Origin of the sequence: Anabaena sp. 4-3, assembly GCF_001597745.1 — a bacterium.
In the GTDB taxonomy this organism is placed as follows: domain Bacteria; phylum Cyanobacteriota; class Cyanobacteriia; order Cyanobacteriales; family Nostocaceae; genus Trichormus.
Genome location: NZ_LUHJ01000050.1, coordinates 165433 through 223103, shown reverse-complemented (window position 1 = coordinate 223103; position 57671 = coordinate 165433). Strand labels below are relative to the sequence as shown.

Genomic DNA, 57671 nt, shown 5'->3' with positions numbered 1-57671 from the left:
AACAACCTCACCCCGGAAGCCTTAACCGCCCTCAGCGACAAAGTAGACGTATTTGCCCGCATCAGCCCCAGCAACAAACTGCAAATCGTCCAAGCATTGCAAGGCGCGGGTAAAGTTGTCGCCATGACAGGCGATGGCATTAACGACGCACCCGCCTTAAAAGCTGCCCAAGTGGGTGTCGCAATGGGTAAAGGTGGTACAGATGTCGCCCGTGAGGTAGCAGATATCGTCTTAGAAGACGACAGACTCGAAACCATGATTATCGCCGTCAGTCGGGGCAGAACAATTTACAACAACATCCGTAAATCAGTCCATTTCCTGCTAGCCACTAACCTGAGTGAAATCATGGTGATGACTATCGCCACCGCCGTGGGTATAGGCGAACCCTTGAATGCGATTCAATTATTGTGGTTGAACTTAGTAACAGACATCTTCCCTGGTTTATCCCTCGCAATGGAAGCACCAGAACCGGAAGTCTTAAGCCAACCTCCCCGCAACCCAGAAGAACCAATTATCAAAAAGTCCGACTTTGGCAGAATTACGTTTGAATCCGCCGTTATCTCGACTACCACCCTCGCCGCCTACGGTTACAGTCTGATGAGATATGGTATGACACCCAGGGCGAACACCATCGCCTTTATGAGTTTGACATCAGCCCAACTACTACACACCATTAGCAGCCGTTCCGAAACTCACAGCATCTTTAGCAAGGAAAAACTGCCGAATAATCCTTATCTCAATGCTGCTATTACAGGTTCTTTTGCTATTCAACTGTTAGCGATCGCCATACCACCACTGCGGAATCTGTTAAGAATTACCCCAATTAATCTTATGGATGGTGCTGTTATTACTGCTAGTGCTGTACTGCCTTTGTTAGTAAATGAAAGTACAAAAGGGACTGGGGATTGGGTACTGGGGACTGGGAAGCAACTCTTAAGCAGGGGAACAGAGGAACAGGGGAGAATTACTAATTCTCAATACCCAATAGAAGGTGAATTATGAAAAAAGACTTCATGTTTACATCAGAATCTGTCACAGAGGGACATCCTGATAAACTGTGTGATCAGATTAGTGATGCAATTGTAGATCGTTTTTTACAACAAGACCCCTTTGCGAGAGTAATTACAGAGTGCGCTGTTGCTACAGGTATTGTTTTTTTAGCTGCCCGCTTTGAACCTAACGCGAATGTAGATTTTACCAACATAGCCAGACAAGTTATTGCTCAGGTAGGCTACGACCACAAAGAATTTAATGGTAAAACTTGTAGTGTTTTAACTAGCTTAACAGAATTACCACCGGAGCAATATCATTTATTTGATGAACAAAAATTATCAGATGCAGAAATCGAAAAAATTACTGTAACTAACCAAGCTACAGTTTTTGGTTTTGCTTGTAATCAAACCTCAACACTCATGCCTTTGCCTATCTGGTTGGCGCACAAGTTAGCCAGAAAAATGAGTGAAGTGAGAAATAAAAATATTCTGGATTACCTGACACCTGATGGTAAAACTCAAGTAGGAGTAGAATATCGCAATCGTCGCCCTTATAGAATCCATAGTATTACAGTTATTGCCAGTCAAAACAAACGCTCTAAACCTGATTTAAAACAATTACAAGATGATATTCGAGAAACTGTGATTTTTCCGGTGTTTGAACAGGAAGATATTAAACCGGATGCTCAAACTAGAATATTTATTAACCCTGATGGGCCTTTTATTATTGGCGGGCCTGCGGTACATTCTGGTTTAACAGGTAGGAAAAATGCTATAGATACCTATGGGGAATATTCTAAACATAGTGGTTCGGCTTTAAGTGGTAAAGACCCGATTAGAATTGATAGAGTAGGAGCCTATGCGGCTCGTTATGCTGCTAAAAATGTAGTGGCGGCTAACCTCGCTGATGAATGTGAGGTACAGTTAAGTTATTCTATTGGCTTGTCTCGCCCGGTGAGTGTGCAAGTAGAAACTTTTGGTACTGGTAAAATATCTGATGAAGAAATCACGATTTTATTAGAAAAGTATTTTGATTTTCGCTTGGCTGGGATTTTGAAACAATTTAATTTAAGACATTTACCTTCATTAGTAAAAGGAGGGTTTTATCGCAAACTTGCAGCTTATGGTCATGTGGGTAGAGATGATATAGATTTACCTTGGGAAAAAGTTGATAAACTGGGAGTTTTTTAGAACCGTAGGGTGGGCAAATGTCCACAAAGAAAAAATCAAGGTTTGAACAAATGTTCTGTATTGCCCACCTGAGTTTAATTGGATTCATTTTCTGGTGTGGGAATAGAAAACTGTGGACTAGGTATAGTTGGGATGACTACAGGTTGGGGTGTTTCAGCTTGTAGTTGTGATTGTGCGGCATTACGCGCATTTATCGCCGCTTGATCATTGGGTTTGTATTTGATAGCTTGCTCATAAGATGCGATCGCCTCTCGATATTTTTTTAAACTCAAGTAGGCATTGCCCCGACTATACCAACTTTCAGAATGATTTGGCTGGTGGCGTACCGCCTGACTATAGGAGGCGATCGCTTGCTCATATTGTTGTAAATTATATTGAGAATTCCCCAAAGCATACCAAACTTGGTAATTATTCGGCTGAATTCTTGCCGCTTTTTTATAAGCTTCTATCGCTTCTGTAAACCGTTGACTTTGATGTAACGCCCAACCTCGCCCATACCAGGCTTGATAATTATTGCTATTAGCTTTAATCACTTGATTGAATGCTTCCCCTGCGTCTGGATAACGCCGCAAAGCAATCAAAATATTACCTTTAGCTAACCAAGCTGCATAATGTTTGGGATTGTATTGTACAGTTTTTTCATAAGCATTAATCGCGTCTTCATAGCGATTCACATTAACCTGGGCATTGCCTAAGTTATACCATGCTCGTTCATAGTCTGGTTTAATTTTTACTGCCTGTTTAAAAGCGGCGATCGCATCTTCGTACAGTTGCAAATTTTGCAGTGCTAACCCTTTATTATACCACACTGTATAATTCTCTGGTTGCAATTCAATGGCTTGCTCATAAGCTGCTATGGCATTATTATATTGTTTTAAATTGCTGTAAGTTTCACCTTGAGCATTCCACACTTCCGGGTAGTTATTATTAAGTTGTAAAGCCTTATCAAAAGAGGCGATCGCTTCTGTATATCGCCGGAGATTTTGCAACACAAAACCTCGACCTCTCCAAGCTTCCACATAATTCGGCTGGAGTTGAATAGCAGTGTCATAAGCTGTTAGTGCTGCTTCATATTGCTTTAATTTAGCTAAAGTTCTACCCTTACCATTCCAACCTTGAGCATAGTCAGGTCTAATATTTACCGCCTGTTCATAAGCTGCCAAAGCATCTTCATAGCGTTGCAATTCAAATAATATATTACCTTGTTTAGACAATTCTGTAGCATTATTACTATTGACACTGTTAATAATAAAAATAGCAGCCACAGCCGTAGCACTAATTAAGATAGTTGCCAATAACAACTTAAGTAAGATACTTTTTTTATTTTTTACTAACTTAACTTTTTGTGGTGGTAAAGTCGGAAATACCGCCAGAGTATGAGAGGGTGGTTTGTTTAATTCTGTCAGTGCTTGTAATGCGGCTGTAGCTGATGGGTAACGGTGGCGAAAATCATAACACACCATTTTGTCAATGAATTTAGCAAACTCTGGTGTGACATTGGCGTGACTTTGCCAGATAATCTCATTAGTATCTGCATCTCGTTCTAGTTGACTGGGTAATAAACCAGTCAGTGCTTGAATGGCAACTATTCCCACCGCATAGATATCACTGCTAAATTGAGGACTTCCTTGTGCTTGTTCGCCGGGGATATAACCAGGTGTACCGATAACAACTGTCGGCTGATTTTGTCCTGTAGTGGCTATTTGCGTAGTGATTTGTTTGACTGCACCAAAATCAATTAAAATTAACTTGCCATCATCTCGCCTGAGTAAATTACGCGGATTGATATCACGGTGGATGACATTTTGTTGGTGGACAAATTCTAAAATTGTCAGAATTTCTTGTAACAATATTGTTACATCCGCTTGCGTAAAAGTCCGTCCTGGTGTTAACTCTTGACTCAGGTCATGGCCGGAAATCAATTCTTGTACTAGATAAAATGAAGCATTTTCCTCAAAATAAGCTAAAAGCTGAGGAATCCGGTCATAATTGCCTAATTTATACAAAACTTGGGCTTCTGTATCAAATAAACGCCTAGCAATTTCTAGAGTATTCGGATCATTAGCTTGGGGTTTGAGTTTTTTGACAACACACTGAGGTGAACCAGGTAATTGAGTATCACAAGCCACAAAAGTTTCACCAAATCCCCCACCTCCCAAGAGGCTGATAATTTGGTATCTTCCCACAAGTGTATTGCCCAGCATCAAATTTACCTACTTGAGTGCATTGTGATCTGATTCCAATATTGCCACAGGTTGATGAAAGCGTGGGGATGGGGGATTGGAACAGACTGGAAGGGACTCAGAAGAATAACTAAGAAGCAATGACTAATAACCAATGACTAATAACCAATTTCCATGATTCCTATTAGTGATAACTTACGCTCTGATAAACAACCTATTGTTAATTATTGGCTGATTGGTATTAACATCTTAATATTTTTATGGCAACTTAAATTAGAATTGAGTGGTGAGTTAGGTAATTTTGTTAATCATTGGGGTGTAGTTCCAGCGCAGTTGACTACAGCCATCAATAATGCACTGTTGATCAATCCGGCGGCGTGGTTGGTGGTTGTCGGGCGGTTGTTTTCTCTGGTATTTGGGTTATTTCTGCATGGCAGTTTTAGTCAAATTTTGGGTAATCTGTTGTTTTTGTGGGTGTTTGGTAAATCTGTCGAAAATATTCTAGGACATAGACGTTATTTGGGTTTGTATCTGATTGCTGGTGTGTTAACTGTTATCGCACAAGTTTTGGTTGAACCGAGTTTAAGAGTTCCTGTGATTGGGGCAAATGGGGCTGTAGCTGCTATTTTAGGGGCTTATGTGATGCGGTTCCCTAAAACTAAAATAGACACGGTTTTACCTTTAATTTTGATATATATCCCTATCCAGTTACCTGCTTATTTTTATGCTTTTTGGTGGTTTGTTCAACAGTTATTCTACGGTATTGGCAGTTTAAACATTCCGCCTGTGGGTGTGAATCAACCGAGTTTAGCTTACTGGATGCAGTTTGTCGGTTTGCTCATCGGTGCTGGTTATATGAGAATATCGCCCGGACTCAGCCATAAATGAAACCAGATGTTTAGGCAGACAAACAATTGTCATTGGTGGAGGGCGATCGCCTACTTGTTTCCTCAGCATTATTCCCCAGACTCAGAAATTGCCACATCTTCCTGAGTTAGCCTCATGCCGTGATGCTTGCTGTTTGTGCGTCAGCCATTGGCTATGTCATCAGGTAAGCATAATTTAATGCCGTCATTTCTGTGATGGCGATCGCTTTATTCCTTGCAACCACAGCTAATTAACTGAACCGTCTTCAGCTATATTCCCCAAAATTCATCATCTTATTTTTATAAACTGCAACAATATTTATCTTGAAATTTTACTGGTATAGGTGATAAATTTTCTAAGACTCAAATCTGGTGCAATATAAACAACCAGTCAAATCGAATACATTTAAACCCAAACAACCATGACTATAAGTCTCAGATAAGTAAAGTATGATGCAACATTCGCCATTTTTTTCTCAGTAATCTCAGTAATATTTATCGCTATTACCGTAGAATTACTGTTTGATGTAGTTTATGATTCTCCTAGGATTTTCCTGACGAAGAAATAGCAGTTTTTTATCAATTTAAATGTTGGTCAAAAACAGCAAGATTTCTTTTAAATCCTCTATGATTTTCTATTAAGTCCATTGTGGAATAATTTCTCTGAAATTATTCTAGATCATATCCAAGAGCTTCAGGAGTAATTGTCATGAACCAAATACAATTAACTTTAATCATTAGTTATCTATTGATGACTTGTTACTTTTTTATTAACTGGCTACGCTTTTCGCTGCGTCACCCTACTTCTTCCCCAGAAGACAAATTTTTATCTTTTATCATGTTTTTAATTACAACAGTTTTTTGGCCTGTAATTGTGCCGATATCTTTGCTAGAGGTGTTCAAAACGCGGAAACTGGAAATCAGCACAGTGATACCAGTTTTGTTAGCGATGTTTGCATTTAGTATTTCTTACCTAATATCTGAATTTTCTGCCTAGTCATCAAACAAACTTGTTTCAGGATTACCGCCTCTATTGCTGACTGCGTGTGCATAAATAATAGGTATTGTGATTGAGTAACCGGGTGAACTGCCGTTAGCGTAGCATGAACAAAGCTCTTGAGCTTCACCCGGATAAATTCCCCTGCCAGTCTCCTACCTTGATGTTTATGCAGCGAACATTTTTTGTAAATTTTCAGGATGTGTAGCTGCTAAATATTGAGCTGCCATTTCTGGTGTAAGCAGTTCAATCATGATTCTGTTTTCTAACCAGAACTCAATCACATCAAAGAAAGAGTCACGATTACAGCGTACAACTCTCCAACCTTCGCGATTACCAATCTGTTCGATTTTCTCTTGAGTAGTAGAGACAGAAATGGCGGCATGGGTAGCTGTATAACCAGACACAGTAGAAGCCTCGACAAAAGTGACTTCATGATCACCTTCACCGGGTTTTAGCTGAGTTTTTAAAGGATAAATTTCAATCCCTGTACCGTGTTCATCGAGGGGTAAAACCATGTAACTCCCTGGATGGGGGAAAAAGGGAACAGCTTTACCATCCAAGACTTCTGCTAGAACTTGGGCAACTTGTTGGGGATTCTCAGCAGAAATAGAAATGTGATGAATCATAATATACCTCACCGCCCCATGATGATGGGGTTAATCAATTTTTTTATGAGTCTTTATTGTCCACAATCGGCTTGACTTTTTATCACCGATGTAGCATAAATTTATGCAGTTCACGCCAATAAAAAAATTGATTGAGCGGAGAAATTACACAAATAGCCTCTCAGCTACTCACGAGAAAATCCCACAACCTCACACAAAAAAATCAATATACCCTACTCCCAAGTTCCTATAAGGGTTTAGCGATGCTAAACCCCTACTCAGATTTTAAGGCGTGGTTGGAGTCGTTCCAGGTGTAACTTCTGGCGTGACTGGTGGAACAACTTCTGGAGTGACAACTGGGGGTGTAGCGGCTGGGGGTGCGGTGGTTGGGGTTTGCGTAGCAGGCGCGCAGGCTCCTATAAATATACTTAACCCAACAGATGAAGCTAACAAACAGAATTTTTTGCTCATAAATCCTCCTATGAGAATTAAGTTTGAACAGTTAAAATGTGGGTACTATCGAAATCTTGGCCATGAAAACACCTACGGTGAAACGTACAGTTTCCAAAGCTGAATTGCCAAATCGAAAATTATTTATTGAACGCCTGTAATGCTTGGTGCTAACGATACACAAGGTTTTCCCTACTATGAGAATTGTTGCCAGTTTGGCTTTATCCTGAGTGATTTAGTCAGCTTTTACATCCGTCGTTGGTTATAAGGCTTTTTTCTGAGAGCAGGGTATATATTAATTTACAAGTGATACTGTTTCTGAATTTTAGAGACGTTATAGGTAACATCACGCACCCGATGAATCAACAGTGAGTTGGGGCTAATTCCTACTTGTTCAAATCCGCAAATCTTGACATTTATATTATGATGATACAGCCTCCATCTTTTCAACCAATTTCACAACGTCCCATCTTTAAACTTCCCCATGATGCCAGAGTGGCTGTGTGGGTAGTCATGAATATCGAACATTTCACTTTTGGGAAATTAGGGACAGCTATTCAACCTCATTTAAATAGTTATCCAGAAATTGCTAACTATGGTTGGCGAGACTATGGGAATCAAGTGGGAATTTGGCGGTTATTGGAATTATTTGCTGAGTTGGAAATTCCGGTTACTGCCGCAGTGAATGGGGAAATTTGTCCGCTTTATCCAGAAATTATGGCAGCTATCACACAATGTGGTTGGGAAGTCATGGCACATGGCTTAAATAATTCCACTGGGCATAGTGGCATGGATAGAGAAACAGAAACTCAGGTAATTAATCAAACTTTAGATTTATTCCGCGAAGCTACTGGCAAAATTCCTAAAGGTTGGCTTACGCCAGGTTTTTCAATTACTGAATCAACTTTTGATTTATTACAGGCGGCGGGTATTGTTTATACTGCTGACTGGGTAAATGATGAGCAACCTTTTTGGTATCCTGTGTCTGATGGGCAATTGTTAGCTATTCCTTATACTATCGAAGCTAATGATATTAGTTTGTGTTTGAGTAATCGCTTTTCTGGTGCTGAATTTTCGCAAGCAATTATTGACCAATTTGATCAACTTTGGCAAGATGGTAAACTTCAAGGACGGGTTATGGCTATTGGGTTGCATCCTTTTATTGTTGGTCAACCTCTGCGGTTAAAGTATTTAAAGGAATGTTTATTATATATTAAAGGTCATCCTAATACTTGGTTAACTACTGGTGAGGGGATTTATGATTGGATGGTTGAGGAAAGGATTGATTAAAATTTTTCAACGCAAAGGTGCGCGGAGGTAACGCATACGCCGTTAGGCGTTCCCGCAGGGTAGGAACGCAGAGAGTTAGTGAAGGTTTTTGGTTTTGGATGCACGATTTATTAGAGGCATTTGGGTTAGTGGTATGGCTACTTCTTCAACTCCAGTTTTAAGGGTACCTGTATTTGATGCTAATGCGGAAAATGTTCAACCTTATGGGTTTTTGTTGGGGGATGATGTCTGTAAGCCAGGGTTGGGTATTCCTTTTTATCAAGATAGGGTATTGGAAGGGGAAAATGTAGATTTTATCTATCGGGGAAGGGCAACTTTTAGAACTGCGAAGATTTTACCGGGATATCCGCCAGTTATTTGGTTGGAAAGGCATCTGTATATGACTCAAATGTTTATCGCTTTGGGTCAGGCTCCGTTTATTATGGTGATGGCTCCACCTAATCATCAGGCTGGGGAGGATTTACCTAGTTTAAGTCAAGTTCAGGCTTTGCGTTTTCAGGCTGGACAAGGTTTGTTGTTACATCTCGGTACTTGGCATGATTTTCCTATAGCTGGCGATGATCGCCCTGTGGTGATTTTAACAGCTAATTCTGATGAGGTCGTCACGGCTTTGAGTCAAATGCAGACTCCGGGCGAAATGAATCAGGGTGATGTGTATAAGATTTCACTGCTACAACGCTTAAATTGTGAGATTCAATTAGAATTTTGAGTGGGGTGTTGCTGTTAAGCTTCAGAAAAAAAACGATTGCTCAGAAAACTTTGAGCAATCGCCGTCACCAATGATTATTTCTGATCTAATGATAGTGAGTATATACAGGAATTTGTCGCTATTCATTACCGAAAACTGCAATCTTGACTTCACAAAGTTTCTATGAGCAGTTGTAGAATTAATTGTAGTGGTACTTCTACCCAGTCTGGGCGATGTTTCAGTTCTGAGTCTAGGGTGTCAATCAATTTTTCTAAGACGCTAGTAGTTAGTAATACTTGCAATTCTGCGGTTGATTTCGGTAAAAAGGTGTCTTGGCTCGCTGTTGCTAAATAGGAGTTTAAAAAGGCTTTACTTACCCAGGTGTACCACATCTGCGCCCATTGTGCCATCACAGGCTGATTTTCTGGGACAATCATCCCACTGGCGATTTCTTGGCGTAAGGCTTGAGTGACTGCGTATTGAAATGATACTAACATGGATGCTACATCTTTGAGGGGCGATCGCTTGCGCCGGCGATCGCTCAAACTCCTGGCGGCTTTTCCTTCAAAATGTGTAATGATAAAGTCTCTACCTGTATATAGCAACTGCCCTAGATGATAGTCCCCATGATAACGCGTCCGTTTAGCTGTAATTTTTTGTTTGACTACTGACTGAAAACATGATAAAATTTCATGCTGGCTATTGATGACTTCTAAGGCTAATTGTTGGGTATTGGCTGGTAATGATGCTAATTTTTCGTGCAGTACCCGAAAGACTTGCCCGGTTAAGTTGCGGCCATTTTGATAGATGGAACGCTGATAAAATGATGAAAAAGGTTCTGGCGCAAAGTCGGGGTTATCTGTGTCGGCGGCAAGGGCAATATGCAATTCAGCTGTAGTCTTACCTAATAGTTGCACATTTGGCAGGTAAGAGTTCATAGTTTGTATTGCCAAGTCGGGAATTTCGTTTGTTTGTAAATCTAGCCAAGAAGCCGATGATAGAGGCATTTCGGCAATATTGGCTTGTTCGGTGCTGACAACATCAAAATAGTGGCGTAAGCTATCAAGGGTATATTCCCAACCACTGCGGGTGTCTAAAATTAACTCTTGTAAAATACCAACAGTCACAGGTAAAGCGGGACTATATCCTGATTTATGAGGATAGCGATATTCTAACGCTCCAACTACCGGTACAAAATGTTGTAAGCGTTTTTTCTCACCTAAAAATCGCCGAATTTCTAAATCAGGGTGCATACCTGTTTCGACTTTGCGGAATAGTTTCAAACACAGGCTATCGTCATACATAATATAAGTTTTGGTTTGTTCTCCTCCTTCTTTGACGGTAGGATGACGATAAATTGCTGGTTGGTTGTGGGGAAATAAATCTGTGGCTGTACCCAATAATTCGCCGGTTGTTCCCTGATAGGTGCGATGATCAGCAATGATATCTAACAATGCCAAGATAAAGTCTTTGTCTGCTAAAGCATCATATAAAATTCCGACTTCTTCTTGTGCTTGCACTTGCAGACGCGCCATGACAGCCTGTGGTGTTTCCGCTAATAGGTGCAGTGCTGGTTCACCTTCGGCATAAGCTAAAAATAATAGATATGTTTCCTGACTGGCTTGCAGATATTCCACCTGTAACCAGACAATTTCAGCTAACTTCTGATTATAGGGTATGGCGATCGCTTCAGTAATTTGCACTGATTGTACAGTCTGAGTTTTACCACCAAACCAATCACAGGTATAGAGATAATCCCGCAGTGTTGACTCTAAAACGGCTTTAACTTCTCGTTGCGAAATCACATTTTGCCAGGCATCCGTCACCACTAATGTAGGTAACTCTGCTTGCGGTTTGGGTGGTTGAGTCAAACTAGGTTTAGGTTGTAGAGTAAACCAATAAACGCCGTAGGGACTCAAACTGAGAAAATAAGCTGATTCGCCAATTTTGGGAAATTCCGTATTGCCAAAAATCTCCACTGGTAGCAGTCCGTTGTATGCTGAAAGGTCTAAACCTACTGTTTGGACGTAGTGGGATAAATTGGCGACGACGAGAATTTGTTCTGTGGATGTGCGACGGATGAAAGCGAAAACTTTACGGTTACTAGAGTGTAGTAATTCTAAATGTCCTTTTCCTAAAGCTTGAAAGCGTTTACGAGTTGCTAACAACCGCTTCATGAAATACCACAGAGAGTTAGGGTTAGCCCGTTGAGCTTCCACGTTCACCGCTTCATAGTGGTATTCTGAGTCTATAATTACCGGCAGGTATAAACGCTGGGGATTAGCGCGACTAAAACCAGCATTTCGATCTGCACTCCACTGCATGGGAGTTCTGACACCATTGCGATCGCCTAAATAAACGTTATCACCCATGCCAATCTCATCACCATAATATATCACCGGTGTACCTGGCAGAGATAACAGTAAACTATTAAGTAATTCTATCTGACGGCGGTCATTCCCTAAAAGTGGCGATAATCGGCGACGAATGCCCAAATTCAGCCGCATTACTGGGTCTTGAGCATATACCTTATACATAAAGTCTCTATCTTCATCCGTCACCATTTCTAAGGTAAGTTCGTCATGGTTGCGGAGGAATAACGCCCATTGACAATTATCAGGAATGGGTGGAGTTTGCTGGAGAATATCGACAATGGGAAAATTATCTTCCATTCGCAACGCCATAAATAAACGTGGCATCAGGGGAAAATGGAAGTTCATGTGACACTCATTCCCTGTACCATAATATTGGGCTGCATCTTCTGGCCATTGGTTAGCTTCTGCTAGCAGCATCCGGTTAGGGTATTTCGCGTCAACGTGCGATCGCAACTCTTGTAAAAACCCATGAGTTTCTGGTAAATTTTCGCAGTTCGTTCCTTCCCGTTCATATAAATAAGGAACTGCATCCATACGCAACCCATCAACACCCATCCCCAACCAAAAATCTAGAACCTCAAATACAGCTTGACGCACTAAGGGATGATCATAATTTAAATCAGGCTGATGGGAGTAGAAACGATGCCAATAATATGCTTTAGCGACTGCATCCCAAGCCCAATTAGAAGTTTCAAAATCTTGAAAAATAATCCGTGCTTCTTGATATTTTTCCGGGCTATCACTCCAGACATAAAAATCTCGTTCTGGACTGCCTTTTGGTGAACGCCGCGCCCGTTGAAACCAAGGATGCTGATCAGATGTATGGTTAATAATTAACTCAATAATTACCCGAATTCCACGCTGATGGGCAGCAGTCAATAACTGTTTAAAATCTGCCAACGAACCATAAATCGGGTTCACACTGGTGTAATCAGCAATATCATAACCATCATCCTTTAAAGGTGAGGGAAAAAATGGCAGTAACCAGATAGCATTAATCCCCAACTCTTGGAGATAATCTAACTTTTCCGTCAGTCCCCGAAAATCTCCTATACCATCACCATTACTGTCAGCAAATGCCCGCACAGGTAACTCATAAATTATTGCATTTTTAAACCACAACGGGTCATTTTCTAAAGTTAAATTAGGCATTTAAATAATTTACCAGCCACATCATTAGAAGTTAATTTCATCCTCAGAGTAGCTCAGATTGTGACTGGATTAATCTAACACAGGGATGACTCCCATAGCCAAAGGAACTATAACCAAAGAGTCAGAAACAACCGAATACTTACAATATGAATATAGAGACGTTGCCTAAAACATCTGTAATCAGGGTTGAAATTCAATAAGATTCATGATCAAACCAGCTGCTCTTAACCGTTTCACTCATGTTTAAGAGGCTAAAAATTTATTGATACTATCAACAGCATTTTGGTTAAGGTTTTTATCTACCAGAATACAGGAGTCAGGAGTCAGAATTCAGAATAAATTCTGTACGACTGGCGGATGAATAATCAGGTTTAAGACTCCCCACTAAATTTTCAATTTAGTGGTCTTCCCTACGGGACGCTACGCGAAAAATTAGTGGTGGGTTCAAGCCCCCACTAATTGTCTTTAATGCAAGAATTTTGAATTTTTAATTTTGAATTGGAGCGTTCGCGTAGCGTCTTGCAGAGAAGCGACTTGACTGATGATTACAGTGTTCCCAGATAGCGATCGCTAGTTATTCATTTCATAGTAAATTACGGTAAACAACATACATGCCGCCGATGTAGAGAAAAATAAGAGTTAGTCCATCCCAAGTGAGATACATTCGGGAACGACTAACGGCATGGTAAATTAGACCGGCGATCGCTATTGAGGTCATCACCATCGCTACAATATCTGTAAAAATATGTATTCGGCTAATACTTAACCACAGACTACCCGAAAGATAAACTAAATCATAAATGCCAAGAATCGCTAAATTAAAGATATTAGAACCAAAAAGGTTAGAAACTGCCAAATCTACGGCGTTGAGTCTTACTGCTGCCACGGATGCCACTATTTCAGGTAAAGAAGTCGCTGTAGCTAATAAAATCGCACCGATGAAACTCTTGCCTAATCCAGTAATTTCGGCAATTTGATCACCTAAAAATGCTAGCCACACCCCTAAAATTACAATTGCTACTGAATGCAAACAAAATTGTCGATAAGCTTGTTGAGTAGTTATGTCTTCGTATTGAAAAATCTCTACTTCTTCTTCTAACACGGCAGCACGTCGTCTAGACTCAAATCGGGCAATGGTTCTAGCACTGACAAAATACAACAAAATTAATAACACACTGGGAATACCCACCCATCCCAAGCTTAAATTCACATTGGTTTGTGCCAACAGCATTCCAGCCGCCGCTACACCTAGCATCACACAACCCAGACTCGCGGCTAATCCATGACTAATCTGTGCTTGTTTCAGTAATGGCTCAGGGCCAGTCACAATATCCAATAGTGCTAAAATCAGCAAATTAAATAAACAACTGCCCAAAATTCCCCCCACAGCCAAGTCTGGGGAATTAAAAATAACTATGGCACTAATTCCTGTTGCTAACTCTGGTAAAGAAGTCACACCCGCTAGTAAGATGGTGCCAATCCAAGTACGTCCTAATCCAGTTTTTTCTGCCAAGATATCGGCACTTTGGGAAAGCTTGATTCCTACCGCAATCACTAAAATAAAGCAAACCAGAACTTGAATAAATAGCAGCATGATTAAGGCTAGAGATGGTGAGATGGGAACAAAAAGAATGAAAACACTCTTTCAAGATAAAATCCCACAGGCTGTTTATCCCACAATCAGAGCTAGAAAATCTCTGTTTCCTTCTGTCTCTAACCTGTCGCTGCTAGCCTGTAGCCCCAATTTTCAGGTTATTCTGCTGGGGTAAATCGTAAATATCCCAGTTTTGGATACTATGCTGGCGTAAGCTGTCTTCTACCCGATGAATTTCTGTGTCTGTGCCATTGAGTATGAGTAAATAATAACTTTGTTGGAGGCGATCGCTATAAATTCTGGCTCGATTTTCTGGTATGCCTAAATTCACCAACGCCTTGACTAAATTCTCGTATGCTGCTGTTCCCACTGCTACACCTCCGATGCTAGCAATTAAAGCAGCACCGATAGAACCTGCTGCTAGTAATGCTCCTAAAGCACCAGGCAGAGCTAAACTGCTGATACCCACCAATAAACCACCCCAAGTAGTTGCTGCCAGTGTATCACCGATTGCACCTGTAGTATTTACATCTTGACTACCGATGCGATCGCTCACCTTGACATCGCCTACTGCGTCCCTTTTTTCTACATCTTTGGCAATCACAGAAATCTGTTCTACAGGGAAGTCAGCCGCTTTTAATTGATTAATCGCTTGCTCTAATTCTGAGGATTTAGTAAATACTCCTAAGCCGATTTTTGGATGATTATTTGTCATATTCACCTCGATGTGGGGAGTGGGGACTGGAGATTGAGGATTGAGAATCTAATCATTGTTTAAACTTTGAATTTTGTAGGCGTAAACTTAGCCGTAGGCTATTTTAAATTTTGAATTGGTGTTAAAACTTGTCCGTCAGCATCTGATAATGATGTTTTTCCTAACCAATGCACGGGGAAAGTATCGCCTACTTGTTCAATAAATTTATCTAGTTCTTCTAAACTCAAAGCACCTGGAACTGGATAACGAGCTTTGATCAGTCGTGGTAGTTCGGTATTATATTGGATTAAAGCGGGAAAGTTGCGCGGAAAATCTTCTGTAATGCCGACGAACTCGCCGCGCTGGCGTGCATACTTAAACACCTCTCGCCATTGTTCGATAGTCGGCAAACCTGCCGCATCTACCCCATGAGAGAAAAGTATCAGATAAATTTCATCATAGGGTTCTGTCTGCTTCAAGTATTGCTGAATCCAATCAAGTGACGGTTCCATGTTAAACTTCATCCAAAATGGTACAGAAGCAGTACGCAAAGACCACATTGGTTCTAGGAGGATGAAGGATTCGACAAACAAACGGTTAGCCATGATGCCCCGTTTTTTGTACCACCAACGATATAATTCAGCAACAAAGGGGCTGAGGTGTTCTGGTTCTTTAAAGACGATGCGCCGGAGATGATAACCGCGATCGCGGGCGAAATTTTCGATATCTTCCCGTAGCATAGGCTCAAAACCCCATTCGGCTTCTGGGCGATCGCTATCAGGTTGGGGTGCTTCCCATTGTCGGCGATGGGAATGATAGCGTTCTAAATATTCGCTGACACGTCGGCTACCATAGAGAAACTCCTCTGGGGTGGCACCACCTAACGCCCCAAACTGGAAAAAGTGGCGATCGTCAACTTGCGTTGTGTGCCAAGTTCGCTGACACTCAACAATAAAAATCGTTCCGCCTTTAGGTAAGCAGTTTTGCAAAAAGCGTTTATAAGTTTCCCCCAAAGCCCGACGCTTCACCCGAAAATAAGTCATCCCCCGCAAAGTCAAGCGGTCTTGATTGGGGTCATACATGTGATGTAGTTGCAAATCTGGGTTAGCATTTAGCAAAGGCTTGGCTTTTTCCCTGCCCCACTCCATCGCCTTTTGGGGTTCATCGGGATGTAATTCTGGGTGGAGTACAGGAATTAAATAAGTTTGAGGTAGCCAAGGCATTCCTAAAGCTGCACATAAATGCACCAATGCACCACTAGCCGAACCAATCGCCACGGCTGGATATTGATGTTGGGGGTACTCATTCACCATCCATTCTGAGACTACCTCGCTGCTAACATCTCCCAACCTGGCGGCGGGAATGGCTTCCCCTGCACTACCAGCAGTATAGATCAACTCTTTTACAGGTCGGGGCAACTTGTTAATTAAAATCGAGATTGGTTCTAACGCGGCTGGCATTGAACCCATCCCCGGAAAATCTTCACCCCGCAGATAAGCAGCAGTTGCCCGTAACATTGCCGTGGCAGAGTCAAAACCGGCGATGTAAGGCGGAGCTATGCGTAATTGTGCCATCCAATCAGCTAACATTCCTTGATAAAAGGGCGTTTGCATTGAAATTCTCCTTTGCAACTGAGTAGGGTTGTGTAGCGTTAATGAAGGCACGAGTGACGCGGGTTAGTTCCAGAGGTCTACTGTAATTCAGGGTATGCCCCCCACCAGGAATTACAGCTAGTCGCGCATTTGGTAACAGATGCACAACTTCCTCCGCCCACTGCTGGCTAACAACGGGGTCTTCTCGACCACGCACAACTAATGTGGGGACGGGGACATCGGGTAGTTTGTCTTCAATTCGGTCGGCGAAGGCGATTTGAACGGTACGAATAAAGCGGGAAAAACCAGCTTGCCAATAATCGTAAACTTGCAGGGGAGCTTGAGAGGGGTTTTCTAGGGGAGCGTTACGGAAAAATCGCCATAATTGCTGCGGTAAGGTGCGGGCGTGGGGGTCAATGGTGGGGCCTTGTAAGATGGCTCGTTCTAGGCGATCGCTATGATGTAGGGCAAATTCAACTATAATCTGACAGCCGAAGGAGTTACCCAGCATGGTTGCGCGTTCAATTCCCACTGCATCCATCCATTGGCATAAAATATCTGCCAACTCTGGTAATTCTAAGGTGTGTTTTGGCTTGTCACTTTCACCGTAACCGGGCAAGTCTGGCGCATACACCTGAAAATCTGGTGCTAGTAACTCGCCGAGGGGAGTCATGTAACGACTGGAAACTACCAACCCATGCACGAGAATTATGACGGGAGTCTCTGGTTTAAGTGATGAGACTCGCGCGTGTATTGATAAACCATTGACGTTGGTGTATTGGCTCTCTAGTTTGCCTTTTGGTAAGTTCATGGTGGTTTTTTTCACGCAGAGGAGGACACTTGCGTGGGCGGGTTTCCCGACTTGAGCAAAGTGTCCGTCGCGCAGAGGCGCAGAGAGAGAAAGGGGGAGAAATCTTGAATTTTGAATTTTGAATTTTGAATTTTGAATTGATTCCTCCCTACTCTCTGTTTAAGACATGGGTAAACCTATTCTCTGTGCTGCTTGTCTTGCCATATCCCAGATATCTTGACTTGTCATGCCATCTCGAACTAACCAGTTGCCACTGATGCCTGTGTAGTCTTGCATTGGCTCGAAGACGTTGCCATCGGTATGGGGGGCGGGTTTATGATCTTGGAAGTGGTCTTGGTCTACTTGATTTGCCATCATCTGTTCAAAGGCATCGGGAGTCAAGGTTTTTTGTAACACTTGCAAATACACGGCTTGACCGACGATGATTTCGCGCTGTGGTCTTTCTACTAAACCGGCGATCGCCTCAGCTACTTGTTTGGCAGGATATAAAGGTGTCATGGGTTTAGTTTGGCGACCTGTGTAATTCCCGGCGTGTTGAAATATCGGTGTATCAATCGAACCAGGCAACACAGTACAAACATGAATATCAGGCGCATTATCTAAATACAATTCCATCCGCAGCGAATCGGAAAGTCCCCGAATCGCATACTTGCTAATCGTGTAGGGAATTGTGTATGGTTGACCCGTTACGCCTACACCTGAAGACACATTAATCAAGTTACCGCTTCCTTGTTCCCGAAAGTGGGGTAAAGCCGCACGCGCCCCATAAATGTAACCAAATAAATTAGTCTCTATTACCCGTCGGAAAGCTTGCATAGGTGCATCTTCAAACCGTGCAAAGACGCTGACTGCGGCATTGTTTACCCACACATCTAAGCGTCCAAAGGATTCAATGGCGCGGCGTGCTAAGGCTTGTACATCGGATTCAAAAGTGACATCTGTTCGTACTGCTATCGCCGTTGCGCCTAGGTGTTCGCACTCTTGAGCAACTTCCTGTAAAGCACCCTCACGCCTGGCGGCTAGGAGTAATGTGGCTCGTTGTTTAGCAAACTCTAGGGCTGTGGCTCGCCCAATACCGCTTGATGCACCTGTTATCACTATGACGGAACTGTGTATTGGTCGTGGCATTTTCCTTTCTCCTTGAGCGATACTTACGGTAGGCGCAGCCATCGCAGTTATTTACAACAAATTTCTAGTTTTTTTGATGATTTCTTTCCCTACTGGCAGTTAATCACCGTTTTTATGTTTTAAACTTGATTTTTTACCTATTTGGCTACAATTTCGTTGACTAAAACATAGGTTCTAATGTGGCATTATTTAGCTAATTTTTATTACCGTCTTAAGATAGAAGTTTATTGGCATTTTTGCAGGAGCTTAGGATACAAACCTTAGCTATAAATACTTGGATATGTCCATTTATTGGCAGGAGATTAAAATCGAATTACCGCCTATTAAATTGAGGATTAATTAGGATAATTCTAGGGTTTTTAGGGATTTTATGAGCTTTACATATGTTGATACCCAGTTTTTTTAAGAATAACTCTCTCTAATTTCTAAATATTAATTTCCTGAAGATTTTTTGTCTGAGTATGATAGGAATTTAGTCTAAAAGTAAAGTATAAATTCAGACTAAAGATACGAATAAAAACAGAATGTATACAACCTTTGAAATATATAATTATTCTGACTTCTGATGGAAGTAAGATAATTTTTTACTACTTATTATTCAAAACAATAATTATTAGAAAATTTTAGGCAAGGTATGCTTGAAACGAAATTAAACACATCAAATAAATTATGATTTTTGGCAGGAAGCCAATTAGAGCAATGATGAGGTATGACTTCGAGGAGGAATAAAACCTGGTTGTTTTCTTTATTCTTAATCTGGCGTTGGTTGTGAAAAAAAAACCGACTTTGGGAAAATAATTTATGTATGTAGCACTTTGGCCAGGGAATGTTTATCCCTTGGGAGCTTATTGGGATGGAAAAGGTACAAATTTTGCTTTATTTTCAGAGAATGCCACTGGTGTAGACCTTTGTTTATTCGATGAAGATGGTGGAGAAATTCGGCTACCTTTGACAGAAAAAACCAATTTTGTTTGGCATGGTTATGTCCCTGGAGTGGGGCCGGGAAATCGATATGGATTTAGAGTTCATGGCCCTTGGTCGCCAGAGGTAGGACATCGTTTTAATCCCAATAAATTGCTGATTGACCCCTATGCTAAGGCAATTGATCGCGAGGTTATTCATGATCAGGCTATTTTTGGCTATTCTTGGGATGCACTAGCAGCAGATTTAGCCTTTTCTGATGTAGATAATGCTGAGATTGTGCCGAAGTGTGTTGTGGTTGATGAATCTTTTGATTGGGGAGAAGACAAACTACTATATACACCGTGGCATGAAACCGTAATTTATGAAACCCATGTCAAGGGTTTGACTAAGCTACATCCAGAGGTTCCAGAAGAATTGCGTGGTACTTATGCTGGGTTGGCACATCCCGCAGTGATTTCTCATCTGCAAAAACTCGGAATTACAGCCGTTGAGTTAATGCCTGTACATCATTTTTTATCCTATCCAGGGCATCTCATAGAAAAGGGATTGAGGAATTATTGGGGATACGATTCTGTTAATTATTTTGCGCCTCATGCTGCCTACAGTGCCAGTGGTGCTTTAGGACAACAAGTCACCGAGTTTAAGCAGATGGTTAAGGATCTGCACTTTGCAGGAATTGAGGTAATTTTAGATGTAGTCTACAATCACACGGCTGAAGGTAATCACTTAGGGCCTACGCTGTCATTACGAGGCATTGATAATAGTGTGTATTACCGCTTGGTCGAGGATAACCCCCGCTACTACATGGATTTTACAGGTTGCGGTAATTCTTTAAATGTGCGCCATGCTCAAGTTTTAAAGTTAATTATGGATAGCTTGCGCTACTGGGTAACGGAAATGCACGTTGATGGCTTCCGTTTTGATTTGGCTTCGGCGTTGGCGCGAGAATTATATGAAGTAGATAGCCTAGCCGCTTTTTTTGACATTATCCATCAAGACCCAGTTTTAGCTGATGTAAAGCTAATTGCTGAACCTTGGGATTTGGGAGAAGGCGGTTATCAAGTAGGGAACTTTCCCCTACGTTGGACTGAGTGGAATGGTAGATATCGGGATACTGTCAGAGATTTTTGGCGTGGTGCGGATAATAGTTTGGGAAGTTTTGCTTATTGTTTTACTGGTAGTCCAGATTTATATCAAACAAACGGGCGCAGTCCGAATGCAAGTATTAATTTTATTACTTCCCACGATGGTTTTACCTTGAATGATTTAGTCAGCTACAACCACAAGCACAATCAAGCCAATGGGGAAAATAATCAGGATGGTGATAACAATCATAAATCCTGGAATTGTGGCGTGGAAGGCGAAACCGAAGACCCAGAAGTATTACGTTTGCGGGAACGTCAAAGACGAAACTTTTTGACTACGTTAATGCTGTCTCAGGGTGTGCCGATGCTGTTAAGTGGGGATGAATTGGGCTGTAGTCAAAAGGGTAATAATAATCCCTACTGCCAAGATAATGAAATTTCTTGGCGACATTGGGATTTACAAACATCAAATCAGGATTTATTAGACTTTACACGCGAGTTGATTTATTTTCGTCATCAGCATCCAGTATTCCGGCGGCGTAAGTGGTTTCAAGGTCGTCCTATTCATGGTATTGGCATTAGTGATATTGGTTGGTTTAATGCCGATGGTAGTGAGATGAGTGAAGAACAATGGCTGGTGAGTTATGCCAAAGTATTGGAAATTTTCTTAAATGGTGAGGGTATTGCTACTCCTGGCCCGCATGGTGAACGCATCATGGATGAGAGTTTTTTGTTATTTTTTAACGCTCATTATGAGCCACTGGAATTTGCTTTGCCTAGTAGTTTGAAAGATAGGGCATGGCAAATAATCATTGATACGAATGAAACACGATTTCTGCAACATCGCCATTTAGTTTCAGGTTATCAAACTGTACCTATGGTTGAGCGATCGCTCGTGGTTTTACGTTGCATTGGTTAGGGTAATTTTCACTAGGATTAAATATGAAACTAGGGGCGCATTATTTAGGTGATGGTTATTGTGAATTTACTGTCTGGTGTCCAAATGCCCAAACTGTGGACTTAGAAATTATTTCGCCACAAACGCGCCTGATACCGATGCAAAAACAAGGGAATTATTGGCGAGTTACGGCAACAAATATTGAACCAGGAACTCTTTATTTTTATCATTTAAATGGTCAGGAATCTCGACCTGATCCAGCATCAAATTTTCAGCCGCATGATGTACATGGCCCTTCTCAAGTCATCGACCATAGTTTTACTTGGAATGACAGTAATTGGTCTGGTGTTCCTTTAGAAACTATGATTATTTATGAGTTACACGTTGGTACTTTCACGCCAGAAGGTACTTTTGCCGCGATAATTCCTAGATTACCAGATTTACGAGATTTAGGCATCAATGCTATTGAATTAATGCCCATTGCACAATTTCCGGGGTCAAGAAATTGGGGTTATGATGGCGTTTATCCGTTTGCGGTGCAAGATTCTTATGGGGGGCCGAAGAAGTTAAAACTATTAGTTGATGCTTGTCATCAACAGGGAATTGCTGTCATTTTAGATGTAGTTTATAACCATTTTGGCCCCGAAGGTAATTACATGAGTCACTTCGGGTCTTATTTTACCCAAACCTATCGCACTCCTTGGGGAAGTGCGATTAATTTCGATGATGCTGATAGCTATGATGTGCGGCAATTTTTTATTCAAAACGCGCTTTATTGGTTGGAGGAATATCATATTGATGCGCTACGTTTAGATGCTATTCATGCTATTTATGATTTGGGTGCTAAACATTTTTTGGCTGAACTTGCAGAAAATGTAGCTGTGTTTTCTCAAGCGCAGGGAAGAAAAGTTTATTTAATTGCTGAAAGTGATTTAAATGATTCTAAAGTAATTCGTCCGCCTGAATTGGGGGGGTATGGAATTGATGCCCAATGGAGTGATGATTTTCATCATTCATTATATACTTTATTGACAGGCGATCGCCTGGGTTATTATGCTGACTTTGGTCGGTGTGAACATTTAGTTAAAGCTTATACAGATAGTTTTGTTTATGACTGGAAATATTCCCATTTTCGCAACCGGTTTCATGGGAATTCGGTCAGCGATCGCCCTCCCCATCAGTTTATAGTTGCTATCCAAAATCATGACCAAATAGGTAATAGAATTTTAGGTGAGCGATTATCGCAGCTAGTTACTTTTGAAGCCTTAAAATTAGCGGCTGGTGCAGTTATTTTATCCCCTTACATTCCGCTTTTATTTATGGGTGAGGAGTATGGCGAATTAGCACCTTTTACCTATTTTGTCAGCCATTCAGACCCAGATTTAATTAAAGCTGTGCGGGAAGGACGCAAGCGAGAATTTGCGGAATTTCACGCTGAAGGTGAACCACCTGATCCAGAATCACCGGAAAGTTTTTTGATGTGTAAATTGCATTGGGATAAACGTCAACAAGGTAAGCATAAAATTATCTATGATTTTTATCGCCATCTTATACAATTGCGGCAAAAACATCCGGCTTTGAGGACAGATAATCGCCAAAATTTACAAGCTGGTTGTATTGAAGATAAAAAACTTGTGTGGTGGAGAAGACACAACGCAGAACATCAGATATTTTGTTTAATGAATTTCCATACAACAGATATAACTGTTAACAATGAAATCATCAATAATAAGTGTCTAAAAATTTTCGACTCTGCTGATAAACAATGGCTAGGTAATGGTTCTATTTCACCAAAAGAAGTTAACTCACAATCAGAATTAACTCTCCGCGCTCAAAGTTTTGTCCTCTACGAAACTTGATAATTTATAGTTTTTTCAAATTTTGAATTTTTAATTTTGAATTGATATCATGCGTATTCCCATAGCAACTTACCGAATACAATTTAATGCTCAATTTCCTTTTCAATCGGCTAAAGAAGTCACCAGCTATTTAGCAGAATTGGGAATTTCTGATGTTTATGCTGCACCAATTTTTAAAGCGCGAGTAGGTAGTACACACGGCTATGATATAGTTGACCCTAATCAACTCAATCCCGAATTAGGAACTCAAGAAGACTTTTTTGACTTAATTCAAGAACTAAAACAACATCAGATGGGTTGGTTACAGGATATTGTACCCAATCATGCAGCTTATGATAGCCAAAATAAATATCTGATGGATGTTTTAGAAAACGGGGTTAATTCTATCTATACTAATTATTTCGATATTGCCTGGAATTATCCGATCAGCAATGGTTTTGGTAATCCTCATGAACCAATTTTAACGCCACTTCTGGGTAAATTTTATGGAGAAGCATTAGAAAATCAAGAAATTCAATTACGCTACGACCAAACAGGATTGAGTGTTAATTATTATAACTTGAAGTTGCCAGTTAATTTAGAATCTTATGCAACTTTCTTAAGCCAAAATTTAAGGGAATTAGCTAAGACTTTAGGGAGAAAACATCCTATATTTGTCAGGTTGCTAGGTATATTGTATATGGTCAAGCATATACCTCAAGATGCCACACCAACGGAAAGACAAGACCAAATAGATTTTGTTAAAGGGTTGTTATGGGAACTGTATACAGACTATTCAGAAATTAAAACATTTATTGATGATAATGTTCGTTTATTTAATGGCGAAATCGGTAAAGCAGAAAGTTTTAATCTTTTAGATAGTTTGCTTTCTGAGCAATTTTTTAGACTCTCATTTTGGAAAGTTGGGGCTGAGGAAATTAATTACAGAAGATTTTTTACAGTCAATGAATTGATATCATTAAAAGTAGAGGATGAAACAGTCTTTAAAAACACTCACAATTTAATTTGTAAATTAGCTAAGTCAGGTGAGTTTACAGGGTTGCGAGTTGACCATATAGATGGACTTTATGACCCAAGTCAGTATTTACAAAGATTGCGAGAAAAAATAGGCGATGTATATCTGTGTGTAGAAAAGATATTACAAACAGGAGAAGAATTACCTGAGAATTGGCAAATTCAAGGGACTACGGGATATGAATTTTTAAATTATCTCAATGGAATTTTTTGTTTAACAGACAATCAAGATGCTTTTACTCAAATATACTATCACAATACAGGCTGGAGAACACCTTATGAGCAAGTTGTGACTGAGAAAAAACATTTAATGATTGAGAGAAACTTAGCTGGTGATATTGATAATTTAACTTATATTTTAAAGAAAATAGCAGGTAAACATCGTTATGGTAATGATTTTACTATCAACGGCTTAAAACGAGCGATCGCAGAAATTTTGTCTCGCTTTCCTATTTATCGCACTTATATCAATCAAGATGGCATAACAGCAGCAGATATTCCCTATATTCAAGAGGTTATTCAACAGGCTAAATCCCATCTTCCCTTACTACATCATGAGTTAAGTTTTATTGAAAAATTACTGTTACTAGAACATGATGATTCTCTCACACCCGAAGAACAAGACCAAAGACTTTATTTTGTGATGCGGTTGCAACAATATACAGGGCCATTAATGGCTAAAGGTGTAGAAGATACAGCTTTATATGTTTATAACCGTTTTATTTCTTTAAATGAAGTTGGGGGAAATCCTGACCGTTTTGGAGTGAATATTGATGAATTTCATGATTTTAACCAACAACGACAAGCTTGTTGGCAGTATACCATGAATACTACCTCAACCCATGATACAAAACGCGGTGAAGATATTAGAGCCAGGTTGAATGTCTTATCAGAAATTCCTCAAGCATGGGAAACACAAGTACGTAAATTTTATGAACTGAATCGTGAATATAAAACCAGCTTGACGAAAAAAGTTTTTATGCCGGATAATAACGATGAATACTTATTTTATCAGATGTTAGTGGGAGCATTTCCCTTTTTTGAAAATGAGTATGAAAATTTTTGCGATCGCCTCTTAGATTATCTCCTCAAAGCTATTCGAGAAGCCAAAGTTTACACCGCATGGTTAAGACGAAACAGCACCTATGAAAATGCTGTAATTGACTTTGCTACCAAAGTTTTAACACCTTCAGCAGACAACCAATTTTTACAAGAATTTATTCCCTTTCAAAAACGCATAGCTGACTATGGAATTTTCAACTCCCTGTCACAAACCTTACTAAAAATTACCTCTCCCGGTTTTCCCGACTTCTATCAAGGGACAGAACTCTGGGATTTTAGCATGGTTGATCCTGATAACCGTCGTCCGGTTGACTTTGCCATCCGTAAATCTTACCTCCAAGAGATTAAAGCACAAATTCCCACAGATATCCTCAAATTAATTGATGAGCTATTAGCAAATAAAGCAGATGGTAGAATCAAGATGTTTTTGATTCTGCAAGCTTTAAAATTCCGAGTCAATAATTTACAGGTTTTTCAGCAGGGTAGTTACTTACCCTTAGCAGCCAAGGGAAAATTTAAAGACCACATTATCGCCTTTGCGAGAATTTATCAAGACCAAACTATTATTACCATTGCATCGCGATTTTTTACCAGCTTAATTCAGCCTGAACAATATCCATTAGGTACAGAAGTTTGGCAAGATACTTACATTGAGTTACCCCCAGCCACACCTTCAACTTTACTAGATGGTATGACTGGACAAATAGTTAAAGCTGATAAAATCTTGTTAATTGGCGAAGCATTAAAATACTTTCCCGTGGCGTTGTTAGGTTATGATTTAAAAGACACTAATCAGATTTTGCCAGAAATGTCACTTTCAGAAATATAATATGCAAGCTCATCAAGCAAAATATCCACAGATAGTTAACGCCGAAGAATTACAAGAGTTAATATCTAGGTCTGATTTATTGCTATTGGTAGTTTTTTTCTCTCCTGTATGTGGCCCTTCTCATTTGATAGAATCAGTTTTGGCTGATGTGAGTGTCAAAATGCAGTCACAAGTTAAGATAGTGAAAATTGATAGTGAAGCTTATTCTAATTTAGCTTCGCATTATCAAGTTCATCCTTTACCAACACTATTAGTTTTTCAGGATGGTAAATTAATAGGAAAGATAGAAGAAGAAGAAAGTAAAAAGTTAATGTCATCGGCAAATCTTATTCAACGTCTGCAACCTTTTATGAAAAATCACAGCGTTGCTGATTGAATTTAGGAATTAGTTCGCGCATACCGCCAAGGCGGAACCCCCAGGGTAGGTGCATACCGCAAGCGGAACTCGCAGAGTAGGCGCAAAGATTAATGAGATATCACCTAACCGCTAAATAAATTGCTAAACACATCTTGTTTTAACGAAATGCAAAAAAACAAAATTTAACCTATTATAACACATATAAAGGTTTAGCATTACTAAACCCCTACTCGCCAACTAAAATTACTTCTTTGCCTACAAGTCAGGATAAGCTGATGTATCTAGGCCGTTTTTTTCAACTTGACTATGGCAACGATTAACGACAACTACCTGAAACTGAAAGCTGGATATCTGTTCCCGGAAATTGCACGGCGGGTAAATGCCTTTGCGGAAGCTAATCCCGATGCTAAGATTATTCGTTTGGGTATTGGTGATGTCACCGAACCCTTGCCAGAAGCTTGCCGTCAGGCGATGATTAAAGCAGTGGAAGAAATGGGCGATCGCAACACGTTCAAAGGCTACGGCCCAGAACAAGGTTATGCTTGGTTAAGAGAAAAAATTGCGGCTCAAGATTTCCAAGCACGGGGATGTGACATTGATGCTTCTGAAATCTTCATTTCCGACGGTTCTAAATGCGACACAGGTAACATTCTCGATATCTTCGGAGATAACAACGTTATCGCCGTTACTGACCCAGTTTACCCAGTATACGTAGATACCAACGTAATGGCGGGACATACTGGTGCTGCCAACGATAAAGGCGAGTTTGAAGGTTTAGTTTACCTGCCCATCACCGCCGAAAACAACTTTACCGCCCAAATACCCAGCCAAAAAGTAGATTTAATTTACCTCTGCTTCCCCAACAACCCCACAGGCGCAACCGCCACCAAAGAACACCTGAAAGCATGGGTAGACTACGCCAAAGCGAATCACTCGATTATTTTCTTTGATGCAGCCTACGAAGCATATATCACAGATCCTTCATTGCCTCATTCTATCTACGAAATCGAAGGTGCAAGAGACTGCGCCATTGAGTTTCGTTCCTTCTCCAAAAATGCCGGCTTTACCGGCACTCGTTGCGCCTTAACCGTCGTACCCAAAACCCTGACAGCCAAAGCCGCCGATGGTTCGGATGTCGAACTGTGGAAATTGTGGAATCGTCGCCAGTCTACCAAATTTAACGGCGTATCTTACATCATACAACGGGGAGCCGAAGCGGTTTACTCAGCAGCCGGACAAGCACAAATCAAAGAATTAGTCAACTTCTATTTAGAAAACGCCAAAATCATCCGCGAAAAACTCACCGCCGCCGGACTAGCCGTTTATGGTGGCGTAAACGCGCCTTACGTTTGGGTGAAGACTCCTAATGGTCTTTCTAGTTGGGATTTCTTTGATAAACTACTGCATACTTGCAATGTTGTCGGTACACCTGGTTCTGGCTTTGGTGCTGCCGGTGAAGGCTACTTCCGGATTTCCGCCTTTAACAGCCGGGAGAATGTGGAGGAAGCCATGAAGCGGATTACCGAAAAGTTTAAAGTATAAAATGTTGTGGTGGGCATTGCCCACCCTGCTCAATTCTGCTGTTTGTATCCCTAGGGTGATGTATTGCAGAGCAGTCGTTGAGAAGATATCCCCAAACCTCTGCTGTCTTTCTAGTTTAAACACAAAAACCCCGGTTTCTTGAAGAAACCGGGGTTATGATGTTGGTACTAACCTACTGTCTACTTAGTTTCAGTGAAATCAGCGTCAATCACATCATCACCGCCACCAGAGGGAGCCGCACCGCCATCACCAGGAGCAGCACCACCAGGAGCAGCACCACCAGATTGTTGATAGATGTTGCTACCAACTGCAAACAGTGCTTGTTGTAATTCTGGTGTTAACTTCTTGATTTGCTCGTCGTCTTCCTTAGCCACAGCTTCGCGCAGTTCTTTCACTAAGCCTTCAACTTTTTCCTTATCAGCAGCCGGAACTTTATCACCTAATTCTTGCAACTGCTTCTCGGCTTGGTAAGCCAAAGAGTCGGCTTGGTTCTTACGCTCAATTTTCTCCCGACGTTCTTTGTCAGCTGTGGCGTTTTGTTCAGCTTCTTTCACCATGCGGTCAACGTCGGTTTTATCTAAGGTAGAAGCACCAGTAATACTGATGGACTGTTCCTTACCAGTACCTTTGTCCTTAGCGGTGACGTTGAGGATACCGTTAGCGTCGATATCAAAGGTAACTTCAATTTGAGGTACGCCACGGGGTGCGGGAGGAATACCATCTAAACGGAAGGTTCCCAAACTCTTGTTATCGTTGGCAAATTCTCTTTCACCTTGGAGAACGTGAATTTCTACGTTAGTTTGACCATCCACGGCGGTAGAGAATACCTCGGATTTCTTGGTGGGAATTGTGGTGTTACGAGGAATAATCTTGGTCATCACACCGCCCAAGGTTTCCACACCCAAAGATAGTGGTGTTACGTCTAACAACAAGATACCTGTAACATCACCAGCGAGTACACCTGCTTGAATGGCTGCACCAACAGCTACCACTTCATCAGGGTTAACGCTTTGGTTAGGGTCTTTACCCAAGATAGTCTTGACGACTTGTTGGACTGCGGGGATACGGGTAGAACCACCTACCAGTACAACTTCATCAATATCATTTTTGCCTAACTTGGCATCACGTAGAGCCTGTTCTACGGGAATGCGACAACGGTCAATCAAGTCTGAGCAGAGTTCTTCAAACTTGGCGCGGGTTAGGGTCATATCCAGGTGCTTAGGCCCGTCCTGGGTTGCGGTGATGAATGGGAGGTTAATTTCCGCTTGGGTAACACTAGAAAGCTCAATCTTGGCTTTTTCTGCGGCTTCTGTTAAACGTTGCAGTGCTTGTCTGTCTTTGCGGAGGTCGATACCTTCGTCTTTTTTGAACTGTTCTGCTAAGAAATCAACGATTTTTTTATCGAAGTCGTCACCACCGAGGTGGGTGTCACCAGAGGTAGCTAATACTTCAAATACGCCGTCGCCTACTTCTAATACAGATACGTCGAATGTACCACCACCTAAGTCAAATACGAGGATGGTTTCGTTGCTTTTTTTATCAAAACCATAAGCCAAGGAAGCGGCGGTTGGTTCGTTGATAATCCGCAGGACTTCAATACCAGCGATTTTACCAGCGTCTTTGGTGGCTTGACGTTGGGAGTCGTTGAAGTATGCGGGAACGGTGATTACTGCCTGGGTGACGGTTTCGCCTAGGTACTTACTAGCGTCTTCAACTAATTTACGGAGAACCTTAGCAGAAATTTCTTCTGGAGCAAATTGTTTACCAGCACCAGGGGAGTCTAGCTTGACGTTACCGCCACTGCTGAGAACTTTGTAAGATACTTCTGTAGCTTCGTTGGTAACTTCATCAAAACGACGACCGATAAAACGCTTCACAGAGTAGAAAGTGTTTTCGGGGTTCATCACCGCTTGGCGTTTGGCGATTTGTCCTACCAAAGTGTCGCCATTTTTCGCAAACGCTACTACTGAGGGGGTGGTGCGGAAACCTTCGGCGTTAGCGATAACTGTGGGTTTACCACCTTCCATTACTGCGACGCAGGAGTTAGTTGTACCTAAGTCAATTCCTACTACTTTTGCCATTTTCGGTGCTGGCTCCGTATAACTACAAATGAACGAATGAGAATATCAGGGACTTTATTTTTGAACCAACTATTGAGAGAAAGCAGTTAGTTCAGCATTGATCACCTTGGTTGTGGTTCTCCTGGAGGTGAAACTCCAAGTTACGCTGATATATATACTGAGCTTGTATAGTCAGTCCATGAAGGGGGGTTTCCCGAACAATGGAGGGGACGGTTAATTTTAAAAGGTGTTTTTAGTGGGTTCATGGATCAAACTGCTTTCACTTTGTCTAATTTATGAGAATTAATACCTTGAGTAATTAGGGTGAACCGTAATGCTAAAGTGGTGTTTGCCGTCTGGAGAAGTAAATAAGGGCAGTTTGAGTGAGGCGATCGCTCGATTTATCCCCCACACGGTAAAATTATCATGGGGTCAATCTCAACTATCCATACAGCGTGAAAACTGACAGCATCTTTTATCGTTTTTTTCAAGAGCTTCCCAGCATATTTTTTGAGTTAATTGGCAATTCACCCGACACCGCTACCGCTTATCAATTCTCATCAGTTGAAATCAAGCAGACTGCATTTCGTATTGATGGCGTTTTTCTACCCACACAAGACAACCCCATTTACTTTGTCGAAGTCCAATTTCAAATCGATACAGAAATTTATTCGCGCCTGTTCTCGGAAATCTTTTTATACATTCGTCAATATCAGCCCAGAAATCCTTGGCGGGCTGTAGTCATCTATCCTACGCGCAACCTCGATACAGCCGACACCAATCATTACAGCGAATTATTAGCTAGTCCTCGTGTTCACCGCATTTATTTAGATGAATTAGGTGAAACAGCTACATTACCAGTGGGTATTGCTACACTAAAATTAGTCATAGAAAATCAAGATACAGCAATTACCACCGCCAGAGAGTTAATCGATAGAACTCGACAAGAAATTAATCCCGAATCTCAACAACGACAGTTATTAGAATTAATAGAGACAATCTTGGTTTATAAATTCCCAAATTTGAGTCGAGAGGAAATTGAGAGCATGTTTAGTTTAAGTGATTTGGAACAGACAAGGGTTTATCAAGAAGCTAAACAAGAAGGTAGACAAGAAGGTAGACAAGAAGGTGCGCGTCAAGAGAAATTGCGTTTAATTCCTTTATTGCAAACATTAGGGTTAAGTGTAGAACAAACAGCGCAGGAATTAGATTTGACAGTCGAAGAAGTTCAGCAAGAATTACAAAAACAATCACCAAATCAAGATAGGTAAATTGGATTTCATAGATAGCTATCATTAATTTTGTATATTGCATTGTTCCTATGGTTACTCTGTCCCCCTCCCTACAAGCTAAACTCGCTCAACCCCTAAAAATCGGCTCATTTGCAGTGAAAAGCCGAGTTCTTCAGTCGCCTTTATCTGGGGTGACAGACATGGTGTTTCGTCGTCTTGTGCGTCGCTATGCTCCAGATTCGATGATGTACACTGAAATGGTGAACGCTACAGGCTTACACTATGTCAAGCAGTTACCGAAAATTATGGAGGTAGATCCCAACGAACGCCCTATTAGTATACAGTTATTTGACTGTCGTCCCGATTTTCTCGCGGAAGCAGCTGTCAAAGCTGTGGCGGAAGGTGCGGATACTGTTGATATTAATATGGGGTGTCCGGTCAATAAAATCACTAAAAATGGTGGTGGTTCTTCGCTGTTGCGACAGCCGGAAGTCGCAGAGGCTATAGTTCGGGAAGTGGTGAAGGCTGTTGATGTGCCTGTAACAGTTAAAACTCGTATTGGCTGGAATGACAAGGAAATCATCATTCTTGATTTTGCCAAACGTATGGAAGATGCAGGGGCGCAAATGATTACTGTGCATGGACGCACCCGCGCACAAGGTTACAATGGTAATGCTCGTTGGGAATGGATAGCCCGTGTGAAAGAGGTGCTGTCAATTCCAGTCATTGGCAATGGGGATATATTTTCTGTAGAAGCGGCGGTGAAATGTTTAGAGGAAACTGGCGCGGATGGTGTGATGTGTTCCCGTGGCACTTTGGGTTATCCGTTTTTGGTGGGAGAAATTGATCATTTCTTGAAAACTGGGGAGATGTTACCCGCACCAACACCAATTCAACGTTTGGAATGTGCCAGAGATCATTTACAAGCTTTATGGGAGTATAAAGGCGATCGCGGTGTGCGTCAAGCCCGTAAGCACATGACTTGGTACGCTAAGGGTTTTGTAGGTGCGGCGGAATTACGGGGACAATTAAGTGTGATTGAAACTGTTCAACAAGGTTTAGACTTGATTGATAGAGCTGTTGAGCAGTTAGCTCATGGTTATGAGCTGATGGCAGAAGCGGAAAATTTTCAAGTCGCTTAAGATATGATCCAGGCGATCGCACACAATATAATCAAAGTGCGATCGCATGACTTCACTCAGTTTTACCTAATATTTCTAATAACTGCGCCTCTGTTAATTGGGTAATTCCCAAACTTTCGGCTTTGGCTAATTTAGAACCTGCATCTTTACCCACAACTAAATAATCAGTTTTTTTACTCACTGAGTCAGTAACTTTACCGCCTGCTGTTTGGATTAATTCTTTTGCTTGCTCACGGTTTAAAGTCGGTAAAGTTCCAGTAATCACAAAGGTTTTACCTGCTAATTTTTGATTACTGCTACTAACTGCTGATTGTACTTGTGTATTCTCCAGTTTTAACCCGGTGGCTTTTAACCGTGCGATTAATTTTTGATTCGCATCAATCCGAAACCATTGATAAACAGCCTGAGCAATTTCCGCACCTATACCATAAATCCCCTCAATATCTGATTGCTTGGCTGTGGCTAACTGTTCAACTGTGCGATACTTGTCAGTCAGGAGTTGAGCATTGACGCTGCCAACGTGACGGATGCCTAAACCATATAATACCCTTGACCAAGGCTGATTTTTTGATTGGGCGATCGCCTGAATTAATTTCTCTGCTGATTTCTGTCCCATCCTTTCTAATTCACATAATTGTTCTTTTGTCAAGGTGTATAAATCAGCAACGGCATGCACCAAACCCTTATCCACAAGTTGATGCACTAATTTCTCCCCCACGCCTTTAATATCTAAAGCATCCCGACTTACCCAATGTTCAATCGAACCTTTGAGAATGGCAGCACAGGAAGCATTGACACAGCGAGTCACCGCTTCCCCAGTTTCTCTAACCACAGGTTGTCCGCAAACTGGGCAATGGCTAGGCATAACAAAAGGTTGGGTATCAGATGGGCGCAGTTCTTTCAGTACCCGCACAACTTCCGGGATGATTTCCCCAGCCTTGCGGACTATCACAGTATCACCGATGCGGATGTCTAATTGAGCGATGCGATCGCTATTATGTAAAGTCGCTCTTGATACCGTCGTCCCCGCTAATTCCACAGGGCGCATTTCTGCCAACGGCGTTAAAGCCCCGGTTCTTCCCACATTCACCGCAATATTTTCTACACGGGTGGGTGCTTCTTCGGCGGGATACTTTAACGCCACAGCCCACCGGGGGAATTTCTGCGTAAAACCTAACTGTTCTTGTAATTTATAGGAATTCAGCTTGACTACCACCCCATCAGTCATGTAAGGTAAATTTAGTCTTTCCGTATCCCAATATTTATAGTATTCTGCCACCTCCGCCAAAGATTGACAAAGGCGATGCTCACAGTTCACCCGAAAACCTAACTTTTGCAACAGTTCCAAAGCTTCCCATTGGGTATTAGCAATACTCGCGTCATCCATCCCCGGAATGTGCAGCGTATAGGCAAAAAAATCTAACCGTCGTTGTGCTACAATCCGAGAGTCTAATTGTCTGAGTGTACCGGCGGCAGCGTTACGAGGATTAGCAAATAACTGTTCTCCGGCTTTTTGTCGGCGTTCGTTGAGGTTTTGGAATACTTCCAGAGGTAAAAAAGCTTCACCGCGTACCTCTATCTTTTCAAGATTTTCTAAGCCATCAAAGTTTAACCGCAACGGAATTGAGCGAATAGTCCGCACATTTTGGGTGATATCTTCGCCCATCTCCCCATCACCCCTAGTTGCACCTCTCACGAGGATACCATTTTGGTAAGTCAACGCCAAAGCCGAACCATCAATTTTTAATTCTGTCACGTATTCGGCTGAGTCTGTTGGCGGTACTTGTCTGCGCCAACGTTGCTCCCATGCTTGCAATTCTTCCAGATTAAAGGCATTCTCTAAACTATATAGGGGTATATTGTGCCGCACAGAAGTAAAGTGTGTGGCTGGTTTTTCCCCGACGCGCTGAGTTGGGCTGTCTGCTGTGACTAATTCGGGATATTCCGCTTCTAATTGTTGCAGTTCGCGATATAGTTGGTCATAGACTGCATCTTCCATAATCGGTGCATCTAAGACATAATAAGCATAGCTGGCTTGTTGCAACAATTGGCGCAGTTCTTGAGCGCGTTTGATTTCGGTCTGAGTGGGAATCATGAGAGTAAATTACAAGTTGCCTAATGGATGATAGATAAAATTGTCGCAATGATCAAAACTAGGGTACAAACCTAAATTAATTTATATATCTAAAGGTGTGGTTTCCACTGCTATGATTACCACCAATGGGTAATGAATATAAGGACTTTGCTTAGTTAAATTCAAAGCGTAACCAGTAAAAATTTGCACGGGCTGACTACCAGGAGTAAGATTATGTCAGATACAAGCAAACGCGGTTTCGCTTCGATGGATGAAGATAAGCAACGCGAAATTGCTAGTAAGGGCGGGCGCGCTGCTCATGAAAAGGGTACTGCTCACGAATTCACGCCGGAGGAAGCGCGGGAAGCTGGGCGTAAAGGTGGCGAAACTGTCAGTCAAGATAGGGAACACATGGCGGAAATCGGGCGTGAGGGTGGTAAGCATTCTCACGGTGGGGGACGGAAGAAGGAAACTGAGGACGACTCAGAAAGCTAATTGATTGCTTGTGATCGTGCTAGGGTGTTTTAAGGTGTCTTATGCACCCTAGTTATGGGAGGTTTTTAAACGCAGAGGGGCGCGGAGGTAAACGCAAAGGTACGCGGAGTTTTTATAGGAGTTTGGTTAATGCTTCTATTAGGGTTTGGTTTTGTTGTTCTGTGCCTATGGTGATTCTTAGTTTATCTTCTAGTCTCGGTTGTTTGAAGTAGCGGATGTATATTTGTTGTTGTTTGAGTTGTTGGTAGAGGTATTCGGCGTTGTTTTGCGGTGGTTGCACTAGCAAGAAGTTGGTTTGGGATTCCCAGACGCGAAAACCCAGGTGTTTTAGGTTTTGTGTGAGTTGTTGGCGTGCGGTTTTGATTTTGGCGACACAGGTGTTTTTATAGGTTTGATCTTTGATGGCTACTGCTCCTACTGCACAGGCGATCGCATCTATGTTATAACTGTCTTTGACTTTATATAATCCTGTTAATAATTGCGGGTTGGCTACGCCAAAGCCTAGTCTTAGTCCTGCTAAGGAGTATCCTTTGGATAGGGTTCTAATTATTATGACGTTTTCGTATGCTTGCGTTAAGTCTAAGGCGTTCTCTTCGGCAAAGTCTACGTAAGCTTCATCTATTACTAGCACGCCTGTTATTTGATTGGCTAATTCTCTCAAGTCTGCGGTTGAAACTAGGTGTCCCGATGGGCTATTGGGTGATGCAATAAATGTGACAGCCCCATCCGCTTTTATCAGTGCTTCTAGTGGTAAGCTGTAGTCTTCTGGGTAAGGTATCTCGATTATTTCCGCCGCTTGCATCTCGGCTAATGTACGATATAATACATAGGTCGGCATGGGATAAACTATCTTTTTCCCTGGTTCGACACAGGCGCGAATGATGATGCTTAAGAGTTCATCGCTACCATTACCAACTATGATCATCTCATGGGGAATTCCTAAGACTTGACTAACAGCTTGTCTAAATTGTCCACCATAAGGTTCGGGATACCTCCGCAACCATTCCCCATCAATATTTTGCAATACTGCGAGGGCGGCAGGGGAGGGAGGATAGGGATTTTCGTTACTGTTAAGTTTGATGACTGGTGTATCCCTTGGTGGTTGTTCACCTGGTACATAGCTAGCCATTGCATCAATGTTACTACGAAAGTAGGACATAAAAAGTTCACTTAGTTATTAGTCATTAGTCATTAGTTATTAGTCATTAGTCATTAGTCATTAGTCATTAGTCATTAGTCATTAATTATTAGTCATTCCCCCTCATCTTCCTCATCCCCCACCCTGCGGGTAGGCTTACGCCATCGTAAGAGAAGCAAGCTACATCCCCCTCATCCCCCTCATCTTCCCATTCCCCAGTCCCCAGTCCCCATTCCCCAGTCCCCAGTCCCTTCCATTCCCTCAACTAGCACGAGAATGCTGTTGTACTTGCGCTAAATATAACAGTTCTTGGGTGGTGAGGTTGCGTTTTTTCTCTACTGACTGTTGTCTCACTGCTTCTAGTACAGATTGGGTTTCTTCTTGATTGAGAATGATGCCGTATTTTTGCAGTACACTAGATAATAGATGTCTTCCAGAATGCTTACCTATAACTAAGTTTCTCTCTCTCCCTACTTCTTCGGGTGCAAACGGTTCATAGGTATGGGGATTTTGTAGTACACCATGAGCATGAATTCCTGACTCATGAGCAAAGGTATTTTCCCCTACGATGGCTTTCCACGGTGGTACATCATAACCTGATGCGGATGCTACTAACCGCGATATTTCTAGTAACCGGGGTGTGTCGAGTTTTAAGTCATAGTGATATAAATGTTTGAGAGCCATGACGACTTCTTCTAAAGCGGCGTTTCCGGCTCTTTCGCCTAAGCCATTAACTGTAGTATTCACTGATAATGCACCCGCTTTGATACCCGCCAGTGCGTTGGCTGTTGCCATGCCAAAGTCGTTATGAGTGTGCATTTCTATGGGTATCTTTACATCTGTTACCAGTTGTTTGACTTTGGTGTAGGTGGTGAAGGGTTCGAGAATTCCTACTGTATCACAAAAACGGAATCTTGATGCTCCCCATTCTTGCGCTGACAGCACTACATCTAGCAAAAAGTTGTCTTCGGCTCTAGAACTATCTTCTCCGCCTACGGAGACGAAAAGCCCTTTATCTAAGGCGAAACTGAGGCTATCTTTCAGTTTTTCTAGAACTAATTGCCATTTTCCTTGAAATTTTGCGGCTATTTGGATGTTAGATACTGGAATTGATATATGTACTCGCTGCAAACCACAGGCGATACAAGCTTGAATATCAGAAATAACTGCACGATTCCAACCTAAGAGTTTGGCTTGCAACCCTAATTCACGAATCGCAGCTATGGCGTTTTGTTCAGCTTTCCCCATAGCCGGTATCCCAACTTCGATTTCATCTACACCAATGGTATCAAGAAAGGTGGCGATCGCTATTTTCTCTTCTAAGTTAAACGCCACACCCGCCGCTTGTTCACCATCCCGTAACGTAGTGTCATTAATTACAACTTGACTCATGTAGCACCCCTTACTCACAATCTGATTTGTCTGTTGTTCTATCGAGTGAGAACTCCAGCTTAACTTACATCAAGCATCTATAAATTTGTATGTCAAATCCATAACTCAGCGCAAGCGGAATTATTACTTGAATGCGAAGTTACAAAACAGACATCATTGCTCTTTTTATCTTTAACTTTGCTGTTTTGCGGTGTATCCTCACAAATGCAAAATATAATTTTAATAAACAATACATTTATTTGGAAAAATTAATCTAATATTTGCCAATTGATAGGTTACGTAATCTCTAGAAAAATCTTCTTCATTAAAAGGAATACTTAGTTATTCATGTCATCAGAATATAACGCCAATACTACATTTTTACTATGATTAGACCAGTCAAATTGTTAAGTAGACTACAGTTTTGGCTCACTTGCAGATTATTACTAGCAAACCAGCATAAAAATAATGTTCCAAACCTTTTAGCTTTGACTCATAAAGTCGAATGTTCTGATAATAATTCTGTATCTTCTGTTGATGTTTCTGGTTGAGTAATTCTCACCTGTTCAAACAAGCGAGACACTAAAGGAATGGCGACTAAAATAACTGTTAAAACTCCTAAAAATAGAGAAATACCTAAAATTTGCTCGCGGGGAATTTCTAGCACTCCTCTGAGAATTACTTCCCGCAAGGCAGAAACTATCGTAATTTCGGCGGCTGCACCTACGGATATTTGCTGAGTTTGTAAATAGTCAATTAACAACCGAAATAATTCTACTAGAATCAAAATAAATAAAATGTCAGAGGTGATTTCCCGTAAATCTAATGGGTTTAACAAAGATAAAAACATATCAACGAGGCGGATGAGCATCACACAAAACAAGCCGACGCACAAGGAGATGATAATGATGTCTTGAAAAATTTCTAAGTTATTGACAATTCTATCTCGTTTGAACCAGGTATTTATCTGGGTGACTATCCGTTTTGGCATATTGTCTCTCAATGATGAGGCTTTTTTATATAATAGACAATTAAATCAAGAAATTGTATTTTGTTTTCTTGATTTCTTCTGTGTTTGTTAACAATTAAATAGATGGTGTTGCTCAAATCAAGCAAAAATAATTAAACGCAGATGCACGCAGATGCACGCGGATGAATCTGGATGATATCCTCAAAAATCAGTTGTTTCAGATACCTAATTTTGTACGGGTTTAGCAGTGCTAAACCCCTACTTTCTATTTCAGTAATCTTAGTCCACTCAAGGTTACTAATACTGTAGAGCCTTCATGTCCAATTACACCGATGGGGAGGTTAATATTACCGAGAAAGTTACCGAGCAACAGTAAAGCAATAAACCCTAGTGCAATAATTATATTTTGTTTGACGATGGTTTGCGATCGCTTGCCTAATTTCATCGCTGTGGCTATTTTTTCCAGTCTGTCTGTCATTAATACTATATCTGCGGTTTCTAGTGCAACGTCGCTACCTGCTGCACCCATTGCAATACCTACAGTTGCTTGGGCTAAAGCTGGTGCATCATTAATTCCATCTCCTACCATTGCGACTGTGTGATATTGTTTCTGTAAGCTGCGAATTACATCTAATTTATCTTCTGGTAGGAGTTCAGCATATACTACATCAATGCCGACGGCTTGAGCAACACTAGAAGCAGTACGTTGATTGTCTCCGGTAATCATGATAATTTTTTCTACCCCTGCTTCTCGCAACTGGGCGATAGTTGCTGCTGCTTCGGAACGTAATTGATCGGCGATCGCAATCAACCCAATTATCTCATATTCTGCTGCCCCTTGTGCTACCCAAACTACAGTTTCGCCTTGCTGTTGCCAAGTTTGCGCTGTTGTTAATAACTCCTCTGGTAGCTGGGTGACATACTCCTGCAAAAACGTCTTATTCCCGACTATTACCTGTTGGTTGTTAGCAGTACCCACAATTCCTTTTCCCGGTATGGCTTGCACTTCAACGGCACGCGACCATGTTAAATTATTAGCAGCTTGTACAATTGCCTGTCCGATGGGATGTTCTGAGGAAGCTTCTAACGCTGCGGCTGTTTTCAAGACATCATCCAGGGAGTAATTAGCCGTAGCGATAACGTGAGATACTTGCAATTGTCCTGTTGTCAGAGTACCAGTTTTATCAAAGGCGATCGCTCTGACTTTACCAATCTTTTCTAACTGCGCCCCATTCTTGAATAATATACCCTGTCTAGCACCATGAGCAATTCCCGATAATAATGTAGGCATAATTGCCGCCATTAATGCACAGGGAGAAGCCACCACCAAAAAAGTCAAAGCCCGATAAATTGTCGTTTCCCAGTCCCAACCCCAGACAAATGGCGGTAAAATTGCCAGTAACACCCCAGCTATCACAATTACTTTTGCATATCCCCTTTCAAAACGTTCAATAAATTCTTGAGAAGGTGGTGCTTCGGTTTGTGCTTGTTCTACTAACTTAATTACACGCTGAATCAAACTGCTAGAAGCTGGTTTGTGTAGCTTGAGTTGCAATGCACCATAACCATTCAGTGTCCCTGCAAAAACTTCATCACCCACAGTCTTTTCTACAGGTAAAGACTCACCAGTAATTGCAGCTTGATTGATGGTACTCTCACCAGAAATAATCATACCATCAGTAGGAATTAATTCACCGGGTTTAACAATAATTTCATCGCCTACCTTTAGTTGGTTGATGGGGATTAACTCTTCATTTCCTCCAGTGTGTAAAATTCTAGCTGTATCTGGTGTCAAACTCATCAAACTGCGGATACTCCTCTCAGTACGTTGCATAGCGTAACCTTCCAACGCACCACTGATAGCAAAGATGAGAATTAAAATAGCCCCATCAATAATTAAATAATATTCCCTACGCCATAAACCCAAAACTGCTGCACCAATAGCAGCCACAATCATCAATAAATCTACATCAAGTTCTTTCTCTTGAAACAGGGTAGTCAACCCCTCCCGCGCACTGTCGTAACCACCGATAACATAAGCCGCAGGTAACAGAAAAAGTGCTACACCCAACCAACCGAAATGTAAAGCTAACCAACCCAAAAGTAAAAATAAGCCGCACAATAAAGCGGCTAAAGTATCTGGGTGTTCTTTAGTGAATTGGCTAAAACGCTGTGGATAAAACATCAGAGTTGCAGATAAACGACAACTCTCAAGCTAAACCTTGACATCAATGTTAAAGTCAAGAGTATGAATACAACCTTCTTCACCATCAAAGAACTAACAGAAGCCGTGGGGGGTGGAATTACACCCCGGATGGTGCGACATTATCATAAATTAGGCTTACTACCCCAACCAGTGCGATCGCCTAGCAATTATCGACTGTATACTGAAAAAGATGTGATTAGGCTGCAAAGAATTATGGCACTCAAGCAGCAAGGATTCCAACTCAATCACATTCGGCAAATTCTAGAAGTAGAACCACAACTAGACACCAACCCGAATTTAATCGCGCAATTACAACAACAATATCGGGCGGTAATCCAGCAAATAGCCCAACTGCGCCAAACAGCCTCAGCTTTAGAGGGATTATTAGGACGCGATCGCCATTGTCAAATTATACAAGCAGAAGTCTTAGCCCAACTCAAATTAATCGAAGTCGAAACCCAAGCCGGGTTAGACAGTTTAGATAAATTTTGGCAAGGTTTAGACGCAGCAGTACACACCCACTCAGAAACCTTTACAGAATCATTGCACCACTTACTACCTGATTTATCCCAGCGTTCCGAGATAGAACAACATTTAATATCTCAGTTAGTGTTAGCTTGTGGTGATGTCAGCTTAGTATCTTTTATCAGAATCAGTCAAGGTGCGATCGCCGCTAGCCGCACCGCCCTAGCTGCTGGCTGTGAGATCATGGTGGATATTCCCACCATTGCCGCAGCTTTAGATCAAACGCGCTTAGTTCACTTAGGCTCTCAAGTCAAAATTTTAATAGACAATCCCCATATTAATACTGTCACAGAAGCCGAACAGGAATTCTGGCAACATCAAGAATGGCGAGCCAAATTACAGCAAGTCAGCGAGGGTTGCATATTAATAATTGGTTATACACCTTCGGTATTACTGGAAGCCTGTACACTTATACAAAAGCAGAAAATACAACCCTCCCTAGTCATTGGAATGCCCATTGGCTTTAGTCATGCTCCCGCAGCCAAGCGGCAACTAATGCAACAAAATATACCTTTCATCACCATTGAAGGAACGATTGGCGGCGGCTTATTAGCTGCCACTGCGCTGAATTCCCTAGTGGAGTCATTAATTGACAAGCCAGATTGTCATTGTTATTTAAATAAATGTTTGTAGTGAGGACTTTAGTCCTCTTATATTGCTGATGGCAATTTTATGAATTAGTTTATCTACTGGAGTGATTTAAGGTGGATTAACGGGTTATATTTACCAGATATATTCAGATGCTGCCATCATCAGTTAGGATGAAAAAGTTATCGGCTGAGGGTGAGTTTCATACCATCTGGTTAAGATTGACTCGACAGCGATGCAGCTAACGAGGAAAAGAGTATGGCGTTGATGGAATTGAGCCTCGATACAACAAATGAGGCGGTTGATTGGGTGTGTACGCTGCTGGCTGATACTATTGATATTAATGATGTGCAGATTACAGAATACACTCAACATGAAGTCACGCCGACGAATTGGCAATGTACGATTCGCTTATATTTAGCTTACGATATTCAGGTGCGATCGCGTGTAGAAAAAATCGTCAATTTGCTTTCACCTTTACATCGTACCGGACTCACAACAGAAATTGAAACCACAATTGTTGAAGAAAAAAGCACAAATGCAGATTTACAAAACCCCTTTGTGCATCGTATTGGTAAACGGTTTGTCATCCTCACACCGGATGCAGTTTATCAATCGAAATCAGCAGATGAAATAACTTTACGACTGCAAAAAAGTTTAGCCTTCGGTACTGGTTTACACCCTGCAACTATTATTTGTTTGCGACTACTAGAAAAGCACATTATCCCTAGTATGAACGTCCTTGACTTAGGTTCAGGTTCAGGGATTTTGAGTGTAGCAATGGCGAAGTTGGGAGCTAATGTTTTAGCTTTAGATAATGATAGCATTGCCGTAGAAGCAACCCAGGATGCTGTACAACTTAATGGAGTGGAACAGCAAGTAAAAGTCATGGAAGGAAGCCTGGGAAGCGGTAGTGAGTTAGGGCATTGGATGGGCAGAAATGAAATCAAGGATGTCCCTAAAATTGAGGCTACAGGTAGCTTTGACCTGATCGTTGCTAATATCTTGTCTAGGGTGCATATTGCCCTCGCTGATGATTTTCGGCGGACGTTGCGTTATACTGATACACACGCAGGACTATTGATAGTCGCAGGTTTTACAACAGACCATGAGGAAGATGTGAAAGTCGCCTTAACAGCCGCAGGACTTGAGTTTGTTGATAGTGAACGGTTAGATGATTTAGTTGCACTGGCTTGGAGACTGCCAAAACAGCACATACCCAACAGTTAATACATATACGTAGTAGCGTGACCGGACTAAAATACTATGTACGGTGCGTTACGCTGTCGCTAACACACCCTACCAAATCCTGAAATCAAAAAATTAGGGTAACTCTGATAAATTCAGAATTACCCTAATTAATATATGAAACTTTCAACTACGAGAAATTAAGCAAACGCTGCGGTTTTCACATCGTTATTCGCGAGAATTTCTTGCAGTTCATCCGCATCTACGGTTTCTTTATCAACCAGCATTTGCGCGATTTCATCTAAGATGTGACGGTTATTTACCAACACTTCTTTAGCACGGCTGTAGGCTGTGTCTACAAGTTTACGCACTTCTTCGTCAATAGTAGAGGCTGTTTCTTCAGAGAAATCACGCTCAGACATGATATCTCGACCTAAGAACATACTACCTTGCTGACGACCAAGAGCCACAGGGCCGAGTCTATCACTCATGCCAAAGCGGGTAATCATTTGACGGGCTACACGCGCTACCTGTTGCAAGTCGTTAGAAGCACCTGTAGTCACTTCTTCTTCACCGAAGACAATTTCTTCCGCCAAACGACCACCTAAAGCCACAGCCATCTGATTTTCCAGATAAGCACGGCTGTATAAGCCTGTATCCATGCGGTCTTCGCTGGGGGTGAACCAAGTTAAACCACCGGCACGACCACGGGGAATAATGCTAATTTTTTGTACTGGGTCATAGTCGGGCATTAATGCACCCACTAAGGCGTGACCAGCTTCGTGATAAGCTACTAGAGTCTTGCGTTTTTCGCTCATTACCCGGTCTTTCTTTTCGGGGCCAGCTAACACGCGATCGATGGCATCATTGATTTCATCCATCGAAATCTCAGTTAAGTTGCGTCTAGCTGCTAAGATAGCGGCTTCGTTGAGCAGGTTGGATAAATCAGCACCAGTAAAGCCAGGGGTACGACGGGCGATTTTATCTAAGTCTACGTCCTTAGCTAAGGTCTTGCCACGGGCATGAACTCTGAGGATTTCACTACGTCCAGCATAGTCGGGACGGTCAACCACAACTTGACGGTCAAAACGACCGGGACGTAATAAGGCTGCGTCTAGTACGTCGGGACGGTTGGTAGCAGCGATAATAATAATACCAGTGTTACCTTCAAAACCATCCATTTCGGTGAGTAACTGGTTGAGGGTTTGTTCCCGTTCATCGTTACCACCACCTAAACCAGCACCACGTTGACGACCTACTGCGTCAATTTCATCGATGAAGACGATACAGGGGGCGTTTGATTTAGCTTGCTCAAATAAGTCACGGACGCGGGAAGCACCCACACCGACGAACATTTCCACAAACTCAGAACCAGAGATGGAGAAGAAAGGTACTCCAGCTTCCCCAGCTACAGCACGCGCCAGGAGGGTTTTACCAGTACCAGGAGGCCCTACTAACAGTACGCCTTTAGGAATTTTCGCGCCAACGGCGGTAAAGCGGTCAGCATTTTTGAGGAAGTCTACGACTTCATTGAGTTCGAGTTTAGCTTGGTCAATTCCTGCCACATCCCCAAAGGTAACTTGAGTTTGTGGTTCCATTTGTACTCTAGCTTTGGATTTACCAAAGTTCATGGCTTGGCTACCAGGGCCATTTTGAGCGCGACGCAACAAGAAGAATAAGCCAACTAGAAGCAATACAGGGAAGAATAAACTACTGAGTGCCTTTAACCAAAATCCTTCTTCGGTTTGAGGCAGTACAGAAATATCAACACCTTTGGTAGTGAGTGTATTTATTAGGTCTGGGTCGTTGACTAAGGTAACAAGTTTCTTATTAGCGTCGTACTTGGGCGTTACCAACGCTGTGGAACGGTCTGCACTTAAACTAACTCTTTCAACTCTGTCTTGTTCCACTTCTTGAATAAACTGGCTATAACGCCATGTTTCCCGACTTTGGGGTTGTTTATCAAAGAAAGCTGTGCCAAGCGCAATTACAACAATAAATAGCAGCGCGTACAGCCCCGCATTTCTCCATCTTTTATTCACTGAGGTTTATCCTCCCGTCTTTTTGTGCGTAGGGCATTATTAGAATTATGTTAACTTATCTTAAGGTATAACATAATCACTAATCTGTCATGCTAAGAATGAGCTTCTGAGTTGCTGAAAGTTAGGATGGTAGGGATCATATTGTAGCGAGTCTCTAGATTGAACAACTGTATGAATGGGGATGATTTCCACCACACTATTAGTGTAGGCGATCGCTTCTAAGCCTGTAACTAATTTCGGTGTCCAAGGTATTTCTTTCACTTGTACCTGCTGCTGGTGCAGCCAGCTAATGATGTGCTGACGGCTAATTCCCGGTAATATCCCCGCAGTTAGTGGTGGTGTCCACCAACTCCCATCAGCCCACCCCCAAAGATTCCCTGTGGCAGTTTCTAGCCAATTTCCTTGATTATCTACTAGAATAGCTTCTTGGGCTTGGGGTTTAGCTTGGTTAATAGCTAACCATGCACCGAGATAATTGCCGGTTTTATGAGTGGCGAGGCTACGAGATAATTCTGTATTAGCAATGGCGCACAATACCCCATGCTGTTGTTTGCTTGACAAATCCTCTGGTAAGAGTCTGCCAATGATCCATTCTCTACCATCGGGAAAGATGGCGATTCTGAGAACCGGGAAGTGTTTCAGCATCGCCTCTGCACCTTGACGCAAACGTTGCCAGTCTGGTTGTTGCCAAGCAAAGGAAGTGAGAGAAAAAAGTAGGCGATCGCAGTGTGCTTGCCAGTTAGTTAAACTACTATCTAGGGAGTTGCCATATACCCGTAGCGTTGTAAAAACCGTAGCACCATAAAGTAACCCTGGATCATAAATATTTAATATCAAAGTTTCCGACTCAATGAGTTTGCCATTGTACCAAAACATTGTAGGGACTGGGAGGAAGCGGAGGAAGCGGAGGAGAGAAACTAATAACTAATGACTAATAACTAATGACTAATAACTAATCTGTTTCTGGAAATTTAATGCTATTAGTGCCGTCTGGGTTTGTAACTACCTGTCCCCCTAATCTCTCAATCGCGGTAATTGCTCTTTTACGAGTTCTATCATCAACTTGATTACTTAACACCATTGCCCAAGTAGAAATTTGTGCATATTTGCTATTAGGGTTACTGCTGATAAATTCAGCAGTTTTTTGCGAAGTGAACGCTACAAATTTACTTTCATCATCTGTATATTCACTAGCCCAGTTGGCTGCTGCTGTAAAAGACTGCTGGGCAGCTTGAGCATTTCCTAAAAATAATAACTCATCTATGCCTTTATAACGCCATGCGTAATAAGACTTTGCAGGAACCTTGGGAGATAAAGATTTTAAACCTTTCTCCATCAAAGCTATTGCCCGTTCTGGCATGGCAGCATACAGAGAAGTGCTAGTAGAAAGGCTTAAATAAGCTTTTAAAAATCTGGGGTCACGTTCGATAATTATTTCAAAGTATTCAGGACTAAGACTATAACCAGTTTTGGCCCGTATCTCATCATCACCAAAGTATTGTAAAAAATTTAGATATGCCCAGTTTGCTATTAAGTTATCATAACCAAAACTGGGCAGTTGTTTCAGTAATTTCAGCCGTAATTTTTCGGCTGCTAGTTCTGTTTCTAAAGTTTCTAAAGCAGTATATTGCTGACTATTTAACAGCTTTTGCAACCTCGGCCATTGCAGAGAGCCTATTCCTAATATACACAAGCAGACTAACAACGGCGTGATCAGGGTTTGACGAGATAGCAGCATAAGTTATCTGATATTCCTCCGACAAATTAATTTAGTATATTATGCTACTTTTTAGCAGAGTGCCACATCCTACTGATTGTAATGCTCACTAAGTATTTTAGCTTAGTTTAAAAGTTATTAAAAAAATCAGTAATTTGGGTTATATTGTACTATTCTTTTTGTAAACTAAGATAAATATTTCTATAAATAGAGAAAATTATGGCATATAAACCAGATATTTCCCTATGTTCACAACAACTGATCTGAGGTTCTGGTAATGGTGTTAGATTTACTGAGTTTTATGAAATAATATGACAGCAACTTGCTGCTGAACTGAAAATTACCATTGTTCCAATTGAAACTTGACTGATCGAAAACATCATGGTAGATACTTTTGAACCAACCTCTCTAAGTCATCGAAGAACCCAGAAGCCGAATAATAATGCTTTTAAATCCATCCTGAATAATGCCAACGAGTTGGAAGTTAATGACATAGTTAGTGCTGTAAAAACTGCTTTATTGGACTTAACTGAATTAGAAATTACTACTTGGGTACCAGAGTCATCTATTCAAGATGGCGATGAACTACAAAATAAAGTACAAACACCTAAAGCTGGTAATCGCATACATACAGTCATTAATCTCATTGATGGCGACATCACAAATGAAATTGGTAGTCAGTATGTGGGTAATGGCCCCTATGCAGAACTACGGGAATTTCATTTAACTCAAGTCAAAGAAAGTCGAGAAATTATTTCTAAGAATATAGAATGTGTCCATAAAATATATAGAATTTTGATAGAATTACATAAATTTCGTAAAAGTTCACAACAATCTAATCCTCGTATTTAACTAATACTAAATAGCACACACTTACACTTTAATTACTACAGATAGACAGCTAAACCTGTAGGTGAATTTGTGTGCAGAAGTTAGGATTAATAAAATATTTTGTAGGGTTTGACTATGAAGAATGGTAAAGGTGTCATAACTGAAAATGGCAATGGGGTTAAACCTCAGATTCAAGCTAGAAACTTGTTAGGGAAATTTGTCTCATCTGTACAATTATTGGTAGAAGATATCACAGCTTTAGAAGTTAATACTATGGTTGTGGATAAAATTACTGCTACTAAATTTAATGCTTGGGATGCCTATCAAGAAATTTATTGTATTAATGATGCTGACTATTTTCACGTTAAAGGAATTCCTGATTCGGCAGAGATGCCAGATGAAGATATACAACATAAGTGCGATGCAGACAATCTGTGTAAACGCTATAAAAGTTTATTTGCACAACTAGAAAGAGAATATTTTTATTGTCTTTTAGATGCTGAGGATAATTTAAATGAACATCAACGCCAAAAAATAGAAAGGTATTATCAGCGTCTAGAGTTGCTGAAAAAACAACAGGCTGGAGAAATCATAGAAACTGATCCAGAACACATAGAACTAGGCAGACCAATATTACCGCATCCATCGCCAATTTTAGACAACAAGAATGGTCAAGTCGATGAAAATGGAGAAACTTGGCCGGAACGACGGGCAGAAATTCAAGAAATGCTGCACAATGATAAATTTGTACGAACTCTGCGGAAAATTTCTGAACTAAAAGCAGCCCTTGATGGTGGAGATATTCACAGTACAGACATTGATGTGATTTATGCCCAAACTGTGATGCAGCTAGATGGAGATATTATTACTAGATATCATAAGGACTTGTTTACCTTATCTGAAGATGCCAAAAATTTAATTTTAAAGGCACATAATGAGGGGGTAGTAGCTGGTGAGAAACAATGGCGTGGAACGTTAAATTTTTTGATGGGTTTGGTACAGAGTATTGCGAATTTTACCCCCAATGAACGATAGTTTCATCTCTTTGTCGTTGCAAATTCCTCAAGGCGATCGCCTGGAAATTCAAGTTAAAGAATGCCAATATTTTTTTAACTTGAATGACAACATTGTGCAACAAATTCAGCAAGCCAAAGCAACAGGGAAAAATTTATATATTCCTCCTAGTCTGCTGATTCCGCTTTGTTACTACACCTGCATTAGTTACAACCCAATTAGTATACAATTCCATTATAGTGAAGCTGAAACATTAACTCATGCGGCAGCAGAAAAAAGAGACAATCAACATCTCAATCATCCGAAAAAAATAACATGGCTGCCTGTATTTTATATTCTGCTTTTATTCAATATAGTGAATTTTATTTTTAATCGAGAGATTAGACAACAAGTCAGCTTACAGACTGAATTTACCTTTAATTCTTATTATCAGGAAGAAATAGTTTTACAAAGCAATATCTTTTTGCATGGAGACATTTTTCACAAGATACAACATAACTTTTTAAATACCAACCCAAACTGTGCAAGGGTGATTTCGGCACATTATTGGCTGACAGAAGAAATATTGAGCTATTTTCGCAAAAATTTAAATATTTTAGTTTGGGAAATAGCTTCCCTTGTACCTGCGGGTTTTTTAGCTTATCATTTACATTCAGGTCATTGGTTTTCATCAATAGCCACTTGGATAGGCGCGACTCTTGGGATAGCTTGTAGTCGTCCATTGTTAGTGAGTTTTTTACAAAGATTTACTCCGATTCAAGCTAAAAATTTAAATGATTGGGCATGGGGTGTAATTTCTACTATCTCCAGTATGATTGTGAGTGGCTTTCAAGGATTGAGTAATATTAACCCATTTTTGATGCTATTTATTTCATTATTGACACCAGAAATTGTCAAACCTATTTTAAGGTTTATCTGGCCACAAGTAGGTAAATTAACCATACGGTTACTCTCATTTTTACCTTTTTAATCAATGCTAGCTACTTACAGCACTTTGCGAGTAAATCCAGTACATATTTAATATGATAAATCTTGTGGGGTGGGCATCCTGCCCGCCCTTATGTACTTCAGGCTTGTTCAAATGTGCTATATCAATTATTTGTGTAGACGGAATTTTCCATCAACCCGTTCCTACTTTGCACCTTCGCAATCACAGAAATCAAACTGGGAAACCCGTCAACGGTGCTGGCTTCTTAACCTATATCTTAACCAATCAAATATTTTGCGCTTTATACTAGGAATGACTTATATTTAAGCAATAATAAATACAATAGCCCATATCAGCACAGTCATGTCCTGCTGTCTAAATCCAGTTTGCCACAACCCACCCCATCCCGATGGCGTAAATTTCTGCACTAAATGCGGCTTTCCCTTAATCGTACTGAGAAACCGCTATCGTCCGATTAAATCATTAGGTGGTGGGGGATTTGGTAAAACTTATTTAGCAGAAGATATCGACAAATTTAATGAGCCTTGTGTCATCAAACAATTTGCACCCCAAGTACAAGGAACTGGCGCACTCAATAAAGCCACAGAATTATTTGAACAAGAAGCAAAGCAACTGCAACAGTTAGGCAAACATCCCCAAATTCCCACACTGTTGGCGTATTTTAATGAAGATAATCGCCTGTATTTGGTACAGGAATTTATCGAAGGGCAGAATTTATTACAAGAATTAGAACAGCACGGAACTTTCAATGAGCAGAAAGTCAGAAAATTATTGCTGGATTTATTAGATATTCTCAAAATAGTTCATCAACAGAAAGTTATTCACCGCGATATTAAGCCAGAGAACATCATTCGTCGCAGTGATGGCAAATTGGTACTGATTGATTTTGGTGCATCCAAGCAACTGACAACAACGGTGATGACGCAAGTAGGAACAACCATTGGTTCTTTTGGTTATGCGCCACTGGAACAAATGCAGGGAGGTGAAGCTTACCCAGCCAGTGATTTATATAGTCTCGGTGCAACTTGCTTTCATTTGTTGAGTGGAATTCACCCTTGGCAGTTATGGCAACGACAAGGTTATAGTTGGGTTGATAGTTGGAGAGAGTATTTACAGCAAAGGGTGAGTCAAGAATTAGGGCTGATGCTGGATAAATTGCTGCAAATGGAACACCACCAGCGTTATCAGTCGGCTGAGGCAGTTTTACAAGCTTTAAATTCACAGCCAATACCCAGAACTCAGCCTGTTACACCTCCAGTAAGAATAAAACAGAAAAGTGCTGATACTTACTATCAGGAAGGATTAGAAAAATACAACAACAAAGATTTTCACGGTGCAATTGAAGATTACACCCAAGCTATCAAGATTAATCCCAATTATGCTGAAGCGTACAAAAACCGGGGTAATGTTCACTATGCTTTAGGAGATAAGCAAGCGGCAATTGAAGATTACAACCAAGCCATCAAGATTAATCCCAATTATGCAGTAGCTTACTACAACCGGGGTTTAGCTCGTTCGGCTTTAGGAGATAAGCAAGCGGCAATTGAAGACTACACCCAAGCCATCAACATTAATCCTAACGATGCAGATGCTTACAACAAGCGGGGTATTGTTCGCTATGATTTAGGAGATAAGCAAGCAGCAATTGAAGATTACAACCAAGCCATCAAGATTAATCCCAACGATGCAGTAGCTTACTACAACCGGGGTTTAGCTCGTTCGGCTTTAGGAGATAAGCAAGCGGCAATTGAAGACTACACCCAAGCCATCAACATTAATCCCAACGATGCAGATGCTTACAACAACCGGGGTTTAGCTCGTTCGGCTTTAGGAGATAAGCAAGCGGCAATTGAAGACTACACCCAAGCCATCAACATTAATCCCAACGATGCAGATGCTTACAACAACCGGGGTGTAGCTCGCGATGATTTAGGAGATAAGCAAGCAGCAATTGAAGACTACACCCAAGCCATCAACATTAATCCCAACGATGCAGATGCTTACAACAACCGGGGTTTAGCTCGCGATGATTTAGGAGATAAGCAAGCGGCAATTGAAGATTACACCCAAGCCATCAAAATTAATCCTAACGATGCAGATGCTTACTTCCAAAGGGGTTTTACTCGCGATGATTTAGGAGATAAGCAAGCCGCAATTGAAGATTACAACCAAGCCATCAACATTAATCCCAACTATGCAAATGCTTACTACAACCGGGGTATTGTTCGCTCTGAATTAGGACGTAAGCAAGCAGCAATTTTAGATTTTCGTAAATCTGCCGATTTGTATAAGCAACAAGGAAAAGAAAGCGACTATCAAGATGCTTTAAACCGGATTAAAGAACTTGAGAAATAACCAGATTGGTGAATTGTGAAAAAATTCAGTTAGTAGGGTGCGTCAGGATGAATATTTTCTGGGTATAGCTGGGTTTTCTCGTACTGACGCACCCTACATTTTGGATATTGTTTTATCTGCAAGTCCTTTAGTTAGTAGTTAGTAGGGTGCGTCAGGATGAATATTTTCTGGGTATAGCTGGGTTTTCTCGTACTGACGCACCCTACATTTTGGATATTGTTTTATCTGCAAGTCCCTTAACAAAAGTCGGGTATCTTGTTGTTTATAGCTACACTCCGGCGCAAGCGATCGCAATTTTTCCTGATGCGTGTTCACTTTCACTATACGCATGAGCTGCGGCTAGTTCCTGTAAGGGATATGTGCGATCAATCACAGGACGGATTTTCCCCGCCTCAATCCAGTCTTTCAGGTAAACTAAATCTTGTGCATTGGGCTTTTCAAAGATTAATTTAGCTTTTTTCCCAGGCAGGACGGTTGTTAAAACACTCTGCAATAAAATTGCTGGGCTTGGTAAGGTTGTGATGTAAACCCCATTAGGTTTGAGGACGGCTTTACTTTTATCAAATGTTTGCTTTGCTACTGCATCAAAAATGATGTCATATTTCACTGTTGCTGTGGTGAAGTCTTGTTGGGTGTAGTCGATGACGTAATCAGCACCCAGAGATTTTACCAAGTCCAAGTTTTTGGTACTACAAACACCCGTTACCTCTGTTTCTAAAACTTTAGCTATTTGCACTGCAAACATACCTACCCCACCAGCAGCACCATTAATTAAAACTTTTTGTCCTGCTTGGATATTACCTTGATCTCGCAGTGCTTGTAGAGCCGTCAGGGCAGCTAAGGGTATTGTAGCTGCTTCTTCATAGCTTAAATTTCTGGGTTTGTGCGCCACTAAGTTTTCTGGAACCGCTACTAATTCGGCATAAGCTCCACCCGGAAAGCTAGTGCTACCATAAATTGAGTCTCCTGCTTGAAAGCGAGTCACTTGAGAACCAACTTCTATAACTTCCCCTGCTAAATCAAACCCTAAAATCTTTGGGAATTTTGAGCCAGTCATCATACTCAACATCCCCTTGCGGATTTTCCAGTCAATCGGATTTACACTACTGGCATGAATTTTGACAAGTAACTGATCGGGTTTAATTTGTGGTGCTTCGACATCTTCATATTTCAATACTTCAGTAGAACCATACTGACGGATAACAACTGCTTTCATAACTTCCTCCTGCTACCCTGTTTTTCTGACTGAATACAAATTTAAACCCAGTGTAGCGATTAGATGGGTATTGAGTGACTTTCAATAGTGGTATTTATGCCAGCAAACCAAACAGTTTGATGTTGGTTGGGTTGCGCTGCGATTTCATCTATAGCAAGTGGCAGGTGGCAGGAGGTAAACTCTTGCTATTCCTAGCATTCACATAATTCAATAGCTAATTCCAAAAGTTGTGGCTACTGCCATAATTGGGCTAAATATAAATATGTTTGTAACGAAAGTCAAACTACTTCACAAGTTCTTCAAATTTTTCTTTTAGCATCAAATTAAAGCCATGAAAATAGAGACACATTGTACTTAGGCAGTTCAAAACAAGCGAACTATAAAAGCAATTGGAAGAATCAGGCAGGAGATATGCTATGACTAACATCCTGACATCCGATAAAATCTTCCCTCGAATGGTGGAATTACGCAGGAATTTACACCGCCATCCTGAACTGGCATTTGAGGAAAAAAAGACAGCATCCATAGTTATAGATGAACTCAAACGGTTAGGTATTCCTTTTTGGTATGGTGGGGTGGGTAATGGTATCATAGCCAAGCTGATCAATGCTGGACAAAGCGCGCCGACAATTGCATTGCGGGCTGATATGGATGCCCTCCCCGGAGAAGAAAACACGGGGTTGCCTTTCGCTTCTCTCCACCCAGGCAAAATGCACGCTTGTGGTCATGACGGTCACATGGCGATGGTATTGGGTGCGGCAGCTTTATTGAAAGAAAATCCACCACCGGGGAACGTGGTTTTTATCTTTCAACCGGCTGAAGAAAAGGGTGCTGGAGCCAAAGTTATGATTCAATCCGGTGCTTTAGAAGGCGTGAATGCGATTTTTAGCGGTCATGTTACCCGTCACTACCATGTCGGAGAGATTATGGCTACCAACGGAGTCATCACTGCTCATTCTGATGGCTTTACTATTCGCGTCAGAGGACGGGGTGGACACGGTGCCAGACCCCATGAAGCTGTTGATGCCGTGGTTGTGACTGGACTGTTGATTATGGCTGTGCAAACTCTGGTTTCACGGGAAATCAACCCAGCTTATCCTTCAGTAGTCACCATCGGTAAAGTAGAAGCCGGTAGTGCGGGTAATGTCATCGCTGAGGAAGCCACTTTACAAGGTACTATCCGCACAACTAATTTAGAGGTGCGAAACTACCTGATCGATGGCATCAAGCGTATAGCTACAGCCGTTGGAGAAGTTCACAATGCCAGAATCGAGGTAGAAATTCGCCACGGATACCCGCCTGTAATCAATACAGAAACAGAAACGGCAATGGCCCGACGGGCTGTAGTTAAGTTATTGGGTTCCCAGGGATTAGTCGCAATGGATCATCCTAGTATGGGGGCAGAAGATTTTTCTTTTTACTTGTTACACGTTCCCGGCTGTTATGTCAGATTTGGTGCTTGCCAGCAGGGTTGTGAAAACATCCCCTTACATAGTCCTTCCTTTGACTTTGATGAAGAGGCTTTGAAAGTGGGCGCAGCCTTCTTTGATGCAGTGGTGAGAGAGGCGATCGCAGAATATACAGATACAGCAGTTTGTAACTAAATGACGCAAACCTAGCCGTAGGCTATGAGGAATTACAAATTACAAATTATGGCTGACTTAGCATTCCAAAGCTCTCCAGAATTCTCTCTGGGGATGGAGATTGAGTTGCAATTGCTCAATCCCGATACCCTGAAATTGGTAGATGGCATTTTACCGCTTTTGGCACAAGCTCCTGAAAATCCTAGGATACAGCCAGAATTTAACCAAGCGATGGTAGAGATTGCCTCTCAGGTTTGTTCCAATATCCCGGAGTTAGAAGCCAATATTCTGGCAATTCTGCGTGATTTGAAAGCTAGATGTCAAGAACTGGGTATGACTATTTGTACAGCCGGAACTTATCCATGTTGCGATCGCTTTGCCTCTATCACCCCGATTCCCCGATATCTCAACCAGCAAAGGATATCTGGCTATCTTGCCAACTTAATGATGACTTGTGCGCTTCAGATTCATGTAGGAATGCCATCCGGGGATGCAGCTATCGAGATTATGGGCAGACTCAAACCCTATCTCCCTATTTTGTTAGCTTTGTCTGCCAGTTCACCTTTTTGGTGGGGTGAAGACACCAGTTTCGCCTCTTATCGTCAAAGGTTTTTATCATCGTTGAGAAACTATGGTATCGTTCCCAGCTTTCAAAACTGGCAGGATTTTCGTAACTTCTTTGCTAATGCTCAAAGTGCAGGGATGTTTGAGATTATCCGTGATATCCATTGGGATTTGCGCCCCCAACCTGAATTGGGAACTCTGGAAGTCAGGGTGATGGATGCTCAACCAACCATCAAAGAGTCAATGATGCTGGCTGCTTTCATCCATTCTTTAATTGTGGATTTGCATGATCACTGTCAAGGAAAGCAAACAGGATTTTTATTAACTCCCCTTCCTTGGTTATTGGAGAAAGAAAACTACTTTCGTGCATCTCGCTGGGGTTTAGACGCTAACTACATCGAAGATGAACGAGGTAATAGCAGACCCATCAAGCATATAGTTAAAGATATCTTGAATTCATTAGCCGAGACTGCCGATACCCTAGGCAATAGCTCATATTTACACCAACTAGAAACAAGATTAGATCAAGGAGCTAGTTATATTCGTCAACGGCGAGTGTGGGAAAGCACAGGTTCTATGAAAGCGGTAGTTACTTCCTTAGTCAACGAATTGGCAGATGAATTAGCCACTACTAGAAGACAGGCTACAGTATCCATACCTCAAATCTAAAGGCTGATCACACATTGGGGTGCAGTGCCGCAGGCGATCGCCTCTAACTTTCCGCCTTGACGAAGGATTGCAGACAACAATATACTCCCTGAGAAGAATTTATTTTCAGTTCTCTTGAGATTTGATTTATGAATTACCTCTGGTTATCCCTCACTTCTCAGAGTATTTAAACCTAGAAGAAAATCATAAACAAAGTTAAGTTTCTTGACAAAATTCTGCATTAAAATTACCGCTTTAAAAGCTTGAAACTCTATCTATATAAAAGATTCAACAACTTTAAGCATCACTGTAAATGAATAATTAAAAAATTGTAAATTACATTTTTCCCTCAAAAAAAATGATATGTTGTATACAGAATTGAATTTCGCACGTATCTGGAGTAGTACAACGTAATCTACTCCAGTTTTTCCACCCTCAATCCCTTGCAGATTAACACTTTCAGCATGATTACAGGAGGGTTTGAGTACAAAACTGTATAGTCAGAAATCAGCCCAAACAGCAGTCAAATCTTTGCTACGCTTGGGTTACAGATGAGTACAACTAAAACCTGAACCCCAGACCATAAATACTCGTACCCTGCTCAAAAAATACTAGAACCCCCATCTGAAAAAAAAATTTAAAATTCTTTAAATGTCGTCATAATCTAAATTCTAGATTTTGAGTACAAATGTAATAAATCCAATAAATTCTATTCCAGAGTGGCGCATCACGACTGTAAAACAGGACTGCTATAAATCTTATATCGCCAATCACTTAACGCTTCTACACAAAAGAAAAGCGAAGAGTGAGTGGAGGGATGAGATAGCACTATGCCTTCGTGAAGAGAAGTCGCGGCTGTACACACAATTCTACCAAGATCCCAAAGTTGACACACACCAGCCGAAACTCAAGGACTTCACAAACTGCCCTACTGAGCAAAGCCACCTTAAACAAGTGTCTAAGCTACCGCCACAGTTCAAACTGCTGCGGTCAGTGTGACAGACGCGACTTCAATTCTTCAGGCAAAAAGGGTAGCAACCGCATCTCCCACAGTGGCAGCTAGTCCACCGACCTTTGCGAAATTCAATGACACCACCAGTTACAGGCTCTTCCGTTACTGAATCGACACCTACCACAGCAAAATCAGGTGGTTGCGGATGCAACAGCAACAGCAGCGCCACCGTGGAATTAGATGAAAAGCTCAAAGAACGCATTGCTAAACATCCCTGCTACAGCGAAGAAGCCCATCACCATTACGCCAGGATGCACGTTGCAGTCGCTCCCGCCTGTAACATTCAGTGCAACTATTGCAACCGTAAATATGACTGCGCTAACGAAAGCCGTCCTGGGGTAGTTAGCGAATTACTCACCCCAGAGGAAGCCGCCCACAAAGTTTTAGTCATTGCAGGTAAAATTCCCCAAATGACAGTTTTGGGAATTGCTGGCCCTGGTGATCCTTTGGCGAACCCAGACAAGACATTCCGCACCTTTGAGTTGATAGCAGACAAAGCCCCAGATATTAAGCTGTGTCTCTCAACCAACGGTTTGATGCTCTCAGAACACATTGATCGCATTAAACAA

General features: G+C 41.4%; 42 protein-coding genes and 1 pseudogene (2 of these 43 only partly in view). 24 read left to right on the top strand and 19 right to left on the bottom strand.

Annotated elements, in window-relative coordinates:
* Together A3775_RS14675 and metK are read left to right on the top strand one after the other, a co-directional pair.
* A protein-coding gene (locus A3775_RS14675; RefSeq protein ID WP_082803757.1) for a cation-translocating P-type ATPase crosses the window boundary here: on the top strand, positions 1-1002 show its 3' end. The gene continues 2073 nt to the left of window position 1, outside the view; 1002 of the gene's 3075 nt are visible here — the last part of the coding sequence; its start codon lies beyond the left edge, outside the window; its stop codon occupies positions 1000-1002.
* The gene (metK, locus tag A3775_RS14670) at positions 999-2183 is read left to right on the top strand and encodes a methionine adenosyltransferase (RefSeq protein WP_066425577.1); all 1185 of its coding nucleotides are present in this window, start codon (positions 999-1001) and stop codon (positions 2181-2183) included. Before A3775_RS14675 ends, metK begins: the two co-directional genes overlap by 4 nt.
* 74 nt (positions 2184-2257) lie before the next feature.
* Here metK and A3775_RS14665 read toward each other — a convergent pair whose 3' ends face one another.
* Positions 2258-4387 carry a serine/threonine-protein kinase gene (locus A3775_RS14665; RefSeq protein WP_066380136.1) on the bottom strand — a complete coding sequence of 710 codons (2130 nt, stop codon included), beginning with the start codon at positions 4385-4387 and terminating at the stop codon, positions 2258-2260.
* 153 nt (positions 4388-4540) lie between these two features.
* On the opposite strand from A3775_RS14665, the gene A3775_RS14660 reads away from it, so the two are divergent.
* Both A3775_RS14660 and A3775_RS14655 read left to right on the top strand, forming a co-directional pair.
* Positions 4541-5254 (top strand): rhomboid family intramembrane serine protease, encoded by a 714-nt coding sequence (locus A3775_RS14660; RefSeq protein ID WP_066425575.1) that lies wholly within the window; start codon positions 4541-4543, stop codon positions 5252-5254.
* A 687-nt stretch (positions 5255-5941) separates the two neighbouring features.
* A complete protein-coding gene (locus A3775_RS14655; protein WP_066380138.1) occupies positions 5942-6229 on the top strand; it encodes a hypothetical protein in 288 nt (95 codons plus the stop codon).
* A gap of 167 nt (positions 6230-6396) precedes the next feature.
* On the opposite strand, the gene A3775_RS14650 is transcribed toward A3775_RS14655, so the two are convergent.
* Positions 6397-6858 carry a hypothetical protein gene (locus tag A3775_RS14650; RefSeq protein ID WP_066425573.1) on the bottom strand — a complete coding sequence of 154 codons (462 nt, stop codon included), beginning with the start codon at positions 6856-6858 and terminating at the stop codon, positions 6397-6399.
* Between the two features lie 264 nt (positions 6859-7122).
* Entirely contained in the window at positions 7123-7308 is a 186-nt protein-coding gene (locus A3775_RS23655) for a beta-Ig-H3/fasciclin (protein WP_082803756.1), read from the bottom strand.
* Between the two features lie 408 nt (positions 7309-7716).
* Here A3775_RS23655 and A3775_RS14640 point away from each other — a divergent pair, with 408 nt between their 5' ends.
* Positions 7717-8577 (top strand): polysaccharide deacetylase family protein, encoded by an 861-nt coding sequence (locus A3775_RS14640; protein ID WP_066380956.1) that lies wholly within the window; start codon positions 7717-7719, stop codon positions 8575-8577.
* A gap of 133 nt (positions 8578-8710) precedes the next feature.
* Positions 8711-9286, top strand: a complete 576-nt coding sequence (locus A3775_RS14635; RefSeq protein WP_066425591.1) for an ureidoglycolate lyase — start codon at positions 8711-8713, stop codon at positions 9284-9286.
* A 149-nt stretch (positions 9287-9435) separates the two neighbouring features.
* On the opposite strand, the gene treS is transcribed toward A3775_RS14635, so the two are convergent.
* The 6 genes from treS to A3775_RS14605 all read right to left on the bottom strand — a co-directional run bounded on the left by treS (position 9436) and on the right by A3775_RS14605 (position 18611).
* Positions 9436-12792 carry a maltose alpha-D-glucosyltransferase gene (gene treS / locus A3775_RS14630; RefSeq protein ID WP_066425569.1) on the bottom strand — a complete coding sequence of 1119 codons (3357 nt, stop codon included), beginning with the start codon at positions 12790-12792 and terminating at the stop codon, positions 9436-9438.
* A gap of 583 nt (positions 12793-13375) precedes the next feature.
* Positions 13376-14386, bottom strand: coding sequence for a sodium:calcium antiporter (locus A3775_RS14625; RefSeq protein WP_066380143.1), 1011 nt, complete (start codon positions 14384-14386; stop codon positions 13376-13378).
* A gap of 133 nt (positions 14387-14519) precedes the next feature.
* The gene (locus tag A3775_RS14620) at positions 14520-15101 is read right to left on the bottom strand and encodes a general stress protein (protein ID WP_066425566.1); all 582 of its coding nucleotides are present in this window, start codon (positions 15099-15101) and stop codon (positions 14520-14522) included.
* Positions 15102-15199: 98 nt separating this feature from the next.
* Positions 15200-16693 carry a hypothetical protein gene (locus tag A3775_RS14615; RefSeq protein WP_231867015.1) on the bottom strand — a complete coding sequence of 498 codons (1494 nt, stop codon included), beginning with the start codon at positions 16691-16693 and terminating at the stop codon, positions 15200-15202.
* A complete protein-coding gene (locus A3775_RS14610) occupies positions 16659-17483 on the bottom strand; it encodes an alpha/beta fold hydrolase (protein WP_066425564.1) in 825 nt (274 codons plus the stop codon). Before A3775_RS14610 ends, A3775_RS14615 begins: the two co-directional genes overlap by 35 nt.
* Before the next feature lie 159 nt (positions 17484-17642).
* Positions 17643-18611 carry an SDR family oxidoreductase gene (locus A3775_RS14605; protein WP_066380149.1) on the bottom strand — a complete coding sequence of 323 codons (969 nt, stop codon included), beginning with the start codon at positions 18609-18611 and terminating at the stop codon, positions 17643-17645.
* Between the two features lie 801 nt (positions 18612-19412).
* Here A3775_RS14605 and glgX point away from each other — a divergent pair.
* From glgX to A3775_RS14580, 5 genes are all read left to right on the top strand, one after another.
* Positions 19413-21539 carry a glycogen debranching protein GlgX gene (gene glgX / locus A3775_RS14600; protein WP_066380151.1) on the top strand — a complete coding sequence of 709 codons (2127 nt, stop codon included), beginning with the start codon at positions 19413-19415 and terminating at the stop codon, positions 21537-21539.
* 23 nt (positions 21540-21562) lie between these two features.
* A complete protein-coding gene (gene treZ, locus A3775_RS14595) occupies positions 21563-23377 on the top strand; it encodes a malto-oligosyltrehalose trehalohydrolase (RefSeq protein ID WP_066380152.1) in 1815 nt (604 codons plus the stop codon).
* Positions 23378-23426: 49 nt separating this feature from the next.
* Entirely contained in the window at positions 23427-26282 is a 2856-nt protein-coding gene (gene treY / locus A3775_RS14590) for a malto-oligosyltrehalose synthase (protein WP_066425563.1), read from the top strand.
* Position 26283: 1 nt separating this feature from the next.
* Positions 26284-26658, top strand: a complete 375-nt coding sequence (locus A3775_RS14585; protein WP_066425561.1) for a co-chaperone YbbN — start codon at positions 26284-26286, stop codon at positions 26656-26658.
* Between the two features lie 288 nt (positions 26659-26946).
* Positions 26947-28182: an LL-diaminopimelate aminotransferase gene (locus A3775_RS14580; RefSeq protein WP_066380159.1), complete on the top strand. Its 1236-nt coding sequence runs from the start codon at positions 26947-26949 to the stop codon at positions 28180-28182.
* A gap of 179 nt (positions 28183-28361) precedes the next feature.
* Here A3775_RS14580 and dnaK read toward each other — a convergent pair whose 3' ends face one another.
* The gene (gene dnaK / locus A3775_RS14575; RefSeq protein ID WP_066380160.1) at positions 28362-30263 is read right to left on the bottom strand and encodes a molecular chaperone DnaK; all 1902 of its coding nucleotides are present in this window, start codon (positions 30261-30263) and stop codon (positions 28362-28364) included.
* Between the two features lie 313 nt (positions 30264-30576).
* On the opposite strand from dnaK, the gene A3775_RS25260 reads away from it, so the two are divergent.
* Genes A3775_RS25260 through dusB form a run of 3 tightly spaced genes read left to right on the top strand, consistent with a single transcriptional unit; the run spans position 30577 to position 32616 of the window.
* Positions 30577-30708: a hypothetical protein gene (locus A3775_RS25260; protein WP_255363865.1), complete on the top strand. Its 132-nt coding sequence runs from the start codon at positions 30577-30579 to the stop codon at positions 30706-30708.
* Positions 30698-31513 (top strand): Rpn family recombination-promoting nuclease/putative transposase, encoded by an 816-nt coding sequence (locus A3775_RS14570; RefSeq protein ID WP_066380162.1) that lies wholly within the window; start codon positions 30698-30700, stop codon positions 31511-31513. The genes A3775_RS25260 and A3775_RS14570 overlap by 11 nt, the downstream gene beginning before the upstream one ends.
* A 50-nt stretch (positions 31514-31563) precedes the next feature.
* Positions 31564-32616, top strand: a complete 1053-nt coding sequence (gene dusB / locus A3775_RS14565; RefSeq protein WP_066380164.1) for a tRNA dihydrouridine synthase DusB — start codon at positions 31564-31566, stop codon at positions 32614-32616.
* A 52-nt stretch (positions 32617-32668) separates the two neighbouring features.
* On the opposite strand, the gene ligA is transcribed toward dusB, so the two are convergent.
* Positions 32669-34711, bottom strand: a complete 2043-nt coding sequence (gene ligA / locus A3775_RS14560; RefSeq protein ID WP_066425559.1) for an NAD-dependent DNA ligase LigA — start codon at positions 34709-34711, stop codon at positions 32669-32671.
* Positions 34712-34924: 213 nt separating this feature from the next.
* Between ligA and A3775_RS14555 the strand changes: the two are divergent.
* Positions 34925-35179, top strand: a pseudogene (locus tag A3775_RS14555) (general stress protein); the annotation flags it as partial.
* A gap of 118 nt (positions 35180-35297) precedes the next feature.
* Here the strand turns inward: A3775_RS14555 and hisC are convergent.
* From hisC to A3775_RS14535, 4 genes are all read right to left on the bottom strand, one after another.
* Positions 35298-36344 carry a histidinol-phosphate transaminase gene (gene hisC / locus A3775_RS14550; protein ID WP_066380171.1) on the bottom strand — a complete coding sequence of 349 codons (1047 nt, stop codon included), beginning with the start codon at positions 36342-36344 and terminating at the stop codon, positions 35298-35300.
* Positions 36345-36584: 240 nt separating this feature from the next.
* Positions 36585-37715 carry a homocitrate synthase gene (gene nifV, locus A3775_RS14545; protein ID WP_066425558.1) on the bottom strand — a complete coding sequence of 377 codons (1131 nt, stop codon included), beginning with the start codon at positions 37713-37715 and terminating at the stop codon, positions 36585-36587.
* 472 nt (positions 37716-38187) lie between these two features.
* Positions 38188-38685: a phosphate-starvation-inducible PsiE family protein gene (locus A3775_RS14540; protein ID WP_066425557.1), complete on the bottom strand. Its 498-nt coding sequence runs from the start codon at positions 38683-38685 to the stop codon at positions 38188-38190.
* 244 nt (positions 38686-38929) lie between these two features.
* On the bottom strand, positions 38930-40849 hold the full coding sequence (locus tag A3775_RS14535) for a heavy metal translocating P-type ATPase (RefSeq protein WP_066425555.1): 1920 nt from the start codon (positions 40847-40849) through the stop codon (positions 38930-38932).
* A gap of 63 nt (positions 40850-40912) precedes the next feature.
* Here A3775_RS14535 and A3775_RS14530 point away from each other — a divergent pair, with 63 nt between their 5' ends.
* Positions 40913-42028, top strand: a complete 1116-nt coding sequence (locus tag A3775_RS14530; protein WP_066425553.1) for a precorrin-8X methylmutase — start codon at positions 40913-40915, stop codon at positions 42026-42028.
* 213 nt (positions 42029-42241) lie between these two features.
* Positions 42242-43213, top strand: coding sequence for a 50S ribosomal protein L11 methyltransferase (locus tag A3775_RS14525; RefSeq protein WP_066425551.1), 972 nt, complete (start codon positions 42242-42244; stop codon positions 43211-43213).
* A gap of 158 nt (positions 43214-43371) precedes the next feature.
* Here A3775_RS14525 and ftsH3 read toward each other — a convergent pair whose 3' ends face one another.
* The 3 genes from ftsH3 to A3775_RS14510 form a co-directional block, all read right to left on the bottom strand.
* Positions 43372-45213 (bottom strand): ATP-dependent zinc metalloprotease FtsH3, encoded by a 1842-nt coding sequence (ftsH3, locus tag A3775_RS14520; RefSeq protein ID WP_066380181.1) that lies wholly within the window; start codon positions 45211-45213, stop codon positions 43372-43374.
* Positions 45214-45300: 87 nt separating this feature from the next.
* Positions 45301-46089 carry an aminotransferase class IV gene (locus tag A3775_RS14515; RefSeq protein WP_066425549.1) on the bottom strand — a complete coding sequence of 263 codons (789 nt, stop codon included), beginning with the start codon at positions 46087-46089 and terminating at the stop codon, positions 45301-45303.
* A 76-nt stretch (positions 46090-46165) separates the two neighbouring features.
* Positions 46166-46951, bottom strand: a complete 786-nt coding sequence (locus A3775_RS14510) for a hypothetical protein (RefSeq protein ID WP_066425547.1) — start codon at positions 46949-46951, stop codon at positions 46166-46168.
* Positions 46952-47311: 360 nt separating this feature from the next.
* Here A3775_RS14510 and A3775_RS14505 point away from each other — a divergent pair, with 360 nt between their 5' ends.
* The 4 genes from A3775_RS14505 to A3775_RS25060 all read left to right on the top strand — a co-directional run bounded on the left by A3775_RS14505 (position 47312) and on the right by A3775_RS25060 (position 52079).
* On the top strand, positions 47312-47782 hold the full coding sequence (locus A3775_RS14505; protein WP_066425546.1) for a hypothetical protein: 471 nt from the start codon (positions 47312-47314) through the stop codon (positions 47780-47782).
* 114 nt (positions 47783-47896) lie between these two features.
* Positions 47897-48796, top strand: a complete 900-nt coding sequence (locus tag A3775_RS14500; RefSeq protein ID WP_066425545.1) for a hypothetical protein — start codon at positions 47897-47899, stop codon at positions 48794-48796.
* On the top strand, positions 48786-49745 hold the full coding sequence (locus tag A3775_RS14495) for a hypothetical protein (RefSeq protein WP_066425543.1): 960 nt from the start codon (positions 48786-48788) through the stop codon (positions 49743-49745). The genes A3775_RS14500 and A3775_RS14495 overlap by 11 nt, the downstream gene beginning before the upstream one ends.
* A 321-nt stretch (positions 49746-50066) precedes the next feature.
* The gene (locus tag A3775_RS25060) at positions 50067-52079 is read left to right on the top strand and encodes a serine/threonine-protein kinase (RefSeq protein ID WP_082803755.1); all 2013 of its coding nucleotides are present in this window, start codon (positions 50067-50069) and stop codon (positions 52077-52079) included.
* A gap of 268 nt (positions 52080-52347) precedes the next feature.
* Here the strand turns inward: A3775_RS25060 and A3775_RS14485 are convergent, their stop codons facing one another.
* Complete coding sequence (locus A3775_RS14485) at positions 52348-53295, bottom strand: NAD(P)-dependent alcohol dehydrogenase (RefSeq protein WP_066380192.1); 948 nt, start codon at positions 53293-53295, stop codon at positions 52348-52350.
* Between the two features lie 416 nt (positions 53296-53711).
* Here A3775_RS14485 and A3775_RS14480 point away from each other — a divergent pair, with 416 nt between their 5' ends.
* The 3 genes from A3775_RS14480 to nifB form a co-directional block, all read left to right on the top strand.
* The gene (locus tag A3775_RS14480) at positions 53712-54899 is read left to right on the top strand and encodes a M20 family metallopeptidase (protein WP_066380196.1); all 1188 of its coding nucleotides are present in this window, start codon (positions 53712-53714) and stop codon (positions 54897-54899) included.
* Between the two features lie 48 nt (positions 54900-54947).
* Entirely contained in the window at positions 54948-56111 is a 1164-nt protein-coding gene (locus tag A3775_RS14475; protein WP_066380960.1) for a YbdK family carboxylate-amine ligase, read from the top strand.
* 1065 nt (positions 56112-57176) lie between these two features.
* Positions 57177-57671, top strand: the start of a protein-coding gene (gene nifB / locus A3775_RS14470) for a nitrogenase cofactor biosynthesis protein NifB (RefSeq protein WP_066380198.1). 951 nt of this gene lie beyond the right edge of the window; only the first 495 of its 1446 coding nucleotides appear in the window; it begins with the start codon at positions 57177-57179; its stop codon lies off the right edge, out of view.

Excerpts from the sequence above, each read along its gene's own strand:
- metK (WP_066425577.1), top strand. The coding sequence starts at position 999 with ATGAAAAAAGACTTCATGTTTACATCAGAATCTGTCACAGAGGGACAT.
- A3775_RS14665 (WP_066380136.1), bottom strand. The coding sequence starts at position 4,387 with ATGCTGGGCAATACACTTGTGGGAAGATACCAAATTATCAGCCTCTTG.
- A3775_RS14660 (WP_066425575.1), top strand. The coding sequence starts at position 4,541 with ATGATTCCTATTAGTGATAACTTACGCTCTGATAAACAACCTATTGTT.
- A3775_RS14655 (WP_066380138.1), top strand. The coding sequence starts at position 5,942 with ATGAACCAAATACAATTAACTTTAATCATTAGTTATCTATTGATGACT.
- A3775_RS14650 (WP_066425573.1), bottom strand. The coding sequence starts at position 6,858 with ATGATTCATCACATTTCTATTTCTGCTGAGAATCCCCAACAAGTTGCC.
- A3775_RS23655 (WP_082803756.1), bottom strand. The coding sequence starts at position 7,308 with ATGAGCAAAAAATTCTGTTTGTTAGCTTCATCTGTTGGGTTAAGTATA.
- A3775_RS14635 (WP_066425591.1), top strand. The coding sequence starts at position 8,711 with ATGGCTACTTCTTCAACTCCAGTTTTAAGGGTACCTGTATTTGATGCT.
- treS (WP_066425569.1), bottom strand. The coding sequence starts at position 12,792 with ATGCCTAATTTAACTTTAGAAAATGACCCGTTGTGGTTTAAAAATGCA.
- A3775_RS14625 (WP_066380143.1), bottom strand. The coding sequence starts at position 14,386 with ATGCTGCTATTTATTCAAGTTCTGGTTTGCTTTATTTTAGTGATTGCG.
- A3775_RS14620 (WP_066425566.1), bottom strand. The coding sequence starts at position 15,101 with ATGACAAATAATCATCCAAAAATCGGCTTAGGAGTATTTACTAAATCC.
- A3775_RS14615 (WP_231867015.1), bottom strand. The coding sequence starts at position 16,693 with ATGCAAACGCCCTTTTATCAAGGAATGTTAGCTGATTGGATGGCACAA.
- A3775_RS14610 (WP_066425564.1), bottom strand. The coding sequence starts at position 17,483 with ATGAACTTACCAAAAGGCAAACTAGAGAGCCAATACACCAACGTCAAT.
- A3775_RS14605 (WP_066380149.1), bottom strand. The coding sequence starts at position 18,611 with ATGCCACGACCAATACACAGTTCCGTCATAGTGATAACAGGTGCATCA.
- glgX (WP_066380151.1), top strand. The coding sequence starts at position 19,413 with ATGTATGTAGCACTTTGGCCAGGGAATGTTTATCCCTTGGGAGCTTAT.
- treZ (WP_066380152.1), top strand. The coding sequence starts at position 21,563 with ATGAAACTAGGGGCGCATTATTTAGGTGATGGTTATTGTGAATTTACT.
- treY (WP_066425563.1), top strand. The coding sequence starts at position 23,427 with ATGCGTATTCCCATAGCAACTTACCGAATACAATTTAATGCTCAATTT.
- A3775_RS14585 (WP_066425561.1), top strand. The coding sequence starts at position 26,284 with ATGCAAGCTCATCAAGCAAAATATCCACAGATAGTTAACGCCGAAGAA.
- A3775_RS14580 (WP_066380159.1), top strand. The coding sequence starts at position 26,947 with ATGGCAACGATTAACGACAACTACCTGAAACTGAAAGCTGGATATCTG.
- dnaK (WP_066380160.1), bottom strand. The coding sequence starts at position 30,263 with ATGGCAAAAGTAGTAGGAATTGACTTAGGTACAACTAACTCCTGCGTC.
- A3775_RS25260 (WP_255363865.1), top strand. The coding sequence starts at position 30,577 with ATGCTAAAGTGGTGTTTGCCGTCTGGAGAAGTAAATAAGGGCAGTTTG.
- dusB (WP_066380164.1), top strand. The coding sequence starts at position 31,564 with ATGGTTACTCTGTCCCCCTCCCTACAAGCTAAACTCGCTCAACCCCTA.
- ligA (WP_066425559.1), bottom strand. The coding sequence starts at position 34,711 with ATGATTCCCACTCAGACCGAAATCAAACGCGCTCAAGAACTGCGCCAA.
- hisC (WP_066380171.1), bottom strand. The coding sequence starts at position 36,344 with ATGTCCTACTTTCGTAGTAACATTGATGCAATGGCTAGCTATGTACCA.
- nifV (WP_066425558.1), bottom strand. The coding sequence starts at position 37,715 with ATGAGTCAAGTTGTAATTAATGACACTACGTTACGGGATGGTGAACAA.
- A3775_RS14540 (WP_066425557.1), bottom strand. The coding sequence starts at position 38,685 with ATGCCAAAACGGATAGTCACCCAGATAAATACCTGGTTCAAACGAGAT.
- A3775_RS14535 (WP_066425555.1), bottom strand. The coding sequence starts at position 40,849 with ATGTTTTATCCACAGCGTTTTAGCCAATTCACTAAAGAACACCCAGAT.
- A3775_RS14530 (WP_066425553.1), top strand. The coding sequence starts at position 40,913 with ATGAATACAACCTTCTTCACCATCAAAGAACTAACAGAAGCCGTGGGG.
- A3775_RS14525 (WP_066425551.1), top strand. The coding sequence starts at position 42,242 with ATGGCGTTGATGGAATTGAGCCTCGATACAACAAATGAGGCGGTTGAT.
- A3775_RS14515 (WP_066425549.1), bottom strand. The coding sequence starts at position 46,089 with ATGTTTTGGTACAATGGCAAACTCATTGAGTCGGAAACTTTGATATTA.
- A3775_RS14510 (WP_066425547.1), bottom strand. The coding sequence starts at position 46,951 with ATGCTGCTATCTCGTCAAACCCTGATCACGCCGTTGTTAGTCTGCTTG.
- A3775_RS14505 (WP_066425546.1), top strand. The coding sequence starts at position 47,312 with ATGGTAGATACTTTTGAACCAACCTCTCTAAGTCATCGAAGAACCCAG.
- A3775_RS14500 (WP_066425545.1), top strand. The coding sequence starts at position 47,897 with ATGAAGAATGGTAAAGGTGTCATAACTGAAAATGGCAATGGGGTTAAA.
- A3775_RS14495 (WP_066425543.1), top strand. The coding sequence starts at position 48,786 with ATGAACGATAGTTTCATCTCTTTGTCGTTGCAAATTCCTCAAGGCGAT.
- A3775_RS25060 (WP_082803755.1), top strand. The coding sequence starts at position 50,067 with ATGTCCTGCTGTCTAAATCCAGTTTGCCACAACCCACCCCATCCCGAT.
- A3775_RS14485 (WP_066380192.1), bottom strand. The coding sequence starts at position 53,295 with ATGAAAGCAGTTGTTATCCGTCAGTATGGTTCTACTGAAGTATTGAAA.
- A3775_RS14480 (WP_066380196.1), top strand. The coding sequence starts at position 53,712 with ATGACTAACATCCTGACATCCGATAAAATCTTCCCTCGAATGGTGGAA.
- A3775_RS14475 (WP_066380960.1), top strand. The coding sequence starts at position 54,948 with ATGGCTGACTTAGCATTCCAAAGCTCTCCAGAATTCTCTCTGGGGATG.